The sequence below is a fragment of the Bacillus paranthracis genome, assembly GCF_001883995.1.
GTDB lineage: Bacteria > Bacillota > Bacilli > Bacillales > Bacillaceae_G > Bacillus_A > Bacillus_A paranthracis.
Genome location: NZ_MACE01000049.1, coordinates 576716 through 634386, shown reverse-complemented (window position 1 = coordinate 634386; position 57671 = coordinate 576716). Strand labels below are relative to the sequence as shown.

General features: G+C 35.4%; 49 protein-coding genes, 1 pseudogene, 1 riboswitch and 3 other annotated features (2 of these 54 running past the window's edge). Of the genes and pseudogenes, 39 read left to right on the top strand and 11 right to left on the bottom strand.

The genetic code is table 11. The features are described from left to right. The 3 genes from cysK to BAQ46_RS20225 form a co-directional block, all read left to right on the top strand. Positions 1-913 carry the 3' portion of a cysteine synthase A gene (gene cysK, locus BAQ46_RS20235; RefSeq protein ID WP_000762261.1) on the top strand. 5 nt of this gene lie to the left of the window's left edge, so only the last 913 of its 918 coding nucleotides appear in the window; its start codon lies beyond the left edge, outside the window; its stop codon occupies positions 911-913. Between the two features lie 77 nt (positions 914-990). Then, positions 991-1503, top strand: coding sequence for a GNAT family N-acetyltransferase (locus BAQ46_RS20230; protein WP_000771318.1), 513 nt, complete (start codon positions 991-993; stop codon positions 1501-1503). A 90-nt stretch (positions 1504-1593) separates the two neighbouring features. Continuing rightward, positions 1594-2418 (top strand): DUF4037 domain-containing protein, encoded by an 825-nt coding sequence (locus BAQ46_RS20225; RefSeq protein ID WP_000523167.1) that lies wholly within the window; start codon positions 1594-1596, stop codon positions 2416-2418. 40 nt (positions 2419-2458) lie between these two features. On the opposite strand, the gene BAQ46_RS20220 is transcribed toward BAQ46_RS20225, so the two are convergent. Continuing rightward, complete coding sequence (locus tag BAQ46_RS20220) at positions 2459-4093, bottom strand: putative polysaccharide biosynthesis protein (protein ID WP_061131126.1); 1635 nt, start codon at positions 4091-4093, stop codon at positions 2459-2461. Positions 4094-4313: 220 nt separating this feature from the next. After that, positions 4314-4536, top strand: a binding site (T-box leader). Between the two features lie 300 nt (positions 4537-4836). Between BAQ46_RS20220 and BAQ46_RS20215 the strand changes: the two genes are divergently transcribed. Next, complete coding sequence (locus BAQ46_RS20215; RefSeq protein WP_001088182.1) at positions 4837-6174, top strand: sodium-dependent transporter; 1338 nt, start codon at positions 4837-4839, stop codon at positions 6172-6174. Between the two features lie 40 nt (positions 6175-6214). Here BAQ46_RS20215 and BAQ46_RS20210 read toward each other — a convergent pair whose 3' ends face one another. Beyond that, on the bottom strand, positions 6215-6919 hold the full coding sequence (locus tag BAQ46_RS20210) for a polysaccharide deacetylase family protein (RefSeq protein ID WP_000727403.1): 705 nt from the start codon (positions 6917-6919) through the stop codon (positions 6215-6217). Positions 6920-7249: 330 nt separating this feature from the next. Here BAQ46_RS20210 and BAQ46_RS20205 point away from each other — a divergent pair, with 330 nt between their 5' ends. The 4 genes from BAQ46_RS20205 (at position 7250) to BAQ46_RS20190 (ending at position 9420) form a co-directional block, all read left to right on the top strand. Further along, positions 7250-7513, top strand: coding sequence for a CD3324 family protein (locus BAQ46_RS20205; protein ID WP_000878319.1), 264 nt, complete (start codon positions 7250-7252; stop codon positions 7511-7513). 158 nt (positions 7514-7671) lie between these two features. Beyond that, positions 7672-8358: a DUF421 domain-containing protein gene (locus BAQ46_RS20200; RefSeq protein WP_001015532.1), complete on the top strand. Its 687-nt coding sequence runs from the start codon at positions 7672-7674 to the stop codon at positions 8356-8358. Between the two features lie 110 nt (positions 8359-8468). Beyond that, positions 8469-9110 carry a FusB/FusC family EF-G-binding protein gene (locus BAQ46_RS20195; RefSeq protein WP_061131127.1) on the top strand — a complete coding sequence of 214 codons (642 nt, stop codon included), beginning with the start codon at positions 8469-8471 and terminating at the stop codon, positions 9108-9110. Between the two features lie 109 nt (positions 9111-9219). After that, positions 9220-9420 carry a hypothetical protein gene (locus BAQ46_RS20190; RefSeq protein ID WP_000473064.1) on the top strand — a complete coding sequence of 67 codons (201 nt, stop codon included), beginning with the start codon at positions 9220-9222 and terminating at the stop codon, positions 9418-9420. 163 nt (positions 9421-9583) lie between these two features. Here the strand turns inward: BAQ46_RS20190 and msrA are convergent, their stop codons facing one another. Beyond that, positions 9584-10120, bottom strand: a complete 537-nt coding sequence (msrA, locus tag BAQ46_RS20185) for a peptide-methionine (S)-S-oxide reductase MsrA (protein WP_061131128.1) — start codon at positions 10118-10120, stop codon at positions 9584-9586. 190 nt (positions 10121-10310) lie between these two features. Beyond that, positions 10311-10556, top strand: a binding site (T-box leader). 62 nt (positions 10557-10618) lie between these two features. Further along, positions 10619-10858 (top strand) — a binding site (T-box leader). A gap of 153 nt (positions 10859-11011) precedes the next feature. Between msrA and ilvE the strand changes: the two genes are divergently transcribed. The 6 genes from ilvE to ilvA are packed head-to-tail and all read left to right on the top strand — an operon-like array spanning position 11012 to position 17894. Next, positions 11012-11911 carry a branched-chain-amino-acid transaminase gene (gene ilvE, locus BAQ46_RS20180; protein ID WP_000528129.1) on the top strand — a complete coding sequence of 300 codons (900 nt, stop codon included), beginning with the start codon at positions 11012-11014 and terminating at the stop codon, positions 11909-11911. Positions 11912-11933: 22 nt separating this feature from the next. Beyond that, a complete protein-coding gene (ilvB, locus tag BAQ46_RS20175; protein ID WP_061131129.1) occupies positions 11934-13649 on the top strand; it encodes an acetolactate synthase large subunit in 1716 nt (571 codons plus the stop codon). After that, positions 13646-13858 (top strand): ACT domain-containing protein, encoded by a 213-nt coding sequence (locus BAQ46_RS20170; protein ID WP_000019906.1) that lies wholly within the window; start codon positions 13646-13648, stop codon positions 13856-13858. The genes ilvB and BAQ46_RS20170 overlap by 4 nt, the downstream gene beginning before the upstream one ends. A 14-nt stretch (positions 13859-13872) precedes the next feature. Then, a complete protein-coding gene (gene ilvC / locus BAQ46_RS20165) occupies positions 13873-14880 on the top strand; it encodes a ketol-acid reductoisomerase (RefSeq protein WP_061131130.1) in 1008 nt (335 codons plus the stop codon). A 46-nt stretch (positions 14881-14926) separates the two neighbouring features. Further along, positions 14927-16600, top strand: a complete 1674-nt coding sequence (ilvD, locus tag BAQ46_RS20160) for a dihydroxy-acid dehydratase (protein ID WP_061131131.1) — start codon at positions 14927-14929, stop codon at positions 16598-16600. Positions 16601-16631: 31 nt separating this feature from the next. Further along, positions 16632-17894: a threonine ammonia-lyase IlvA gene (gene ilvA / locus BAQ46_RS20155; RefSeq protein ID WP_061131132.1), complete on the top strand. Its 1263-nt coding sequence runs from the start codon at positions 16632-16634 to the stop codon at positions 17892-17894. An 80-nt stretch (positions 17895-17974) separates the two neighbouring features. Here ilvA and BAQ46_RS20150 read toward each other — a convergent pair whose 3' ends face one another. Together BAQ46_RS20150 and BAQ46_RS20145 are read right to left on the bottom strand one after the other, a co-directional pair. Beyond that, a complete protein-coding gene (locus tag BAQ46_RS20150; RefSeq protein ID WP_116777250.1) occupies positions 17975-18226 on the bottom strand; it encodes a hypothetical protein in 252 nt (83 codons plus the stop codon). Positions 18227-18272: 46 nt separating this feature from the next. Next, on the bottom strand, positions 18273-19376 hold the full coding sequence (locus tag BAQ46_RS20145; RefSeq protein ID WP_061131133.1) for a CapA family protein: 1104 nt from the start codon (positions 19374-19376) through the stop codon (positions 18273-18275). A 212-nt stretch (positions 19377-19588) separates the two neighbouring features. Here BAQ46_RS20145 and BAQ46_RS20140 point away from each other — a divergent pair, with 212 nt between their 5' ends. The 3 genes from BAQ46_RS20140 (at position 19589) to BAQ46_RS20130 (ending at position 22558) form a co-directional block, all read left to right on the top strand. Further along, positions 19589-20305, top strand: coding sequence for a DUF554 domain-containing protein (locus tag BAQ46_RS20140; RefSeq protein ID WP_000236043.1), 717 nt, complete (start codon positions 19589-19591; stop codon positions 20303-20305). A gap of 18 nt (positions 20306-20323) precedes the next feature. Beyond that, positions 20324-21175 (top strand): GNAT family N-acetyltransferase, encoded by an 852-nt coding sequence (locus tag BAQ46_RS20135; protein WP_061131135.1) that lies wholly within the window; start codon positions 20324-20326, stop codon positions 21173-21175. Positions 21176-21343: 168 nt separating this feature from the next. Further along, complete coding sequence (locus BAQ46_RS20130) at positions 21344-22558, top strand: multidrug efflux MFS transporter (RefSeq protein ID WP_000179317.1); 1215 nt, start codon at positions 21344-21346, stop codon at positions 22556-22558. 50 nt (positions 22559-22608) lie between these two features. On the opposite strand, the gene BAQ46_RS20125 is transcribed toward BAQ46_RS20130, so the two are convergent. Next, on the bottom strand, positions 22609-23370 hold the full coding sequence (locus tag BAQ46_RS20125; RefSeq protein ID WP_071742596.1) for a DODA-type extradiol aromatic ring-opening family dioxygenase: 762 nt from the start codon (positions 23368-23370) through the stop codon (positions 22609-22611). Between the two features lie 204 nt (positions 23371-23574). Between BAQ46_RS20125 and BAQ46_RS20120 the strand changes: the two genes are divergently transcribed. The 6 genes from BAQ46_RS20120 (at position 23575) to BAQ46_RS20095 (ending at position 29455) form a co-directional block, all read left to right on the top strand. Then, a complete protein-coding gene (locus BAQ46_RS20120; protein ID WP_061131137.1) occupies positions 23575-24498 on the top strand; it encodes an alpha/beta hydrolase in 924 nt (307 codons plus the stop codon). 247 nt (positions 24499-24745) lie between these two features. Further along, positions 24746-25390, top strand: coding sequence for a LytTR family DNA-binding domain-containing protein (locus tag BAQ46_RS20115; RefSeq protein WP_000389714.1), 645 nt, complete (start codon positions 24746-24748; stop codon positions 25388-25390). Between the two features lie 127 nt (positions 25391-25517). Beyond that, positions 25518-27032, top strand: coding sequence for a succinyl-CoA:acetate CoA-transferase ScpC (gene scpC, locus BAQ46_RS20110; RefSeq protein WP_000429782.1), 1515 nt, complete (start codon positions 25518-25520; stop codon positions 27030-27032). Between the two features lie 213 nt (positions 27033-27245). Further along, positions 27246-27689: a GNAT family N-acetyltransferase gene (locus BAQ46_RS20105; protein ID WP_000701904.1), complete on the top strand. Its 444-nt coding sequence runs from the start codon at positions 27246-27248 to the stop codon at positions 27687-27689. 27 nt (positions 27690-27716) lie between these two features. After that, positions 27717-28076 carry a YunG family protein gene (locus tag BAQ46_RS20100; RefSeq protein WP_000342916.1) on the top strand — a complete coding sequence of 120 codons (360 nt, stop codon included), beginning with the start codon at positions 27717-27719 and terminating at the stop codon, positions 28074-28076. A 53-nt stretch (positions 28077-28129) separates the two neighbouring features. Further along, a complete protein-coding gene (locus BAQ46_RS20095; protein WP_000675568.1) occupies positions 28130-29455 on the top strand; it encodes a bifunctional S-methyl-5'-thioadenosine deaminase/S-adenosylhomocysteine deaminase in 1326 nt (441 codons plus the stop codon). 151 nt (positions 29456-29606) lie between these two features. On the opposite strand, the gene BAQ46_RS20090 is transcribed toward BAQ46_RS20095, so the two are convergent. Then, entirely contained in the window at positions 29607-30989 is a 1383-nt protein-coding gene (locus tag BAQ46_RS20090) for an alpha/beta hydrolase family protein (RefSeq protein ID WP_071742594.1), read from the bottom strand. Between the two features lie 582 nt (positions 30990-31571). Here BAQ46_RS20090 and BAQ46_RS20085 point away from each other — a divergent pair. After that, positions 31572-33200, top strand: coding sequence for a peptide ABC transporter substrate-binding protein (locus BAQ46_RS20085; protein ID WP_071742592.1), 1629 nt, complete (start codon positions 31572-31574; stop codon positions 33198-33200). Between the two features lie 52 nt (positions 33201-33252). On the opposite strand, the gene BAQ46_RS20080 is transcribed toward BAQ46_RS20085, so the two are convergent. After that, positions 33253-33783, bottom strand: a complete 531-nt coding sequence (locus tag BAQ46_RS20080; RefSeq protein WP_071742590.1) for a GNAT family N-acetyltransferase — start codon at positions 33781-33783, stop codon at positions 33253-33255. 142 nt (positions 33784-33925) lie between these two features. Here BAQ46_RS20080 and BAQ46_RS20075 point away from each other — a divergent pair, with 142 nt between their 5' ends. From BAQ46_RS20075 to BAQ46_RS20065, 3 genes are all read left to right on the top strand, one after another. Beyond that, the gene (locus BAQ46_RS20075; protein WP_000414532.1) at positions 33926-34624 is read left to right on the top strand and encodes a response regulator transcription factor; all 699 of its coding nucleotides are present in this window, start codon (positions 33926-33928) and stop codon (positions 34622-34624) included. After that, positions 34614-35681 carry a sensor histidine kinase gene (locus BAQ46_RS20070; RefSeq protein ID WP_071742588.1) on the top strand — a complete coding sequence of 356 codons (1068 nt, stop codon included), beginning with the start codon at positions 34614-34616 and terminating at the stop codon, positions 35679-35681. The genes BAQ46_RS20075 and BAQ46_RS20070 overlap by 11 nt, the downstream gene beginning before the upstream one ends. 82 nt (positions 35682-35763) lie before the next feature. Then, complete coding sequence (locus BAQ46_RS20065) at positions 35764-36624, top strand: M23 family metallopeptidase (RefSeq protein ID WP_071742586.1); 861 nt, start codon at positions 35764-35766, stop codon at positions 36622-36624. 55 nt (positions 36625-36679) lie between these two features. Here the strand turns inward: BAQ46_RS20065 and BAQ46_RS20060 are convergent, their stop codons facing one another. Continuing rightward, a complete protein-coding gene (locus BAQ46_RS20060; protein ID WP_001030647.1) occupies positions 36680-37975 on the bottom strand; it encodes an Nramp family divalent metal transporter in 1296 nt (431 codons plus the stop codon). A 476-nt stretch (positions 37976-38451) separates the two neighbouring features. Between BAQ46_RS20060 and trhO the strand changes: the two genes are divergently transcribed. Further along, complete coding sequence (trhO, locus tag BAQ46_RS20055) at positions 38452-39411, top strand: oxygen-dependent tRNA uridine(34) hydroxylase TrhO (protein ID WP_000246210.1); 960 nt, start codon at positions 38452-38454, stop codon at positions 39409-39411. A gap of 193 nt (positions 39412-39604) precedes the next feature. Here trhO and BAQ46_RS20050 read toward each other — a convergent pair whose 3' ends face one another. After that, positions 39605-41080 (bottom strand): hypothetical protein, encoded by a 1476-nt coding sequence (locus BAQ46_RS20050; protein WP_000387306.1) that lies wholly within the window; start codon positions 41078-41080, stop codon positions 39605-39607. Between the two features lie 175 nt (positions 41081-41255). On the opposite strand from BAQ46_RS20050, the gene panE reads away from it, so the two are divergent. Further along, positions 41256-42200, top strand: coding sequence for a 2-dehydropantoate 2-reductase (gene panE, locus BAQ46_RS20045; RefSeq protein WP_071742584.1), 945 nt, complete (start codon positions 41256-41258; stop codon positions 42198-42200). 55 nt (positions 42201-42255) lie between these two features. Here panE and BAQ46_RS31420 read toward each other — a convergent pair whose 3' ends face one another. Next, positions 42256-42384, bottom strand: a complete 129-nt coding sequence (locus BAQ46_RS31420; protein ID WP_000031869.1) for a hypothetical protein — start codon at positions 42382-42384, stop codon at positions 42256-42258. Between the two features lie 139 nt (positions 42385-42523). After that, positions 42524-42670, top strand: a riboswitch (cyclic di-AMP (ydaO/yuaA leader). Between the two features lie 144 nt (positions 42671-42814). On the opposite strand from BAQ46_RS31420, the gene BAQ46_RS20035 reads away from it, so the two are divergent. The 10 genes and pseudogenes from BAQ46_RS20035 to BAQ46_RS19990 all read left to right on the top strand — a co-directional run. After that, positions 42815-44641, top strand: a complete 1827-nt coding sequence (locus BAQ46_RS20035; protein ID WP_071742582.1) for an APC family permease — start codon at positions 42815-42817, stop codon at positions 44639-44641. Positions 44642-45240: 599 nt separating this feature from the next. Beyond that, positions 45241-46401 carry a non-hemolytic enterotoxin NHE subunit A gene (nheA, locus tag BAQ46_RS20030; protein WP_000751839.1) on the top strand — a complete coding sequence of 387 codons (1161 nt, stop codon included), beginning with the start codon at positions 45241-45243 and terminating at the stop codon, positions 46399-46401. A 31-nt stretch (positions 46402-46432) separates the two neighbouring features. Further along, positions 46433-47641 carry a non-hemolytic enterotoxin NHE subunit B gene (gene nheB, locus BAQ46_RS20025; RefSeq protein WP_000162970.1) on the top strand — a complete coding sequence of 403 codons (1209 nt, stop codon included), beginning with the start codon at positions 46433-46435 and terminating at the stop codon, positions 47639-47641. A 107-nt stretch (positions 47642-47748) separates the two neighbouring features. After that, complete coding sequence (gene nheC, locus BAQ46_RS20020) at positions 47749-48828, top strand: non-hemolytic enterotoxin NHE subunit C (RefSeq protein WP_071742580.1); 1080 nt, start codon at positions 47749-47751, stop codon at positions 48826-48828. A gap of 198 nt (positions 48829-49026) precedes the next feature. Continuing rightward, positions 49027-49224: pseudogene (locus BAQ46_RS20015) on the top strand (DUF4176 domain-containing protein). A gap of 21 nt (positions 49225-49245) precedes the next feature. Continuing rightward, complete coding sequence (locus BAQ46_RS20010; protein ID WP_038356793.1) at positions 49246-49527, top strand: hypothetical protein; 282 nt, start codon at positions 49246-49248, stop codon at positions 49525-49527. A gap of 638 nt (positions 49528-50165) precedes the next feature. Further along, on the top strand, positions 50166-53594 hold the full coding sequence (locus BAQ46_RS20005) for a DUF4132 domain-containing protein (RefSeq protein ID WP_071742578.1): 3429 nt from the start codon (positions 50166-50168) through the stop codon (positions 53592-53594). 15 nt (positions 53595-53609) lie between these two features. Continuing rightward, a complete protein-coding gene (locus BAQ46_RS20000; RefSeq protein WP_061131148.1) occupies positions 53610-54716 on the top strand; it encodes an ATP-binding protein in 1107 nt (368 codons plus the stop codon). Next, positions 54677-56983, top strand: a complete 2307-nt coding sequence (locus tag BAQ46_RS19995) for a DUF5682 family protein (protein WP_071742576.1) — start codon at positions 54677-54679, stop codon at positions 56981-56983. The genes BAQ46_RS20000 and BAQ46_RS19995 overlap by 40 nt, the downstream gene beginning before the upstream one ends. Beyond that, positions 56973-57671: the 5' portion of a VWA domain-containing protein gene (locus tag BAQ46_RS19990; protein ID WP_071742574.1), read on the top strand. It continues 408 nt past the right edge of the window; only the first 699 of its 1107 coding nucleotides appear in the window; its start codon is at positions 56973-56975; its stop codon lies beyond the right edge, outside the window. Before BAQ46_RS19995 ends, BAQ46_RS19990 begins: the two co-directional genes overlap by 11 nt.

The following is a 57671-nucleotide window of genomic DNA, read 5'->3' as shown; positions in this document are numbered from 1 at the left end:
ATTATGTGAAAATGTTACAGAATTAATAGGAGATACACCTGTCGTCCGTTTATCTAAATTTATTCCAGAAGACGCAGCAGATGTGTATGTAAAACTAGAAATGTTTAATCCATCACGCAGTGTGAAAGACCGTGCTGCCTATAATTTATTGCACGTTGCAGAAGAGAATGGTCTTATCAAACCAGGGGATACAATTATTGAACCAACAAGCGGGAATACAGGAATTGGTTTAGCAATGAACGCAGCAGCTAAAGGATATAAAGCGATTTTAATTATGCCAGATAATATGTCAAAAGAGCGTATAAATTTATTGAAAGCATACGGAGCAGAAGTAGTTTTAACACCAGCAGAACAAAGAATGCCAGGGGCAATTGCGAAGGCGTTAGAATTGCAAGAGAAAATTCCAAATAGTTTTATTCCGCAGCAATTTGAAAATCCAGCAAACCCGAATATTCATCGTTATACAACTGCACTTGAAATTTATGAACAAATGGATGGAGAGCTTGATGCATTTGTAGCAACGGCAGGAACAGGCGGAACGATTACTGGGACTGGTGAAACGTTAAAAGAGAAACTACCCAATTTATATGTTGCAGTAGTAGAACCGAAAGGATCTCCTGTTTTATCCGGAGGTGTTCCAGGTCCTCATAAACTAGTAGGAACAAGTCCAGGGTTTATCCCAAAAAACTTAAATACAGAAGTGTATAACGAAATTATTCAAATTGCAGACGAAGAGGCTTTAACGACAATGAGAAACTTAGCTAGACAAGAGGGATTATTAGTTGGGCCGTCTTCTGGTGCTTCTGTTTACGCAGCGATTATGATTGCGAAACGATTAGGTGCTGGTAAAAAAGTTTTATGTATTGCACCTGATACAGGTGAGCGTTATTTGAGTATGGGATTATTTGAATGAAAATGATAGAAACCCCTTAATGGTGAAAGAGAGCTATTAAGGGGTTTGTTGTAGGTTATTTAGAGAGGAGAAGCACAATGAAACTATTAAAACCAACATATGAATATAGCAAACAAATTATGGAGTATCGCGATGCGTTTTTACATGCTGATGAACAACCACACGGCAGTAGTTCTTTACAAAATTTTGATTCTCTCGATGAATGGTTTGAAAAAGTGAGTATACAAGAAGCGGGAGAAAACTTACAAGGTAATCGAGTACCGTCTAGCCAATTTTTAAGTTTTGAAAAAGGGGAACTTATAGGTTTTGTAAATATTAGACATCGACTAAACTCAGAATTATTGCGGGAAAGTGGTCATATTGGATATAGTGTCCATCCAAATAAACGTCGCCAAGGTTACGCTACAAAACAACTACAATTTGCATTGGATGAAGCGCAAAAATTAGGATTGCAGAAAGTGTTAATAACTTGTGATAAAGCTAATATCGCTTCGGCTAAAACGATTCAAAAGGTTGGCGGTGTGTTAGAAAATGAAGTAGTTTCTTCTCATACTGGGGAAATTGTACAACGTTATTGGGTAGAAATATGATGTAGTGGAACTTTGAAAAGGGAATAAAATGTGTAATATCGAAATAAATAAAAGAAGTAAGGCTGTAATGCAATTATAGGGGGAAATGAAGTGGGATTAAAAGAGAAAGCAATAGAAATGTCAGAGATTTATAGGAAGAACCCAAAAGTGGAGGCTATTATTTTAGCCGGTTCAGTAGCTAGAAAGCTAGAAGATGAACATTCAGATATAGAACTACATATTTTATGGTCAATGCCACCAGAGAATGAGGATCGTAAAGGGCCTATTAACTATATTGGTGGAACAATTTTGTCATATCATCCTTATGAGGAAGAAGAATGGTCGGAAACGTATTTGACGAAAGAAGGAATTAAATTAGAGATTAGTAACTTTTTAACAGAAACAGTAGAGAAAGTGATTTCGGATGTGGTGGATCAATATGATATAAGTTATGAAAAACAATGTATTGTATCATCCGTGCATGACGGTGTTAGTTTGTATGGAGAAGAGAAAGTACATGCATTAAAAGATAGAGTGGTAGCATATCCAGAAAATCTAGCGAAACGGATGATTTCAGAAAATCTTTGGTTAAGCAATCGCTGGCATAATCGAGAGGCACTTTTAAAACGAAAAGACTGGCTTATGCTATATGATGTTATTTGTGAAGCACAAAGGAATATATTTGGTGTCTTATTTGGTTTGAATAAAATGTATGTACATCACCCGGCGTTTAAATGGATGCCATATAATGTGGAACGAATGATTATTAAGCCTGAAAACTTATATGAGCGTATGGCGAATGCTTTAATAGGAAAACCGGAGTATAGTGTACAGGAGTTAGAAGTGTTAATCGAGGAGCTATTACAGTTAGTAGAACACCATGCTCCGGAATTACATATCGCTGAACAGCAAAAGCGTATTCAATATGCGAAATAAAAAACAAAGAGATGTAACCCTTGTTACAACTCTTTGTTTTTTATTTTACTAATTTCCCCAGTATAGGTAAGCGTTGAATTCTATCACCGAGAATATGTGAAGCAAGTCCACTTGTTAATACGAATAAAAGGTAAACAAGCCCTCCTACAGCGCCACATATAACGACAATGAGAAGTGATTCCATATAAGTTTGTCCAGGAATTAACCATGTTAAAATTGATTTTAATGCCATCACAACAGCAGACATTGCTGCGGAGTAAATTGTAATAAGAAATATTGTTTTTGCTGTCTCACCAATTTTAAATTTCGCAAACTTAACGATGCAGTACAACATAATACTATTGGAAACGAGGTATCCAAGAATGGTTCCAAGTACAGCACCGTGTCCGCCAAATAAATGTAAGAGCGGTGTATTTACTACAACTTTAACGAGAATTCCGGCTGAGAATGCAATCATTGTTTTTCTTTGATAATCGATTCCTTGTAAAATAGCTGCTGAAACTGTGAAAATCGCACTTAATATAGCAGACGGTGCGAATGAAATTAAATATTGTGATCCACCAAGTGCGATTTCAGGATTTACATAAACCATGCGGAATGCATCGTAAGCGATGCTAGCAAGACCAAATGCAGCCGGGATTGTGAAGAATAACAAGACTTGAAATATCTTTGAAATTTGTTCTTGTAATTCTTCTAATTTCCCGCTTGTATAAGATTTCGTTATAGCCGGAATGATCGTTAAGGAGAATCCAGTTGCAAGTGAAGCTGGAATCATAATTAACTTTTGGGCATAGTTCGTTATATAAGCGAAAACTGCATTTGCTATTTCTAACGGCTCTCCCATCGCTCTAAGGACATCAGCTACAGTATATTGATCTACTAACGTGTAGAGTGGAATTGCGATGCCGACAAATACAATTGGGATTGCATATCGAAGTAATTCTATATAAATATTTTTTAATGGGATATGGGATGCTCTTGATTTTAATTCACCTTCGGGAGGTTTTAACCCATTATATTTTTTCCAGTACATCATTAAAATAGAGACGCTTGCAAGTGCTCCGATAACAGCGCCAAACGTAGCAACTGCAACCGAAGAAGCTACGGAACCCCCTAATAATTTTGAGACGATGAAGCTACCAACTAAAATGAAAACAACACGTGCAATTTGTTCCACGACTTGAGAAACAGCACTTGGTTTCATATGTTGAAATCCTTGGAAATAACCACGTGTAACACTCATAGCTGGTACGATAATAAGTGCAAAACTTAATGCTCGCATCGTAAGTGTTACGTCAGCGATAAATTGTGGATCTGGCGTTTTCGAGCGAATAATAAATTGTGATATGTACGGTGCTCCAATAAATAAAATTAAAAATCCTAAAAAGCCCATAAACAACATTAATTTTACACTAGAGTTGTATAATTTTTTGCTTGTACTATAATCACCAAGCGCATTATGCTTTGCAACGAATTTGGAAACGGCAATAGGAATACCCGCTGTTGAAAAGCTTAATAAAATACCGTACCAAGAGTATGCATATCCATATAAAGCGACCCCTTGTGTTCCGACTAATAGTTGAAAAGGGAAGAAGTATATAAAACCTAATATACGTGAAATCATTGTTGCGCCGCTTAATAAAGCAGTTCCTTTTAAAACTTTTGAAGTAGACAAAATCCTTTCCTCCTACTCGTGCTGTCTTACGTTTATCGTATATTACTATAAACCTGTTAGAGTAGTTAATATAGTATGGAACATAAATATTCAAATATTATTCACTTAAAAGTCATATTTTACATTTTCAAATAGAATGTAATACGTAAAAATTCAAAATATAAGTTGACACTATTTTTAATGTGTGATAAAAATGATAGTAATCAATTCGGAAAATAATATTTGGGCAATGAAAGGGTATAGTAGTGAATATCTCCCTATTACAGAGAGCTGATGGTTGGTGTGAATCAGTATATAGATTATTCATGAAGTTCGTCCTGGAGCATCTTTCATAAATCTCACATTATGAGGAAATGAAAGACGGTAGTTTATACCGTTATCAAATAAAGTGGTGAAGATTGTTTCACAACTAGGGTGGTACCGCGATATTTATCGTCCCTACGTATTTACGTAGGGACGTTTTTTATTTAGGTCTTACTTTGTTGTGGCTTCATAACTAGGGTGGTACCGCGATAATTTATCGTCCCTACGTATTTGCGTAGGGACGTTTTTTATTTAGGTCCTAACTTTGGTGTATCTTCATAACTAGGGTGGTACCGCGATATTTTTGTCGTCCCTACGTATTTACGTAGGGGCGTTTTTTATTAGTAGAGAGGAAGTGAACGTATTAGAAAAGAGTGTGGATAGAACAATATAAATACCGAATTGTAAAACAGAAAAAGATAAAGAGAGGAGATTAACAAATGAATTCACAGCAATGGACATCGAAATTAGGTTTCGTATTAGCTGCGGCAGGTTCAGCAATTGGTCTAGGGGCTATTTGGAAGTTCCCGTATATGGCCGGAATTGGAGGGGGCGGCGCGTTCTTCCTTATTTTCATCGGTTTCACATTATTAATTGGTTTACCGCTATTATTAGCTGAATTCGTTATCGGAAGAAGTACACAAAAAGAGGCTGTTGATGCGTATAGAGAAATCGCACCAAAAACATTATGGCCATGGTTAGGGAAATTAGGGATTGTAACTTGTTTCATATTACTTTCTTTCTACAGTGTTGTAGGAGGCTGGATTTTATTATATTTATGGAATGCAATTACAGGTAGACTATGGGAAGGAAATGGCGCATACGAAGCTACGTTTGGTGAAATCATTTCCAATCCGTATTTAGCAGTAGGATCACAGCTATTATTCATCCTTATTACTATTTTTATCGTAAGTAAAGGTGTACAAAATGGTGTTGAAAAAGTAAATAAATATTTCATGCCAGCACTATTCGTTTTATTCTTTGTATTAATCGTTCGTGCACTTACGTTAGATGGTGCAGGAGAAGGGGTTCGTTTCTTCTTACAACCTGATTTCTCACATGTAACATCAGAAGTTATTTTATATGCGATGGGACAATCGTTCTTCTCACTATCAGTCGGAGTAGCAGTAATGGTAACGTATAGCTCATACTTACCGAAAGAGGAAAGTTTACCGCGTTCAGCATTTTCTATCGTAGCTTTAACGCTTGTGATTACATTACTTGCAGGACTTGCAATTTTCCCAGTAGTGTTCGCATTTGGAATGGAACCATCTCAAGGACCGGGACTATTATTTATCGTACTGCCAGCTATTTTTAGTAAAATGGCATTCGGAAAATTCTTCTTCATCGTTTTCTTACTACTATTCTTCTTTGCTACTATTACATCAGCGATTTCGATGTTAGAAATTAGCGTGGCATCTTTAACTGCAAAAGGTAAAGGGAAACGTGAAAAAATGGCTTTAATCGTAGGTTTATTAATCTTCGTTGTAGGAGTACCATCAGCATTGTCATTTGGTATATTAAGCGATCTGAAGATTTTCGGAAAGACAGTCTTTGATTTAGCTGATTATGCAGTTAGTAACGTATTAATGCCACTTGGTGTTTTATTAGTTTCTATCTTTGTTCCTTTAAAAATGAAGAAAGATGTATTAATGAAAGAGCTTGGTGTAAGTAAAAATAAAGGCTATAAATTGTTTGTATTATGGTTATTCTTACTTCGCTTCATCGCACCAATTGCGATTATTATCGTATTCTTAAATGTACTTGGCATTATTTAAACAAAAAGGTAGCGTATCATTGTATGATACGCTACCTTTCTTACTTTGTTCTTTTTTGTAGTTCGTTTACTGTTACGAACTGATAGCCCTTCTTAGATAAAGAGTCTAAAATACCTTCAATGGTCTGTAAACTTTCATTAGACTCATCATACATAGAGTGCAGTAAAATGATAGAACCGGGTTTTACATTTTTATTAACATATTCAATTTTATCAGCAGCAGATTTATAAAAAGTATCAGGTTCAAGGTCCCAGGTGATTGTTTCGATATTGTTTTTATTTAAATAATAGGGCAGACCAATTAGCTTTTTCCCGTTAGGTGGTCTAAAATCAATTGCGCCTGTAAATCCTGTTTGGCGGATTAATGCATTCGTTTTTTCTATTTCTTCTTTAATAAAAGAAGGTGTTTTAAAAACCATTCTGTTATGAGAATATGTATGGTTTCCAACTTGGTGTCCAGATTGTACGATAGATTTTCCTAACGATAGGTTTTTCTCTAATTCATTTCCAATTAAAAAGAAAGTAGCTTTTGCATTGTATGTATCTAGTAGCGGTAATATTTGTTTTACATTGTTAGTAGGGCCATCATCAAAAGTTAAAGCAATCACCTTTTCATTTGTTTCTACTCGATTTGTTAAATCTCCAAATAATTGAAAGCTTCTTGCATTCATCAATTTGTATGTTCCGAATAATGCTACAGTAGTAATGAATATTGTAACGATTGTAATGATTTTTTTCTTCTTCATAACGCAACCTCACTATAGTTTTTGATTGGACTAAAAAGTATTATATCAAACTAAGTAATTTCATGCTTTAAAAAGGATGTGGATGCAAGGGGAAGGAATTTATCATATAATGTAATGAAAAAGGTATATTAGGAGGTGTTTACATGGCGATTATAATTCAATTGCCAGACACTGCAGCGTCTCATGCAAAGCCAAGTATGGAAATGGCGATACTTTGCGTGAGGTAGACAAGTAATATACAATTCATCGCCAAAATGAGCTTGTATCATTTTTTGTATTTGGCTTTGCACCTTATTGAAATGAACCATAAAAAATAAGGGGCGAGCAGAAATGAAATACGTAAAAGCTAAGGCAGTTTTACCAGAGAGTTTAATTACTGAAATTCAAAAGTATATACAAGGTGAAACAATTTACATTCCAAAACAAGAAACGAAACATTATAAATGGGGAACACGATCTGGAGGACGAAAACAGTTAGATGAAAGAAACAAAGCCATTAAAGAAGCGTTTAAAAGTGGAATTGCTATTCATCAACTTGCAGAAGAGTATTTTCTTTCCGGAGAAACGATAAAAAAGATTGTGTATTCTAAATAAGAGGAAAAGAGTCTGATTCATATTACTTTGAATCAGACTCTTTTTGTTTTATATGTATTGGATATATGAGATGTGAACGGGCATGATAATAGAAAAAATGTGCCGTTTTTTTATAAAATGGTATACAGAGCACTTGAAAAGTAGAAAGGTGAACATATATGAATCATATTGGACAAATAACGATAGAGCTTTTAATTGGTTTCTTTGTTCTATTAATTGCTACAAAAATACTAGGGAAAACACAAATATCTCAGCTAACGCCCTTTGATTTTATTTCTGCTATCGTTCTTGGTGAGCTCGTTGGAAATTCAATATATGATCCTAAAATTAAAGTGTGGTCTATTTTATATTCAGTATTTGTATGGGTAATTTTAATTTATACAATAGAAGTGATAACGCAAAAAATAAGAGGAACAAGAAGGTTTTTTGAAGGATATCCTTCAATTATTATTCGTAATGGAAAGATTGATCGTGAACAATTAAGTGTAAATCATTTGGACATTAACCAATTACAACAAATGCTTAGGCAACAAAAAGATATATTTTCAATCCGAGAAGTTGAATATATGATTTTGGAACCTAACGGAAACATAAGCGTTCTGAAAAAAAGTAAATACGAATCTCCTACTATAAATGATTTAAGTTTAAAACATAAGCCTGTATATTTACCAATTTCATTAATTAGTGATGGAAAAGTAGTGAAAGATAATTTGAGAGAAGCTGGTTTTGATGAAGGATGGCTTTATAAACAAATAAAACAAAAGGGGATTACTAAGTTTGAAGACGTATTATATGCGGAATGGAAAACAGATGATGGCTTCTTTTGTCAGGAAATGGAGCGGTAAAATATAATCGATGTATGTAATATTTGTTTCTAAGTTATCTTTTACATACCAAAAAGCTAAATCATTGTATACAATAAGATTAGATCAACAATTTGTATGGAGTGATAAAGATGGAAGCTTTTATTAGAAGTGATCAATATAATTTTATAAAATCACAAGCTTATATTTTAGCGAATGGGCACGCAACGGCAAATGATAGAGGTGTCATTCAAGCGTTAAAATCATTAGCGATTGAAAAAATAATACATGTATTTGAGAATTTAACGGATGAGCAGAAAGAGTTAATCGATACGGTATTAACAGTTCAAAATAGAGAAGATGCAGAATCGTTTTTAATGAAAATAAATCCGTACGTCATTCCGTTTCAGGAAGTTACAGCGCAAACATTAAAAAAACTATTTCCTAAAGCGAAAAAGTTAAAACTTCCTGATATGGAAGAAATGGACATGAAAGAATTATCTTATTTAAGCTGGATTGATAAAGGGTCAAGCAGGAAATTTATTATAGCGAAAAATGATAAAAATAAGTTTGTTGGTCTGCAAGGAACGTTTCAAAGTTTAAATAAAAAGAGCATTTGTTCTTTATGTCACGGACATGAAGAGGTAGGGATGTTTTTAGTTGAAATTAAAGGTGATATACCAGGAACTTTCGTGAAAAAGGGAAACTATATTTGCAAAGATGCCGTGGCCTGTAATCAGAATATGAAATCACTTGATAAATTGCAGGATTTTATTGAGAGATTGAAGAAATAAAATGGAAAACCTCTAGTGCTTAAACTGGAGGTTTTTTATTTAAGAAACGGTAATAGATTTCTTTTTTAAAAGATATAATTTATAAATAAAACATAGGAGAGCTAAAGAAATGTTTAAAAAGTTTTTACTTTCTTTACCGGATGTTTTACTTATATGTATTGTTATCTACATAACATACACAACTACTCTTAGTTTTGTACAGATGTTAGTAATTTCAATTACAATCGGAATCGTTGGTGGTCTTGTTATAAGAATTTGTAAGGATGTATTCACATATATAAGGTGGACAATGAAACAAAGGAAATCTTGAATATGTTAAATAGCTATAAGGAGAAAATAAAATGACTAATAAAAAGAATAAAACTAAAAATGAGATAATACTTTGGACATTAACAGCTGTTGTTTTTATCATTGTATGGTACTTTTTTCAAAGATAAAAATGCATCGTACTTAAAAGGTACGATGCATTTTTATTATTTTTTTTGCCAATTTTCTTTTATAAAATCTGCACGGCCAGATTCTTTTTGCTCAGTAGCATATTTCTCTGGATTTTTTTTATAGAAATGTTGATGGTATTCTTCAGCCTCATAAAAAGGTGCAGCCGGGCGAATTTCAGTTACGATTGGCTCTTTAAACATACCGCTTTCCGCAAGAGTTTGTTTTGATTTTTCAGCAAGTTCTTTTTGCATTTCATTATGATAAAAAATAGCGGTGCGATAAGATGGACCACGGTCAAAAAATTGTCCGCCATCATCAGTTGGATCGATTTGTGGCCAATATAAATCCAGTAATTTTTCATATGGGAAAATAGAAGGATCAAATGTAATTTGTACAACTTCTAAATGACCAGATGTACCCGCTTTTACTTGTTCATATGTTGGGTTTTCTACATGACCACCTGCATAGCCAGAAAGTACTTTATGAATACCAGGAAGTTCATCAAACGGCTTTACCATGCACCAAAAGCAACCGCCTGCGAAGGTTGCGAGTTCGTATGTTTTTTCGGACATTGTTGTAATCCTCCTAAATATATATGTTTTATATAGTATTATATAAAAAGTTTTATTGCGCAATAAAAAAGATTCGAAAATATATGTAGTATTAAAAAAATCAAAAAACATGTTGACAATGAAAAGAACAACGTCCTATAATACGTTTAACAAATGAAAGTTAATTAAGAATTTTCTAACTTTATATGTTGTATATGCAAAGAAGAGGAAAGTAGATGATTATGATCGTTTCAGAGAGCTACTCCAAGGCTGTGAGAGTAGTAACAATCGAGTCATTGAAGATCACCTCGGAGCATCGCTTGCGAAAGGGAAACTGAGTAGAGGGCGACGGCATCGTCTCCGGTAAAAGGACGGGGGTCTAATTGGACCTACAGAGCTTATATTTCGTGAGAAGTATAAGGAAGCTGAGTGGTAACGCGAAACTCTCGCCTCAGCAATCAAAGCTACTAAATTGTAGTAGTTGATTGCTGAGGCGAGAGTTTTTATTTTTAAAAATAAGAGAATGCGTAGAAGAGGAGAGTAAATGATAAAAATTGTTTCAGAGAGCTACCCAGATGCTGTGAGGGTGGTAACAATGTCATCATTGAAGATCACCTCGGAGCACTACTTTTGAAAACTAGTAAAAAGTAGCGGGGTTGTTTCCGATAGAAAAACAAAAGTCTAATTGGACTTGCAGAGCTTATATTTCGTGAGAAGTGTAAGGAAGCTGAGTGGTACCACGATTCCCTCGTCTCAGCAATGGATTGCTACAAGTATGTATGTAATCGATTGTTGAGACGAGTATATTTTTAAAAAATATGTACTGAATATTCTGTTAAAAAATACTCATCTCAGCAATCGATATAGAAATAGATTGCAAAAATAGAGAGAAAAAAAGAGGAGCGATGTGAGATGGGAAATCAGTACATTTATATGAATGGGGAATTTGTAGAAAAAGAAAAGGCAGTTGTTTCAGTATATGATCATGGTTTTTTATACGGAGACGGTGTATTTGAAGGGATTCGTAGTTACGGTGGAAATGTATTTTGTTTAAAAGAACATGTAAAACGATTATATGAATCGGCAAAATCTATTTTACTTACAATCCCGCTGACGGTTGACGAAATGGAAGAAGCAGTTTTACAGACACTTCAAAAAAATGAGTATGCAGATGCTTATATTCGGTTAATTGTTTCAAGAGGAAAAGGGGACTTAGGGCTCGATCCGAGAAGTTGTGTGAAACCGAGCGTTATTATCATTGCAGAACAATTAAAGTTATTCCCACAGGAATTTTACGATAATGGATTAAGCGTTGTATCTGTTGCATCAAGACGTAATACGCCAGATGCTTTAGACCCACGTATTAAGTCAATGAACTACTTAAATAACGTACTTGTAAAAATTGAAGCGGCACAAGCAGGAGTGCTAGAGGCTCTTATGTTAAATCAACAAGGATATGTTTGTGAAGGATCTGGAGATAATGTTTTCGTTGTGAAAGATGGAAAAGTATTAACCCCGCCATCCTATTTAGGAGCATTAGAAGGTATTACAAGAAATAGTGTTATTGAGCTATGTGAGCGACTTCATATTCCATGTGAGGAAAGGCCATTTACTCGCCATGACGTATATGTAGCAGATGAAGTATTTTTAACGGGAACGGCAGCAGAATTAATTCCTGTTGTAAAAGTTGATTCAAGAGAAATTGGAGATGGGAAACCAGGAAGTGTAACGAAACAATTGACAGAGGAATTTAAAAAGTTAACGAGGGAAAGAGGAGTACGTGTTCCAGGATTGGCGGAAAGCTTACTGTAGGTAGGGAGAGGAGTTAATTAAAATGGAGCAACAGTATACAACATATGAGAAATTACAGTGTGAAGATGTGACAGGAGCTGGACACGTTATTCAATGCTTGAAGAATTTAGGCGTAACGACTGTTTTCGGTTATCCGGGCGGAGCGATTTTGCCAGTGTACGATGCGTTATACGGAAGTGGTTTAAAGCACATTTTAACTCGTCATGAACAAGCTGCTATTCATGCGGCAGAAGGATATGCGAGAGCTTCTGGAAAGGTCGGGGTAGTCTTTGCTACCTCTGGCCCAGGGGCGACAAATTTAGTTACGGGCTTAGCAGATGCTTATATGGATTCGATTCCTTTAGTTGTCATTACAGGGCAAGTTGCAAAGTCATTAATTGGTAAAGACGGATTTCAAGAAGCAGATGTTGTTGGAATTACAGTACCTGTTACAAAGCATAATTACCAAGTTCGTGATGTGAATCATTTATCGCGCATTGTACAAGAAGCTTTTTACATCGCCGAAAGCGGGCGGCCGGGGCCGGTATTAATTGATATTCCAAAAGATGTTCAAAATGCAAAAGTCACCAGTTTCTTTAATGAAGAAGTTGATATTCCGGGGTACAAATCAGAACTCGTACCAGACAGCATGAAACTTAGAGAGGTAGCGAAAGAAATTTCAAAAGCGAAACGTCCACTTCTTTATATTGGAGGAGGTGTCATTCATTCAGATGGATCTGATGAACTGATCAAATTTGCAAGAGAAAATCTTATTCCAGTCGTGTCAACTTTAATGGGACTAGGTGCATATCCGCCGGGAGATCCATTATTTTTAGGAATGCTCGGTATGCATGGAACGTACGCTGCAAACATGGCAGTAACAGAATGTGACTTATTACTTGCTTTAGGTGTTCGCTTCGATGATCGTGTAACAGGAAAATTAGAACTCTTTTCTCCGCATTCGAAAAAGGTACATATTGATATAGATCCTTCGGAGTTTCAAAAAAATGTAGCGGTAAAGTATCCAGTTGTTGGAGATGTAAAAAAAGCGTTACACATGTTGTTACATATGCCAATTTGTACACAGACAGATGAATGGCTTACGAAAACCGAGGAGTGGAAAGCGGAATACCCTCTTTCCTATATTCAAAAAGAAAGTGAGTTAAAACCACAGCATGTTATTAGCTTAGTAAGTGAATTAACGAATGGTGAAGCGATTGTTACGACAGAAGTAGGACAGCATCAAATGTGGGCTGCGCATTTTTATAAAGCGAAAAACCCGCGGACTTTTCTAACATCAGGTGGATTAGGAACGATGGGATTTGGCTTCCCGGCGGCAGTTGGTGCTCAGCTTGCAAAAGAAGAAGAACTCGTTATTTGTATTGCAGGTGATGCTTCTTTTCAAATGAATATTCAAGAACTACAAACAATTGCTGAAAATAACATCCCTGTAAAAGTATTTATTATAAACAATAAATTTTTAGGGATGGTAAGGCAATGGCAAGAAATGTTTTATGAAAACCGATTGTCAGAGTCGAAAATTGGATCTCCAGATTTTGTGAAAGTGGCAGAAGCTTATGGAGTGAAAGGATTAAGAGCGATAAATTCAACCGAGGCGAAACAAGTGATGTTAGAAGCATTTGCTCATGAAGGACCTGTCGTAGTTGATTTTTGTGTAGAAGAAGGTGAAAACGTATTTCCGATGGTTCCACCAAATAAAGGGAATAACGAAATGATTATGAAGAGGTGGGAAGAATGAGTCATACTTTTTCATTAGTTATCGATAACGATCCAAATGTCTTATTACGCATAAGTGGAATTTTTGCTCGGCGTGGTTATTATATTTCTTCATTAAATTTAAATGAAAGTGAAATGGAGTTAACGGCAGTTTGTACAGAACAAGAAGCAACATTACTCGTCGGTCAGTTGAAAAAGTTAATCAATGTACTGCAAGTAAACAAATTATAAGGAGTGTATGGAGTATGAAAACATATTATGAGCAAGATGCAAATGTAGAGTTATTAAAAGGGAAAACAGTTGCGGTAATTGGCTATGGGTCTCAAGGTCATGCACAGGCGCAAAATTTACGCGATTCTGGTGTGGAAGTTGTAGTTGGTGTTCGACCTGGTAAGTCTTTTGAAGTAGCAAAAGCAGATGGATTTGAAGTAATGTCTGTTTCAGAAGCAGTTCGAACCGCGCAAGTTGTACAAATGTTACTGCCAGATGAACAGCAAGCTCATGTGTATAAAGCAGAGGTAGAAGAGAATCTTCGTGAAGGACAAATGTTACTTTTTTCACATGGATTTAACATTCACTTCGGCCAAATTAATCCGCCAAGTTACGTAGATGTAGCGATGGTTGCGCCAAAAAGTCCAGGTCATCTCGTTCGCCGTGTATTTCAAGAAGGAAATGGTGTTCCAGCATTAGTCGCAATACATCAAGATGCAACAGGCACAGCGTTACATGTAGCACTTGCTTATGCAAAAGGTGTAGGTTGTACACGTGCAGGTGTAATTGAAACGACATTCCAAGAAGAAACAGAGACGGATTTGTTTGGTGAGCAAGCGGTACTTTGCGGAGGTGTAACTGCACTTGTGAAAGCTGGTTTTGAAACGTTAACAGAAGGCGGATATCGTCCTGAAATTGCATACTTCGAATGTTTACATGAATTAAAGTTAATTGTTGATTTAATGTACGAAGGTGGTTTAACGAACATGCGACATTCTATTTCCGATACGGCAGAGTTCGGAGATTATGTAACAGGATCGAGAATTGTTACAGATGAAACGAAGAAAGAAATGAAACGAGTACTTACAGAAATTCAGCAAGGTGAATTCGCGAAGAAATGGATTTTAGAAAACCAAGCTGGGCGTCCAACGTATAATGCGATGAAAAAAGCAGAGCAAAATCATCAGTTAGAAAAAGTAGGAGCAGAGCTTCGTGAAATGATGAGCTGGATTCATGCACCGAAAGAATTAGTAAAGAAATAGAGTAATAGATTGTAAGTGAAAAATACGTAAGAGGGGATTTGACAAGATGAGAAGTGACATGATTAAAAAAGGTTTTGATAAAGCGCCGCATCGTAGTTTATTAAAAGCAACTGGTTTGAAAGATGAAGATTTTGATAAACCGTTTATAGCTATTTGTAATTCTTTTATTGAAATTATTCCAGGTCATAAGCACTTAAATGAGTTTGGGAAACTTGTTAAAGAAGCAGTACGTGCAGCAGGCATGGTTCCATTTGAATTTAATACAATTGGAGTAGATGACGGTATTGCGATGGGGCATATCGGTATGCGCTATTCGCTTCCGAGTCGAGAAATCATTGCAGATTCAGTAGAAACGGTTGTAAATGCACACTGGTTTGATGGCATGATTTGTATTCCAAACTGTGACAAAATCACACCTGGTATGATGATGGCTGCACTACGTATTAATATTCCGACTGTGTTTGTTTCGGGCGGCCCGATGGCAGCAGGAAAAACATCTAAAGGAGAAGTTGTCGATTTAAGTTCTGTTTTCGAAGGAGTAGGAGCGTATCAATCTGGGAAAATTTCAGAAGAAGAATTAAAGGATATTGAAGATCATGGTTGTCCATCTTGTGGTTCTTGTTCCGGTATGTTTACAGCGAACTCTATGAACTGTTTATGTGAAGTATTAGGCTTAGCTCTTCCTGGTAACGGAAGTATTTTGGCTATTGATCCGAGGCGTGAGAAGTTAATTAAAGAAGCAGCAGAGAAATTAAAGGTTTTAATTGAAAGAGATATTAAACCGAGAGACATCGTAACAGAAGAAGCAATTGATGATGCGTTCGCGCTTGATATGGCGATGGGCGGTTCAACAAATACAGTGTTACATACATTAGCACTCGCACATGAGGCAGGACTAGATTATGATATGAGCCGTATTGATGCTGTTTCAAGGCGTGTACCACATTTATGTAAAGTAAGCCCTGCTTCTAATTGGCATATGGAAGATATTGATCGCGCGGGCGGGATTAGTGCAATTTTGAAAGAGATGAGCCGAAAAGAAGGGGTACTTCATTTAGATCGTATTACTGCTACGGGGCAGACGTTAAGAGAGAACATTGCTCATGCAGAGATTAAAGATAAGGAAGTGATTCATTCTCTTGAAAACCCTCATAGTGAAGAAGGTGGATTACGTATATTAAAAGGAAACCTTGCGAAGGATGGGGCAGTTATTAAAAGTGGGGCAACTGAAGTAAAACGATTTGAAGGACCATGTGTTATTTTTAATTCACAAGATGAGGCGCTTGCCGGCATTATGCTTGGGAAGGTTAAAAAAGGAGATGTAGTTGTTATTCGTTATGAAGGACCAAGAGGCGGTCCTGGTATGCCGGAAATGTTAGCACCAACGTCAGCGATTGCTGGCATGGGATTAGGTGCAGATGTTGCGTTGTTAACCGATGGTCGTTTCTCTGGTGCTTCACGTGGTATTTCAGTAGGGCATATTTCGCCAGAAGCAGCTGCGGGCGGAACGATTGCACTTCTTGAACAAGGGGATATCGTTTGTATCGATGTTGAGGAAAGGTTGTTAGAAGTAAGAATTAGTGATGAAGAATTAGATAAGCGTAAAAAAGAATGGAAACGACCAGAACCGAAAGTGAAAACGGGATGGCTTGGGCGCTACGCACAAATGGTAACGTCGGCGAATACAGGTGCAGTCTTAAAAGTCCCAAATTTTGATTGAGCCAATATAAAAGAGATAAGGATGATATGAAATGGTGCAAAAGGTAAAGGAGAGAGTGAAAATTGAAGATATCTTAATGGCTCATAATTGCATGAAGGATATCGTTATTAAAACACCGTTACAACGTGATACAGTTTTATCTGAGAAATATGATTGTGACGTTTATGTAAAACGAGAAGACTTACAATTAATTCGCTCTTTCAAAATTCGTGGTGCGTACAATTTAATTCAAAGCTTACCGAAAGAAAAATTACAAAACGGTGTTGTTTGCGCAAGCGCTGGTAATCACGCACAAGGGGTTGCTTATACGTGTAATTTATTGAAGATTCCGTCAAAAATTTTCATGCCGACGACTACACCGAAACAAAAGGTATCACAAGTTCAATTTTTCGGTGGTGATTTCGCAGAGATTGTATTGGTTGGTGATACATTCGATAGCTCTTTCCAAGAAGCGCAGCGTTATTGTGAAGAGAATAGAATGACATTTGTTCATCCGTTTGATGATCCGTACGTAGTTGCTGGTCAAGGGACAGTGGCAGTTGAAATTATGCATGATATGGAGAAACCGGTTGATTATATCTTTACAGCAATTGGTGGTGGTGGATTAGCATCAGGTGTTGGTACATATGTGAAAGGTGTTAGTCCTGCTACACAGGTCATTGGGGTAGAGCCAATGGGAGCTGCATCTATGAAAGAGGCTTTTCTTCAAAATGATAATGTCGCATTGGAGAAAATAGATAGTTTTGTTGATGGGGCAGCGGTTAAAAAGGTAGGAAAGTTAACATTTGAAACTTGTAAAGATGTAATTGATGACATTGTTTTAGTACCAGAGGGAAAGGTTTGTACGACGATTTTAGAACTGTATAAGAAAAATGCGATTGTAGCTGAACCAGCTGGTGCACTCTCTATTGCAGCGCTTGATTTATATAGAGATGAAATAAAAGGTAAAACAGTTGTTTGTACGCTAAGTGGTGGAAATAATGATATTGATAGAATGCAAGAAATGAAAGAACGATCTCTCATTTATGAAGGATTAAAGCATTATTTCATCATTGAATTCCCACAGCGTTCAGGTGCGTTAAGAGAATTTCTTGATAAAGGATTAGGGCCAGAAGATGATATTACTCGCTTTGAGTATATTAAGAAACATAATAAGGAAAATGGTCCAGCATTAGTCGGAGTAGAATTAAAACATAAAGAAGATTACGAGCAGTTAATTACCCGTTTTAAAGAAAATAACATTCAATTTATGGAGCTTAATAAAAATCCTGTTTTGTTTGATTTGCTTATTTAATAGAAGGAAAGAGTTAGCACCCAAATAAAAAAGATAGATACAAGCGGGGAAATATAATGCTTGTTCTATCTTTTTTATAGTTAAACTAGATATTCATTAAATTCAAGAAGAATAAAGCTAGCTAACCAAAAGAATATGGCAATACGAATGATTACATACATAGTAAATTCAAAGGGAGAAAAGTTTCTCTCTCGCTTTATTTTTTTTAATAATCTCACAGAATAAAAGGAACATAAAAGCAGAATTGCTATAGAAATTTTATAGATATTTTCTAAGAGAACTATATTTTCTAAGAGAACTATATTTTCTAATAAGCCCTTTAGCATATTCATCACCTATTCTCTAATGTATGTTACAGAGAAATGGATCTTGTACTGTTTAGTTGCGTTTATTTATTATTTTCCCTGTATCATCAATTTCTACATCGGTTGAAACTTCTTGTAAATATTGTAGAGCTTTTCTCTTTTCCTCCTCATTCACAGGGGAAACTTGGTTGTTACGGATGATATAAGGATTGAATGACATTTGGACATCCTTTCCTTTAAAAGTTAAAGTTAATACACCAGTTTCAGCACTTTTTCCATTCACATAACTTGGGAATAAAAAGTTTCCTAATGAGTAAGCGACAGGAACGTTATTATAATATTCAAACCCTTGTAACCAATGTGGATGACTTCCGACAATCGCGTCGGCTCCTGCTGTAACCATTTTATTTACATATTGTTTTTGATAATCTACCGGACGATTTGATTTTTCGACACCCCAATGCATATAGACAATTAAATAGTCTGCATCTTTCTTTTGCTCTTTAATTGTTTTTGTTACAAGATTTAAATCATACCCGTTCGCAACGCCAGGTTTATTGTCATCAGCTACCCAAGTAAAATCAGGCATAAATCGGACGAATGAAAGGAATTTGAATTTTTTTCCTTTTACAGTCATTTCTCGTGCAGTATATGTGTCTTTTGCATTTTTTCCGGCTCCAATGTAAGGGAACTTTAATTTTTCTACGTAAGAGATTGTATCTAGTAATCCCTCTTGTCCGTAATCAAGTGTATGGTTATTCCCGATATTTACGATGTCATAACCGGTGTTTTTTATAGCTTGAAGCGTGGATGGATCACTTTTAATCCAAAACAGTTGTCCAGGAGCTTTTTTTTCTCTCGTTGTAAATGCAGACTCTAAATTAACGAAAGAAATATCAGCTTTTGTTATTTCTTCTTTTACATGCTGGAATGGATAATCAGCCCCGTTTTTTTCGATTACCGGACGTAATTGCCAATCGAACATTGTATCACCAGAAAAGGTGAGGGTAATTTCTGGGTCTTCTATTTTCTTTTCTCTCGTTGAAGCAGTTTTGCTAGATTTGTTTTGGAAATCGGGTTTGTCTTTCGCTTTTGAAGTAAAAGAGTGGTTAATTAATACAACAATTGGCGTAATGCAAAAGGCTATTAACAAAAATCGTTTTAGTAAAGTTTTCATAAATACCTTCCCTTTTGAGTTTATCCCGCAATTAAATTAGCAATGAGTCTATAAAAAGTAATTGGTTTATGTACAGATATAAAAAATGCGGTTTATGTATTGAAAAAACATTTGTTAATATTCTCAATATTAAGTTAACATATAGATAACCTGTAAATCAATGAATAAACCAAAATATAGAAATAAAGAATTCGAAGGGTGAAGAATGAGAAATGGTTATATTAGGAGCAGTTGTAAATGGGATTTGCATTATATTTGGTACTTTACTAGGTAAATTATTTAGTAGAATACCAGAAAGTATGAAGGGAACAATTATGCATGCAATCGGTTTAGCGGTTACTGTACTTGGACTTCAAATGGCATTGAAAAGTGAAAATTTTCTTGTTGTCATACTAAGTTTAGTAATTGGTACCGTCATCGGGGAATGGTTACAATTAGAGGGAAAGTTAAAACAGTTAGGAGATTGGCTAGAAAATAAAGTTGGATCGAAAGGGAAAGGGAGCATATCAGAAGGTTTTGTAACAGCTACTTTAATATTTGCAATTGGCGCGATGGGGATACTTGGTGCACTCGACAGTGGAATTCGCGGAAATCATGATATTTTATTTACAAAGGCAATTATCGATGGATTCATTTCTATTATATTAACGACAACTTTAGGAATTGGCGTAGTATTTTCAGCGATTCCCGTTATTTTATATGAGGGTGGTATTGCAATTTTTGCAACACAAATTAATAGTTTGGTCCCGAAGGAATTAATGAATCAATTTATAGTAGAAATGACAGCTACAGGTGGTATTATGATAGCCGCTATTGGATTGAACTTGCTTAGTATTATTAAAATCAAGGTGGCAAATTTACTTCCAGGTATATTGGTAGTGGGTGTAATTGTTTCAATTATTTATGGTTACGGTTTGTTAGTAAATTAGTAGAGGATGGAAATACATATGGAGGAGTTTCAATTTACAAAACGTGTGCATAACATATTGGAGATTGCAGCAGAAGAGGCAGAATGTAATATCATTCAACCAGTTCATTTATTTATTGGCATGTGTAAAGAAGGTACTGGCGTTTGTGGCGAGTTGTATATGTATTTGTTCCGTAATATGGGTACGGATTTTTCAGAAAAATTTTCATTACGAAAACAATATGATTTAACGGATCAAGATTATAAAAAAATAGGACAATATAAATTATCCCATAAGACGCTAGAAATTTTACAAATAGCGAAAAAACGTATGGAACGTTTTCAGCAAGTAATAATTAATGAAGGACATGTTATATATGCATTATTTCGTGTAAATCCAGTTATTGAAAATGCACAGATGCAAAGAGATATATTACGTATTATAGCTGAGCCAAGAGATTTAGCAGTCGATTTAAAAAGTTTTGTTCCTATTTATAATGATTTAACTTGTACTGTTAGAAAGGCTAACGCTTCTGATTTTGAACAATTAGCAATTTTTGTTGAAGCAGAATTTGGTGAACGGTGGTTACATTCGATAGAGTATGGATTTCGTACATATAAAGAAAACTTACCTATTTATATAGCAGAGCAAGAAGAAGTGATAGTAGGTTTCGCTTGTTATGACGTAGTGAGAGGAAAGAAAGGATTGTTTGGTCCAATGGGCACGGCGAAACAAAATCGTGTGAAAGGTGTAGGGAAGCAATTGTTACATTGTAGTCTATATAGTATGAAGCAAGAGGGTTATGAATATGCAATTATTGGGCAAGCGGGCCCAATTGAGTTTTATGAGAGATGTTGTAATGCACGTTTAATACCGATCATGGATTATTAACCAACTTCATTTAGGTGGAGTTGGTTTTATTATGAAAAAAATGTGGGAATGTAGTGATTTTTATTAGAAAATAGCGGGTTTTGTAGTAAATCTTACAAATAAAGCAAATTACTAAACTTTTTATAAGAAAGGGTGTAGAATGGGTATCTAAAGAAAGAAGGTGTGAAAATGGCCAGCTGGAAACGAAATTTAATGATTTGTTGGCTAGGTTGTTTTACCACTGCAGCCGGTATGAGTTTAGTAATTCCTTTTTTATCTTTTTATATTGAGGAATTAGGGGTGACTGGCACTTCTAGTATTGCACAGTGGTCGGGACTTGCATTTGGTGTAACATTTTTAATGGGTGCGATCGTATCACCAATATGGGGAAAGCTTGGTGATATACATGGACGGAAATTGATGCTAATTCGTGCTAGCCTTGGTATGGCGATTATTATGACGCTTATGGGGTTTGTAACGGATGTATATCAACTAGTCGCACTAAGATTTTTGATGGGAGCAGTATCTGGTTTCCTTTCAACAGCAATGACATTTATTGCAGCAGAAACTCCGCAAGAGCATTCAGGTTGGGCGATCTCCACAATTTCAACTGGTGGCGTGAGCGGTTCTTTACTTGGACCGTTACTTGGAGGTTATTTATCTGAGTTAATTGGAATGCGTCATGTTTTTCTTGTTACAGGAGCTTTTTTATTCCTTTCCTTTCTCATCGTTTTTTTCTTTCTACATGAAGAAAATCACTCTGCTCAAGCAAAAAAAGTACAAACGAAAAAAGTATGGACGATGGTTCCAGCTAAACATTTGATTATTAGTTTGTTTGTAACAACATTTATTATTCAACTTGCTAATATGTCTGTTCAGCCAATTGTTACATTGTACGTGAAAAATTTAGTTGGTCCTCAAACAGCGCATATTGAAACAATTGCAGGCGCCGTTATGTCAGCGACAGGATTAGCTGTTATTTTGGCAGCACCAAGATTAGGACGATTATCAGATCATATCGGTCCTCAAAAAACGTTAGTTGTAGCGTTGTTTGCTGCAGGAATTATTTTTATCCCGCAAGCATTTGTAACCTCAGCTTGGCAACTATTAATTCTTAGATTTTTATTAGGTATTGCACAAGCAGGATTATTACCTTCCGTACAAACTCTACTAAAACAACATACACCAACTCATGTAACGGGACGAATATTTGGATATAATCAATCGTTTCAGTTTTTAGGAAATATGATTGGACCAGTACTTGGTGGACAAATTGCAGCACATGCAGGGTTTCAATATGTTTTCTTCTCTACATCATCACTATTGTTTATTGCGTGTATTTGGGTTTATTTTCATAATAAGAACGAAGAGGTATCAGAGAAACGACATTTGGAAGTTAGTTAACTAAGTGAATGAAAAAAGGATGAAGCAATGATTGCTTCATCCTTTTTTCTTTAAAATTGGAGACAAAGATAACTTAATGTACCAAGCTCGTAACTACGGTGAATGACTTCACCGCTATTTTCACCACTTCCCATAGCGATAAATAAAGGAACAAAATGCTCTGCTCTTGGTACTGCTAATTGTGCATGAGGCGCATTGTTTTCCCAATTAAACAACGCATCTTTATCGTTAGTCTGCATATGTTTTATAATCCAATCATCAAATTCAATTGCCCATCGTTCGGGTGTAGTTTGATTCCATTTCAGTGCTCGTAAGTTATGAACGGTAACACCGCTACCGATTACTAAAATATCTTCTTGTCCAAGTCCTTTTAATGCTTCTCCAATCTTAAATTGTTCTTTTGCAGAAAGGAATGGATTTACTGATATTTGGACGACAGGAATATTTGCTTCTGGATACATACGGTGCAATAGTGTCCATGAGCCGTGATCTAAACCTCTCGTCATATTATGATGGACTGGAATACCTTTGTTTTTAAACTTTGTTTCTAACATAGATGCAATGCTAGAAGAACCTTTTGCACGATACTTAATTTCATATAACTCTGGAGGAAAACCTCCAAAATCATAAATTGTTTCATATTCGTTATCTGATGAGGAAATCGTTAATACTTCACTTTCCCAGTGAGCAGTGAAAATAACAATTGCTTTCGGTTTATATGTTTCTCCAAGTGTTTTTAAAAAACTTGTATAATCTGTATCTTGAATAGCGAGCATTGGTGAACCATGTGCTAAAAATAGTGATGGCATCATAGTAGAAACCTCCTAAAAACATAATAATTACTTTATGTAAGTAACTATATAGTTTTATGGTGTTTTCGTCAACATAAATAGTTTGACAGCTAATCGGAAAAGGTAGGCATTTGTCATAATGAAAGCAATTGCATATAATACATAATAAGAATAATGAATAGATATTCATTTTTGAGATACATAATAGAGTTGGGGGCTGACGAAATGAACGTACAGGAAAGTTTCGTTACGGCATTGGATGGATCGGAAATTTATTTACGCAAGTGGTTACCAGAATGTGAACCGAAAGGGATTATTCAAATTGCACACGGTATGACAGAACATGCAGGTGTTTATACAGACTTTATTGATGCGTTATTAGAAGCAGGGTATGGTGTTTATGCGCATGATCATAAAGGACATGGGAAAACAGTAAAAAGAGAAGAAGACTATGGTCATTTTGAACCGGATATAGGGTGGAATCAGGTTGTGTCTGATGTGATCTTTGTTTCGGAAATGATAAAAGAAGAGCAGTCATGTCCATTATTTTTACTTGGCCATAGTATGGGATCTTTCCTATCAAGACGAGCTGTGCAACTTAGAGGCGAACTATATGATGGATTTCTTATTTCAGGAACTGGTGGGAATCCAGGGTTTTTAGGAGTTATTGGTCATAAAGTAGCGACAATTGAGATGAAGTTGCGTGGGGCAAAAACGAAAAGTCCGATGCTAAACTTTTTATCATTCGGAAACTTTAATTCGAACTTTAAGCCTAATCGTACAAATTTTGATTGGCTATCTTCAGATAATGATCAAGTTGATAAATATATTGCGGATCCGTTATGTGGATTCATTTGTACGACGAGTTTTTATCGAGAATTATTTTCTGGTGTAATAGAAGTGAATAAATTAGAAGAATACAAGAAGACGCCAAGCAATCTTCCAATATATATATTCTCTGGAGACCGTGATCCTGTTGGAAATATGGGGAAAGGTGTAAAAGAGGTATATGAAAATTATAAAAAATGTGGTGTGAAAGATGTAACGTTGCGTCTATATGAAAATGGAAGACATGAAATGTTCCATGAAGTGAATAGAGAAGAAGTATTTAAAAATTTGATTTCGTGGTTAGAAGAACATAATAAATGAGAATGAAAGCTAAGTCCAGACTGTTTATAGTTTGGACTTTTTGTTTGTAGGTGTTGCAAGTATTTACTGATGTAGTGTTCATATCGTTTTTACATATTTGAAGGTAGGTTATATTCTATATAATTAAATAAATAGAAAGCCTTGTGCAAATGAGGAGATAAATGTATAAAATTAATAATCAAACTTTTTATAAAGCAACAGAGGCCATTCATAATAGTAGTATAATAGCGAATGAGGTGTTAATAGAATGGAAGATAAAACATTAGGTTTACTATTAGATGTTGTTGGGGAATTATTTTCAGATGAAATTTCAATTGCTGTATCGAATACGAAAGAATATATATACTATCGGCCAAGTAAACGAATTGATTTAAAGATTAGTGTCGGTGATCCTATAAAGGAAGGAACGATTGCTCATAAAGCAATGGTGACAAACCAAAAAACCTCTGAGTTTATGAATCGGGATGTTTTTGGTATTCCTTATCATGGTATGGCCGTACCATTCTCAAACAATGGAAAGCTTGAAGGTTGCGTGACAGCCATTTATCCAGCTTTAACGGACGGAAAATCAGTCGTTACTTTAAAAACAACGGACGGCTGGATTCCGGTTCCTTTTTCAAAAGTCATGTATTTAGAGGCGAAAGATAAAAAGACGTATGTAAATGCAGAAGAGTTAACAGGGACACATAAATACTCGTTACAAGAATTCGAATACTTACTTCCGAAAGATTCATTTATTAGATGCCACCGTTCCTTTATTGTAAATGTGAATCATATTCAAGCGATTTATCCTGATACTCATTCTACTTTTTTACTTTCTATGGATAATGGAGAGAGGGTTCCAGTTAGTCAATCATACGCTAGTTATTTTCGTAAACTTCTAGGATTCTAAATTATTCTGCTTTAGAGACTAGATTCGCTGTTTTGTCTGAATTTTTGCCATTGTATACTGAAATCCCTATTTAGATACTGTTAAAGTGTAAAATAATTATGAATATTCATAGGGAGAGGGATTACATATGGAGAATAATTTGGATAGAATTAGGGATGAACGTCTGAAAGATCGCGTAGTTACACCTGAAGAAGCAGCTTCATGGATTGAAAGTGGAATGACTTTAGGCTTAAGTGGGTTTACACGTGCAGGTGATGTAAAAGCAGTCCCATTTGCGCTTGTAAACCGAGTTAAGAATGATACATCTTTTAAAGTAAATGTTTATACTGGTGCCTCTTTAGGTTCTGATGTAGATAAATTATTTGCGGAAGCAGGAATTTTAGGGAAAAGATTGCCTTTCCAAGCTGATGCGACTATGCGAAAAGGAATTAATAACGGAGATTTTTTATTTGTGGACCAGCACTTATCTCATACATCAGAGTTACTTCGCGCTGACGTTATGGATGTAGATTTTGCTATTTTGGAAGCGGTTGCGATTACTGAAGATGGCATGATTATTCCAACAACTTCAATAGGAAATTCTTTAGCGTTTTCTTTAAATGCTAAGTCCATTATTATTGAAATGAATATGGCTCAATCCACGCAGTTAGAAGGACTGCATGATTTATATGAACCAGGTAAACAAGGAGAAAGACTTCCAATTCCAATTGTGAAAACGGATGATCGAATTGGAACGATTGGCATTCCAATCGATGTTGAAAAGGTGAAAGGGATTGTGTTTACGAACCAATTAGACTCACCATCGACAATTGTTCCTCCGGATGAAGAAACTGTTATTATGGCACAGCATTTAATAGAGTTCCTTCGAAAAGAAGTCGAAGTAGGCCGATTAACAAATCGTTTAGCACCGTTACAATCAGGAATTGGCTCAGTGGCTAATGCTGTTCTTCATGGAATGTTAGATTCGGAGTTTGAAGATTTAGAAGTGTATTCTGAAGTTTTACAAGATGCGGTCTTTGATCTTATGGATGCTGGAAAAGTCAATTTTGCTTCATGCTGTTCAATCACACTCTCTGAGGAGAAAATGCAAAAAGTATTTTCCAACTTTGAAAAATATCGTGACAAATTAATGATGCGCCCGCAAGAGATTTCTAATCATCCTGAAATCATTCGTCGCCTCGGATTAATCTCGATTAATACTGCTTTAGAATTAGATATATACGGAAATGTGAACTCTACTCACGTTTTAGGCACAAAAATGATGAATGGTATCGGTGGTTCTGGTGATTTTGCGAGAAATGCTCGCCTAGCTATCTTTGTTACGAAATCGATTGCGAAAGGTGGCAACATTTCAAGTATCGTTCCTTTTGTTTCACATGTGGACCATACGGAACACGATGTAGATGTTATCGTCACTGAACAAGGGTATGTTGATCTAAGAGGACTGGCCCCAAGAGAAAGAGTGGAATTAATTATCGAGAATTGCGCACATCCAATGTATCGTGATCAGCTAAGAGCTTATTACGAAGAAGCTAAAACGAGAGGTGGACAAACTCCTCATGTTTTAGAAAAAGCTTTTTCTTGGCATACGAATTATGCTAAAAATGGAACAATGCTTGAGGCGGTAGTAGAAACTGTATAGGTGTTTATCGTTAGAAATAGTAAAACGAAAGATTGAGTTTGAAAAAAATTTTAGAAGAAGAAAACGCCAACTTTCAAAGATGGCGTTTTTTCTTTAAATACATTGTTACAGGCCGTACTGATTATAATAAAGATTTATGAAAATAAGAGGGTTTTTTAATTACTTTTCGAATCATTTTAATAGTTTACATATCGAAGGTGAGGAGAAAGAATCATGAAGATAAGAGAAGCGTTATTAAGTGAAGCAAATGAATTAAGTGAACTCGCACTACAATCAAAAGCGACGTGGGATTATAGTGAAGAATTCATAATTGCCTGTAAGGAAGATTTAACTATTACAGAAGAGTATATAAATAATAATTTTGTATATGTTTTTGAAAACGATAATACGAAGATTGGATTTTTCTCATTTTTACGTAATGATAAAGCTCTCGATTTCCTGTACATTCATCCTCGTTACAAAGGGAAAGGCTACGGGAAAATAATGTGGAAGTATGTAATAGAAAAAGCAAATGAACTAGGCTTAAAAAGTTTTACGATTGATAGTGATCCGAATGCAAAAGGATATTACTTGAAAATGGGCGCACAGTTAATCGGAGAGACACCATCAACGGTCTTTAAGGATCGTTTACTGCCTCTTTTGAAATATGATGTGTAAAACTATTAATAGTAGGGGAAGATTAGAGTGGATGATGTAAAGGAAAAAAGAATATATGAAGCATTAATAAGATCGTGGTCCATTGAAACAAGTTCAAAGTGGACGACTGAGAATCCAGCAAAGGGACAGTGTGGTGTAACGGCTTTGGTCGTTCAAGACATATACGGAGGAGAGATTAAAAAGACAAAAGTAAGAGAGGCGTGGCACTTTTATAACTTTATAGATGGACAGAGGTTTGATTTTACAGAGGCTCAATTTAATGAAAAACTGAATTATATGGATATAGAATCAAATCGAGAAGAAGCATTTGCAGATACAAATGAAAAACAATATTGCATGTTGAAGAAAAAGATAACGAAAGAATTGAAATTATCTTTTGACTCTTAATCTTTAATAAGTTACTATAATGGTGGTAACTTATTAAAGGGAACTTCATAGAGTTGAAAGGGGAAATACTTTTGAAAACAACTTATGTAAACGCTACAATCGTAACGATGAATGAACAAAATGAAGTGATAGAAAATGGATATATCATTGTAGAAAATGATCAAATTATAGATGTGAAGAGCGGAGAATTCGCTAATGATTTTGAAGTAGATGAAGTAATTGACATGAAAGGAAAATGGGTTTTACCAGGGCTTGTCAATACACATACACACGTTGTAATGAGTCTCTTAAGAGGTATTGGTGATGATATGTTATTACAGCCGTGGCTTGAGACAAGAATTTGGCCACTTGAAAGTCAATTTACTCCAGAACTTGCGGTTGCTAGTACGGAATTAGGATTACTTGAAATGGTGAAAAGTGGTACAACATCTTTCTCTGATATGTTTAATCCAATTGGAGTAGATCAAGATGCAATTATGGAAACGGTATCAAGGAGCGGGATGCGAGCTGCTGTTTCAAGAACTTTATTTAGCTTCGGAACGAAAGAGGATGAAAAGAAAGCAATTGAAGAAGCTGAGAAATATGTGAAGCGTTACTATAACGAAAGTGGTATGTTAACTACGATGGTTGCACCGCATAGTCCATATACATGCAGTACAGAACTGTTAGAAGAGTGTGCACGTATTGCAGTAGAAAATCAAACGATGGTTCATATTCATCTTTCCGAAACAGAGCGTGAAGTACGTGATATTGAAGCGCAGTACGGAAAACGTCCAGTAGAATATGCGGCAAGTTGTGGATTGTTTAAACGACCAACAGTGATTGCACACGGTGTAGTATTAGATGACAATGAGCGTGCATTTTTAGCGGAACATGACGTTCGAGTAGCTCATAATCCGAATAGTAATTTAAAATTAGGTTCTGGTATAGCGAATGTAAAAGCGATGCTAGAAGCAGGAATAAAAGTAGGAATTGCAACAGATAGTGTTGCATCTAACAATAATTTAGATATGTTTGAAGAAATGCGCATAGCGACTTTACTACAAAAAGGTATTCACCAAGATGCAACAGCGTTACCGGTTGAAACAGCTCTTACACTTGCAACTAAAGGAGCGGCTGAAGTAATCGGCATGAAACAAACAGGATCACTTGAGGTTGGAAAGTGCGCTGATTTCATTACAATTGATCCGTCTAATAAGCCCCATTTACAACCAGCAGATGAAGTATTATCGCATCTTGTATATGCTGCTAGTGGAAAAGATATAAGCGATGTAATTATTAACGGAAAACATGTCGTTTGGAATGGCGAATGTAAAACGTTAGATGAAGAGCGTATTATATTTGAAGCAAGTCGATATAAACGAGGTTTGCAAAGATAGGTATTTTCAGGATGTGGAGAAAGTCTTCTCCACATCCTGTTTTTGTGTCTGAACCTTTTTATTAATAAAAAGAAGTTAAGAATTTAGATAAAATCATTAGTTTCAAAAATCCTTTACATCATAATGATTATTTAAAGGATTTTGATGTTTCTTATTCTTTTGTCGCGTTGACCCATTTAATAATGTCCTGAATTACGTATTTAGGAATATTAGCAGGGATTTCATATTCACTAGGAAGACTTAATTCCCCATCACCCTCTGTGAAGAAATGATTCAATTTTGGGTATTCATTGAACTGAACATTCCTGCGGTTTGAAAGCCCTTCCTGCCATTTTGTATATTCATTTTTTACTGTTACTTGATAATCGCGTGCTCCTTGCAGAATCAGTAAAGGTTCTTTTCGTGATCTTGCCTCTTCAACAGGACGCCACCTAGAAACATCATACATAAAATGAGGCGATCCCAAATTGTAGCCAGTTGGAGGATGCTCAGGATTGAACGTAGGGTCTTGGATAAAAGCGAACTGTCTTTTTAGTTCATCGATTACTTCCTTTGACGCCCCTAGGTATTGATTCTGATCAATGGCAATGTCAGTCAAGGGGCGTGCAGGTGGTGCGAGTAAGATACTTCCTCTAACAAGTGAAGAAGGTGATTTGCTTAGTATACGTGGCATTGCGCCAGCTCCTAGACTATGTCCAAGAATGAAAATATTATTTGGATCAATGCCTTCCTGCTGCGCTGCTGATTTTGCTGCATATATTGCATCATCTGTAGTATCACGGTCTAACGTAACAGGTTCTGCACTCATCTTTAATGCGTGTTCTAAGGTACGTTTTTCATAGCGCAACACTGCAATTCCGTTGGATGAAAGGCCCACCGCAAGATCGCGTAAGATTTTTGTTCCCATATATGTGCTATCGCGATCATGGATGCCAGCACCATGAACAAGAACAACTACGGGTAGCTTTTCACCAGGCTTATGTTTCGGAACCGTTAATGTCGCTGGTAACGGATAGGTGGAATTTCCGATGACGATTTCACGTTCTTGATAAGAGTCAGGTTGATCATAGCTAGGATGCGGGATGGTATATGATTCCTTGGGAGGCCTTTCTCCAATTTCATCTACTTTCCCGCCAGGTGTAAATTTAAGGAGTAGCGGTATGGTAGTTCCTTCGATAACTGCTGGCATTTCCACCGTCTGATGGACTAAGTTTCGTTCTTTTATCACGGGGGGCCCCATGCTTTTTATACCGCTCCAGCCACTCTGTGTCCACCAGTTTTGTAATGTGTTTGCTGTAAACTTGGATTGAAAAGCAGCAGACGTCAACTGAAGTGCCTCTGCATATTTATCTTGCTGGAGATATTCAAAAAATAATGAGGTACGCTCCGTTAAAGAGACTCGTTTTTTTTCTACAGATGGTTCCTCATGTGTATTTGCGTGAATAGCTGTTGTAAGCGGAAAAGATGAAATGCCTAAAGAAAAGAGCAGGGTAAAGGAAAGTATTGATTTTTGTATTTTCTTTTTTTTATTCATGTTTTAACCTCCAATATGTGATGGTGAAAAATAGGTATGATAAATTAAGGTTCTGTTGTAACAACGTCTAAACCATTGATATGTTCATCTAAAACCAACAGTTCTGGTTTTGTCGTAATCGCTCTAGTAACTCCTAATCTCTCTTTCTTCACTTTATATTTTGACTATACGAAACAAAGTTCTCGTTTTTCTTACTTGATCCTTACAAAATCCTTAAGTGTATAAGATTTGTAAAATATCACTTGCTACTTGACCTGAATTTCAAAAAAAAGCGGCATTTCTTAATGGAGATAAAAAAATATCCCAACCAAACTGTACCTATATGTCTATTAAGTTAATTATGGGGGGATTTATATGAAACAGAAGAAAAGTTAAAGCAAAAAGGGAGGTATACAATAGGAGATGTTTTTTAAACTTGAGCGAACAGCGTAGATTATACATTCAATCTTTAGTGATCCTTTTTAAAAGGGTCACTTTTTTCTTGAACGAATAAATATTCAAAAGAATGTCGCATCTTTCTGTTCATATTTCTGCTATAATATATAACGCTTTATAATATTTTATATTTAAGGAGAACAACTCATGAAGCGAAAAAAGAGCCATTTAATGGTAATGGCACTTGTTACATCTTTATTATTAACAGCTTGTAATAATAAGGAAAATAAAAGTGATAAAGAGGCAAAAAAACAAGTATTAAATGTAACAGTATCAGAAGAAATTCCTTCTCTTGATACAGTGAAAACGATGGATGGTACGTCAGCGCACGTTATGCAGAACATATTTGAAGGGTTGTATGTATTAGATGATCAAGATCAGCCGATTCCAGCAGTAGCAAAATCGTTTAAAAGAAGTGAAGATGGTAAAAAATATACATTTGATTTGCGTAAAGATGCAAAATGGTCAAATGGAGACAATGTGACAGCAAATGATTTTATGTTTGCATGGAAACGTGCAATTAATCCTGAAACAGCGTCTCAATATGCGTATATGCTTTTTTACGTGAAAAATGCAAAAGAGATAAATAAGGGAACAGTGCCTCTTGCTGAACTTGGGGTTAAAGTTATAAATGATTATAAATTGGAAGTGGAACTTGAACAGCCAATCCCGTATTTTTTACAGTTGTTAGCGCTACCTATTTACTTACCACAGCATGAATCATTTTTGAAAGAACAAGGAAAGAATTATGCATTGGAACCTAGTAATCTCTTATATAACGGTCCATTTATATTAGAGAAATGGAAGCATGAACAAGAGTTTCAATTAAAGAAAAATGCTACATATTGGGATGAAAAGAAAGTGAAATTAGACGAGATAAACTTTCAAATTGTAAAGGATACAATGACCGCTGTTAATTTATACGAAGCTGGTAATTTGGACCGGGTGCCTATTAATTCTCAATTTGTAGACAAGTATAAAGGGGATAAGGAGTTACATATGTCGAGCGAACCTGCAATTGCTATGCTACGTTTTAATGAAAAAAATAGTGCGTTAGCAAATAAGAAAGTGCGACAGGCTATTTCATTCGCGTTAAATAAAGAGGATTTCGTTGCTCATTTTATTAATAACGGAGCAAAACCTGCAACTGGGCTAGTACCAGTTGGGCATATCAATGAAGAAACGGGAAAAGATTTTAGGGAAGAAAACGGAAACCTTTCTTTATATGATGTACAAAGTGCGAAAAAAAATTGGGAAGAAGCGAAAAAAGAGCTTGGAGTAGAACAAGTAAACTTCGAGTTTTTAACATTTGAACAAGATAACGCAAAACGTATGGCAGAATATATAAAAGGTGATTTAGAAAAGAATTTACAAGGATTAACGATACAAATTAAACAACAGCCATTTAAGCAAAAATTACAGTTAGAACAAACAGGTGATTACGATATAACTATGGCAAATTGGGGACCCGACTATAAAGACCCAATTAGTTATTTAGAACTATTTACGACTGGTAATCAAAATAATAAAATGAATTATTCTAACCGTCACTACGATGAATTAATAAAGAAAGCGAAAAGCGATCTAGTATTAGATCAGAAGAAAAGATGGGAAGCATTGCAAGAGGCCGAGCGTATTCTATTAGGGGATGCTGCGGTCGCACCGCTTTATCAAATGGGCTCAGCTTACGTACAAAAGGATTATGTAAGAGGAATTGAAAAGCATCAATTTGGTGGTATTTATACTTATAAGAATGCTTATATTGCAAATGAATAAATACAAAAAACCTTACTTTTTTAAAGTAAGGTTTTTTTACACATGTATTCTATTAAAACGATTTTAATAAAGAATAAAAATTCGTATCATAGGGAATGTCATCTTGATACATATAATTTTTTAGAACGCCTTCTTTTTCAAAGCCTAATTTTAATAGTACTTTATTGGAAGCTTCATTTTCAAGAAATACAATTGCTCCGATCCGCTTTAAATGAATCGTATGGAAACCGTATGATATAACCTCAGAAACAGCTTCAGTCGCATATCCTTGACCCCAGTGTTCAGGCAAAAAGGCATAACTTATATTGGCTCGTTTATGCTCAGAAGACCAATCGTGAAAACCAATGGTACCGATGAGTTCTTTCTTGTCTTTTAATTCGATTCCCCATTTTATACCGCTTCTTGCATTGTAACTCAGTTTAAAGTTATAAATAATTTGTTTCACTTGATCAATATCTTGTAACGGTTTTTGGCCATAATAGCGCAGTACGTTAGTATTAGAGAAGCATTGTAGTATACCTGGTGCATCTTCTTCGGTAAGTTCTCGTAAAATGAGTCGTTCAGTTTTCAATATAGGAAACATACTTTCACTCCATTTCTTTTGAAACTAGAATGTATTGTTATTATATAATCTAGTCTGAAAATAAAGATTATTCAAGAGGGGAGTATAGTTTTGATTTGTGATAAAATTGATTGTGGAATATATTTCAAAAAGAGGTTTATATATGGAGAAAAATTCAATTTTAATTGTAGATGATGATCAAGATATTGTTAGATTTATGAACGTGAATTTAATACAAGAAGGTTTTAAAGTTTTTAGTGCTCATAACGGAGAAGAGGCTTTAGAAATTATAAATAATAACAGTATTCAACTTGCTATTTTGGATATTATGATGCCACAAATGGATGGGATAGAATTGTGTAGAAGAATTAGAGAGAAACATAGTTTGCCAATTATGTTTTTAAGTGCAAAATCATCGGACGTAGATAAAGTCGTCGGATTTAGTACGGGAGCAGATGATTATATTGTGAAGCCGTTCAGTACAATTGAATTAATTGCAAGAGTGAAGGCTCAATTAAGAAGGTATACATATTTCAATCAAAATGCTGTCCAAGTAATAGAAAAGAAAATAAATATTAGAGGTTTAGAAATAGATGAAGTGTCTAGAACAGTAATGTTATATGGAGAAACAATCAATCTTACGAAAACTGAATATGATATTTTGTATTTAATGGCAGCTGCAAAGAATCGTGTATTTACTATTGAAGAAATATATGAGAGCGTTTGGAAAGAAAGGGCTTATGAAAGCAATAATACAGTAATGGTTCATATCGCAAGATTAAGAAATAAAATTGAAGAGAATCCAAAAGAACCGAAGTTTATTCAAAATGTTTGGGGAGTCGGATATAAAATTGAAGATTAAATCATTACAAGGCATTAGAGCTAAGTTTTTTATCGCATTCATATGTAGCATCTTGTTAGCGACTGTAAGTATAATAGTGTTTCAAATTTTGGTTGGAAATATATATAGTCAGGTTAATGTTTTAGAGGAAAAATATTCATTTTTATATTTTATAGTTTTTTTGATTTTTACTACAACATACTTTGCATTCATGACAAAAACGCTGATGAAAAGGTTGTCTCAAATTAACAAGAACGTGAAAGAAATAAGTGAAGGTAATTTTGAAATACATATACCTATTTCGAAAAGCGATGAGATTGGTGAACTAGCGGCAAATGTTAATAGAATGGCGAAAAGCTTAAAAGAGTCTATCGAGAATGAAAAAAAATCACAGGAAATGAAAAATGAAATGATTAGTAATATTTCGCATGACTTACGAACACCTGTAACATCTTTAATCGGTTATGCGGACTTATTAGGAGATAAGCTGCATGCAAATGGAGAAGAATGTGAACAGTATGTAAGCATATTAAAGCGAAAAAGTTATGAATTAAAAAATCAAGTTGATGAATTATTAGAATACTGTCAAATAAATTATAGAGAGATTGAATTACATAAAAGTGTAGTAAATATGAAAGCGTTAATGGAACAAATTATGATTGATTTTGTACCACAACTAGATGATGCCGATATGAGCTTTTGTATGAAAGGTGATAAGGAGTTACATGTGGAAATGGATGTAGCACTTATGGTGAGGTTATTCGAAAATGTAATTAGTAATAGTATTATGTACGGGAAAGACGGAAAGGAGATTGTAATTCAAATTTCTAAAAGAGACATGAATGTTGAAATAGAAATTAAAAATTTTGGGCAATGTATTCCGGATGAGAACCTGCCTTATGTTTTTGAGAAGTTTTATCGTGGTGAAAAATCACGCAGCTCTCATACAGGTGGAAAAGGAATGGGACTTGCAATTGCGAAAAGTATAGCAGAACTTCATAAAGGAGATATCGCTGTACGTAGTAACGATAAAGAAACAGTTTTTACTATCGTTTTACCGCAGTATAAAGAAATGTAAGAAAGTCGTAAGTATTTCTTACGTATGTTGTAATTTTCAATTCGTATTATGTAGAACAAGGATATGAGAGTGGGGATATAACATGTGGAAGAAATATGTGTTGGTAATTTTAGTTGCTTTTTTACTTACAAGTTGGAGTGTAATTTATTTAGTTAATGGTATTATATCAGTCGTTTTTTGGTGGGGTATACAAGCCTTTAGCTTCGTATCAAGCTTTATTTTGATAGGGTCAGTATTACTATTTGTGTGGAAAGGCATTTTCAGAAAGCGAATAGATAGAACGCTACTCTTCATTGTGCTTTTTTCTATAATTGGAGCTTGGCCCTTAGGATGGTTCGCTAACATAGGCGGACTTGCTTACCCAGCAAATGTACAGTCTATGAGCCCTAAAATAGTTGTTCGTTTTCCTTTGAATGAACGAGCATTAGTAGGATGGGGTGGCGATCGATTAGAAGCGAACTATCACGTTATAAAACCAAATGAACGATGGGCATATGATATTCTTATTCCACCTGCTGAAGTGAAAAGTAGTAAATTAAAGGCCTATGGAATATACGGAGCGAGAGTAATGGCACCAGCTTCTGGAACAGTTGTATCAATTAATAATGATGAAAAAGATTTAGTTCCGGGATCGGATGATTTTCAGTCAATGGTGGGAAATCATATTTATTTACGACTAGATGAAACAGGGACATTTTTGGTTCTTGCGCATTTAAAGAAAGGGTCAATTAAAGTGAAGGAAGGACAACATGTAAATGAAGGAGAATTTCTTGCTCAAGTAGGTAACTCAGGAAGTTCAAGTGAGCCACATTTACATATTCATCATCAAAGGCAGGATCCATCCAAGGTAAGCATGTTTTTAGCAGAAGGATTACCACTGTACTTTCAAACTGAAAAAGGTGAGATGATGCCGGAAAGAGGGACATATATAAGAGGTAATTAAAAGAGAATTACTTCACTAAAAAAGGTATTCCAGTTTATTGGAATACCTTTTCTCCTTACCCTACAAATGTTTGATACAGTAAGAAAATATTTAAAATGATAACAAGTACAGCAATGATCCAAGCGATAAAGGTAGTTATGCGGTGGTTAACGAGTGCACCCATAATTTTTTTACTACTTGTAAACATAATAAGTGGTACTAATGCAAAGGCAATACCGAATGATAAGACGACTTGACTCATGACTAGAGCGTAAGTTGGATTTACACCTAAAGCGATAATAACTAATGGTGGAATCATTGTAATAAATCGGCGTAAGTATAACGGAATATGCATTCGAATGAAACCTTGCATAATAATATCACCTGACATTGTACCGACAGAAGAGCTAGATAGTCCTGCTGATAAGAGACCAATTCCAAATAAAGCAGCTGATACAGGACCGACTAAGTTGCTAAACTGGTTAAAAGCGACATCAAGATCTTCGACATGCAAGCCGTTTTTAAAGAATAGTGCAGCAGCAACAATTAACATACTTGCATTAATTGCTCCAGCGATAATCATTGCGATAATGATATCAATAAACTCGAAGCGGAAAATCTTTTTCTTTTGTTCATCATTTGTTCCGACTACGCGGCGCTGTGTTAAGGCGGAATGTAAATAGATTGCGTGCGGCATAACTGTCGCACCTAAAATTCCGGCTGCAAGTAATATACTGTCTACGCCTTGGAATTTTGGGATGAAAAGTCCTGAAAGTAGGGGACTTAATTCCGGTTTTGCATAAAAGACTTGTACACCAAAAGCGATAACAACGATAAAAATCATTCCTGTTATAATCGCTTCTAATGGACGGAAGCCTCTACGTTGAAATTCAAGAATAATAAATGATCCAGCAGCTGTAATTAAAGCAGCTGGTAACATTGGAATTCCAAATAATAAATACAATCCGAGTGCTGCCCCGATAAATTCAGCTAAATCAGTCGCCATAATAACGAGTTCACCTTGTATCCATAAGCCGATGGAAACAGGTTTTGGGAAGTTTTCTCGAGCAATTTCAGGAAGGTTCCTACCTGTAGCGATTCCTAATTTAGCTGATAAAGTTTGGATTAATACAGCCATTAAATTAGAAGCAAGAATTACCCAGAGTAATAAATATCCATATTGTGATCCAGCGGCAATATTTGTCGCGAAATTGCCAGGGTCAATATAAGCGACTGAAGCAATGAAAGCAGGACCTAAGAATGGTAAAAGTCTTTTTAAGCCTTTCGTTTGTCCGCTTAATGCTAAATGCGCTGATTGAACAGTTGTACTTTGAGAAGGGACATGTTCATCTTTTGATATATCTTTATTCATAGTAGTTTTCCCCTTTGAAATGTTAACTTGATGAAATTATTGTAAGTATTCTTATTGTTTATTTCAATACATTTAAATGTATTAGATGATATTTTTATTTGAACATAAATGTTTCCTTAGTGCAAATTATATGTCTTTATACAATGAATGGTGTGGCATTATTAAAAATTGGGAGTTTATGGTGTGATGAGGCGGGGAAACATAATGAATTAAAGGGCTATTTTTGAAATTTATGTGAACATAAAGCCGATAATACAGCATATTAATTGATGGAATTGCATTTGTATGATATATAATATATTGGGATTACAACATAACCACAGTGTTTTGGTGTGTAATCTTGTTTTTTATTTTTGTTAACTGATAGAAAATAGTATAAAGAGAAGGAAATGGGATTCATTTTCTTATTATATATGTTTTGATATGAACGTTAACTTATACATGATTTTAAAAATTAGATAGGTGGTAGAAATACATTGGCAACTACAAAACCATACAGAGTATTACTATATTACATGTACACAACAATTGAAAACCCAGAAGAATTCGCGGCAGAGCATTTAGCATTTTGTAATTCACTTGAATTAAAAGGAAGAATCCTTGTAGCTAAAGAAGGTATTAACGGAACTTGTTCTGGTACTGTAGAACAAACAGAGAAATACATGGAAGCAATGAACAATGATCCACGTTTTGACGGTATCGTATTTAAAATAGATGAAGCTGATGGTCATGCATTCAAGAAAATGCACGTGCGTCCTCGTCCAGAGTTAGTTACACTTCGTCTAGAAGATGACATTAACCCACACGAAATAACTGGGAAGTATTTAGAGCCAAAAGATTTTTATGAAGCAATGAAACAAGAAGATACAGTTATCATTGATGCGCGAAATGATTATGAATTTGATTTAGGTCACTTCAAAGGTGCGATCAAACCTGATATCGAATCATTCCGTGAATTACCAGATTGGATTCGTGAAAATAAAGAAATACTTGAAGGCAAAAAGATTTTAACTTATTGTACAGGTGGAATTCGTTGCGAGAAGTTTTCTGGTTGGTTAGTTCGTGAAGGCTATGAAGATGTAAGTCAGCTTCACGGCGGTATTGTAACGTACGGAAAAGACCCAGAAGTACAAGGTGAGCTTTGGGATGGACAATGTTATGTGTTCGATGAGCGTATCGCTGTACCAGTAAACCAAAAAGAACATGTTATCGTTGGTAAAGACCACTTTACAGGTGAACCTTGTGAGCGCTATGTAAACTGTGCAAATCCAGAATGTAACAAGAAAATTTTATGTTCTGAAGAAAACGAGGCGAAATATTTACGTGCATGTTCTCACGAATGCCGTGTAAGCCCACGTAACCGCTACGTAATACAACATGAATTAACGGAAGAACAAGTAGCTGCTGCATTAGAGAAAATCGAAGCAGAGAAGTAAGAGGGAAAAGGCTAATCTAAATTTTTGGATTAGCCTTTTTTATATTTGATTTTTTGGCGTTTTTTGTCGGTAAGTCGATATATTTAAATAATCGCTGATATATTTTGAGTTGCGCCGATATAATTTGAAAATCGCTGATAAAAATTTCAATTACTGTAGCGTACCACATACTTCAATGTAAAAATACTCTTCTTTACTTCTTATCATCTTTCTCTCTCACAGCAGAAAGTACAGTTTGTTTTACCCATGCTTTTCTTCGTTTATGTTGTAGACTCCATTGGTATAAACTTTGCGCACCTAAAATAAGTGAAATGACTATGCCGCTAATTGCTATTAAAAGCGCGAAAAATTCAAGTGGCGATGATATTTTGTTTGAATCGGTGTTTCTTAACAGATCAATCATAGTAAACCCTAACATTTGGCCTACTACAGAGTAGAGCGTTAAAATTAATAGTAAAAGGCTATCTTTTTTTGAAGCAACATTTTCTTGATATTTAAACAAACTATCAAGATTTTGTTTTGCATTCGAGTATAGTATCTCGATGTTAAAAAGCTTTCTTAAGCGGAAGAAAATATCTTCACTCTGTGATTGGGATACTAGCTCTAAAGAAAAGTAATTCGCCGTAAACGAATTGATTGAATAAATTAATTTCTCTATTTCATTTGTATCTTGTTCAATGTTTAATTCAGCATAAGCGTTTGCCATTTTCAATAAAACAATTTTATGAAATAGATTTAATAATAAAGCGTAATAAAACTCCCCATACATTTGACTCGCAAGTTTAGTAAATTCGCGTTCTCCTTCATTTGTTACACATGTGAATATATGTTCTTCCATTATGAAATAGCGATTCGGAGCCCATCTTTGGTAAGCGTGTTGTTTTAAATAATCATGAATATAAGGCAGATTATTTGCACTCACATATGCCTTGCCATCACTTGTTAACCCGGAAAGACTAGAAGTACGATAAACATCCACTTCATTCAGTTCCATATCTTCTTTTATAGATAATAAAGTTTGTACGTACATTCGCTGATCTTCAAAGAAAGGAAAGGTTTGAAAGTAAGAACTTCTTAATCTCTTCTTCTCAAAGAAATCTGTTACGCCATGAAATAAATAACCAAAAATGAATCTTTCCACTTGGGAATACTTTTTTCCATTACATTCAATACAAATAGTCTCGTTTGTATCATTTTTAGTTTCAAGTACACGGAAACGGGCCGCAAATTCAATTGCTTCTGATAATGTTATGTTTGGAGCGGTTTCTACTTCTGTCCGAATTGTTAAGAAGCCAAGCTCATAAGGACAAAGTGTTACGTCAATAGAATGAATGTTGAATGGAACGGAAATAAGATTTGTTGTTAAATGTCCAGTTAAGTTAAGATCTTTAGAATAGCGCTGCAATCCTTTTTGATGCTCTGAGTGAGGAAAGAGTATTTTATTTGTAAATGAAAGATAATATGCTTCCATATTTTGATGTGAAACTTGAAACTTTCCGTAGTATGTATTTTCATTTTCAAGATGATCGAGTCGAAAAGGACGAAAGTCATTTTTCTGTAAGAAAGGGAACATATTTTGTTCATAACCAGTTTTAAAAGAAAACGGGAATATAAATTGAAATATAGCTGTTGTTACATCTTTTTCCTCGATTGTATGTATTGCCTCCATTTACATTGTTTCCTTTCCAAATATGCTATAAAAACAACATGCCCAAATTCATTTGAAAATAACCACTGTTTTATACTTGATTAAGAATGAAAATTCAGCTTATTTAGTAGGGGACATGTATAATGTTATGTATACTGAATGTTATAAAATTGTATTTTGAAAAGGGGGATGTTGTATGCGTATTTTAGTATTAGGAGCGGGAGGCGTTGGAGGCTTTTTTGGGGGACGCTTAGTAGAAAAAGGAGAAGATGTTACTTTTCTTGTTCGTAGTAAACGGAAAAAACAATTGGAGGAAAGAGGACTTGTAATCCGCAGTGTTAATGGGGATTTTTCCTTCCAACCGAAATTAATAACGAAAGAAGATCAAACTGCTCCATTTGATGTGATTCTATTTTCAACAAAAGCGTATCACTTAAACGAGGCAATTCAAGATTTGAAGCCGTTTGTAGGTGAAAGTACTGTAATCATTCCGTTGCTAAATGGTATTGCTCATGTATCGCTATTACAAAAGGAATTCGGTGAGGAAAAAGTAATTGGTGGTTTATGTTTTATCGAGACGACGTTAAACGATCAAGGAGAAATTGTACAAACTAGCGCTGCAAATAGACTTATGTTTGGAGAAATGAAGTCTCAAGATTCAGAGAGAATAAAGCATATTTCTAAAGCATTTGCAGGTACGAAATCTAGTTTTATTTTAAGTGAAAACATTACGCAAGATATGTGGCATAAATATTTATTTATCACTGTAATGTCAGGTGTGACAACATTAATGCGTGCACCGATAGGACCGATTCGTGAAAGCGAAGGTGGACGCGATTTTATCCAAAACTTATTTGAAGAATGTATGGAAATTATGAGATGTGTAGGAGCACCAATTAAAGATAATATTGTCCAAGAACATATGAAAATAATTGATAAAATTTCGTATAATATGAAGTCATCAATGCAACGTGATATGGAAAAGGGTTCGTTTATTGAAGGGAAGCACTTGCAAGGATATTTACTGGATGTAGCAGAGCAATTTTCAATAGCGGCACCATTATTAGGCACTATATATCAAAATTTAAAGGTGTATGAAGAAATGACCTTTAACAGATCAGCGATACAATTGGATGTATGAAAAAATAAAAAAGAAAGCAATATATAAGTGTATTGCTTTCTTTTTTTATGACAAATCATTTATTTCTTTTTGTTCTATCTGTCAAATTTATTTCCTGTTCACGTTTACCGTATAATTGATTAATTTCATTTGCTAATGCATCTAAATAGGAATCGGAAAAAATAGGCTTCTTTTCTTTAGACATATAGATCTCCTTTATTGATTTTTTAGTATTCATTATGTATATTTACCAGCGGATTATGCGCCATCATTTTAATTTTTTCTTTTTAAAAATTTTTGTTTACATTTTGAAAATAAAGGAGTATTATAATCCACAGTTTCAATTTTCTAAATCGCTGAAACCGCATGGTGCGGGGGACCCGTTCTTATGGATTAGTTCTTAATCCAATGGGGTGAATCCTTGAAAAAGGTAGGGCTACTCATAGGCCCGAATCCGACAGCTAACCTCGTAAGCGTTATATTGAGAAGGAAGGTGGAGCTTGTGCGACAAAAAAAATAATGTCTACAAGTCTATTTTGTTATGGCTTGTAGACATTTTTTGTTTTCTGAAGAAATCGTTTATCCGCTATAACTAGCAGAAAAGTTCGTACAAAATTATTGGAGAGTGGACAGCAGTGGTTTCATCTATTAAAAGATTTTTAATTGGAAGACCGTTAAAATCAACAGAGCTTGGAGAACAGAAGCTTAATAAAACGAAAGCTTTAGCTATTTTATCTTCTGACGCATTGTCATCAGTTGCTTACGGTCCAGAGCAAATTTTAATTGCTTTAGCAGGTGTTGGAGCGATCGCTTATTGGTATTCCATTCCGATCGCTGTTGGGGTATTAGTATTATTGACGGCCCTTATTTTATCTTATCGTCAAATTATTTTTGCTTATCCGCATGGAGGGGGCGCGTATGTTGTATCAAAAGAAAATTTAGGGATGAATCCAGGCTTAATTGCTGGAGGATCTTTATTAGTTGACTATATTTTAACTGTTGCAGTAAGTGTGTCTGCAGGTACAGATGCGCTCACATCTGCTTTTCCTAGTTTACATGCACATAATGTAATCATTGCGATTATATTTGTTATATTTATTACCATCTTAAATTTAAGAGGTGTAACGGAATCAGCTTCCGTTTTAGCATATCCTGTTTATTTATTCGTTTTGGCACTATTTATATTAATTGGTGTAGGGATATACAATATTTTAACGGGGCACGTTTCGCAGGCTTTACACACGCCGATTGGAACACCAGCTGCAGGGATTAGTTTATTTTTATTACTAAGAGCATTTGCATCAGGTAGTTCTGCTTTAACAGGTGTTGAAGCAATTTCAAATGCAATTCCGAACTTTAAAGATCCTGCGCCAAACAATGCAGCGAAAACATTGCTTGCAATGGGTGCATTACTTGCAGTTTTATTTTCAGGAATTGTGTTCTTAGCTTATTATTACGGAATTTCTCCAAGTAAAGAAGTAACAGTTGTTTCACAAATTGCTGAACAAACATTTGGACGTAATTTCATGTACTATTTCATACAAGGTACAACAGCTTTAATATTAATCCTTGCTGCTAACACAGGATATTCTGCGTTTCCGTTATTAGCAGTAAACCTTGCAAAAGATAAGTTTATACCAAGAATGTTTACGATTAGAGGAGACCGCCTAGGTTACTCAAATGGAATTATTATACTTGGAATCGCATCGATTATTTTAATTGTAGCTTTCCAAGGGCAAACAGAGCATTTAATTCCGTTATATGCAGTAGGTGTATTTATTCCATTTACCCTTTCTCAAAGTGGTATGGTATTAAAATGGCTTCGTGAAAAACCGGAAGGATGGGCTTTACGATTAACGGTCAATTTAATTGGTGCAGTCATTAGTTTTATCGTAATGAGTATGTTCTTTTTAACTAAATTTGCACAAGTTTGGTCAATCCTTATTTTCTTACCTGTAATTATCTTCTTATTCCACCGAATTAAGAAGCATTATGATGCAGTAGGAGACCAACTAAGTTTAAAAACTTGTGAACGGATTGTTCCGATTGAAGGAAATGTAATTGTCGTTCCAGTAGCTGGTATGACACATGTGGTAGAAAACTCATTGAACTATGCAAAGTCTCTTTCAGCAGATCAAGTTATTGCTGTATATGTCGCTTTTGACAGAGAAGAGGAAAAGAAATTTGAAGAGAAATGGAAGAAGTGGCAACCTGAAGTAAGGCTTGTTACTTTACATTCTCATTATAGAAGTATTATTCAACCGCTAACAAAGTTCATTGATACAGTACAGTATAAAGCGAGTGAATCAAATTACCGAGTTACGGTCGTTATACCACAATTCATTCCGAAAAAAGGTTGGCATAACATTCTTCATAATCAGTCTAGTTTACTCATTCGTGCGTATTTACTCTATAAAAGAAATGTTGTTATTACAACAGTACCATATCATTTGAAAAAATAAGAAGGTTTTTTAAGGATAGCTTTACGAAAGTGAAGCTATCCTTTTTGTGTATACGCTATGCATAATTGCATACGAATCCGAAAGATATATTGATATAATTTTTACATCTGTGAGTAAGTAGAGGTTTTTGTTGTGATATATGGATATTTCAATTGAAAAAGTAAAGTGGATTATATTTTAAAATAAAGACATGAAAGCTTGAAAATAAAGGGAATGAAAATACTTCTTTACGTTATATAAATAGCTGTGTTTAAATGACCTTACAGTATAAAACTTATATGAAAACAAAACGGAATTTCATATTTACGTACGTTATTTAGTTTAATATGAATAATATTTTTATGTAATATATTCACTGTGTGAATGTGGAAATTGCTGTAAAATAGGAATTTTATACAATGTTATTCATACTAATCACATATGAAAAAATAATAAAATGTTTTGTGAAGATAAGTAAGTACTGTAGCAATACGAGAGAGGTGGTTCATACATGGATTGCGGTGAGAACGTTCTCTATTTTAACCATCTCAAATTATGGGTAAGAAAATAGAATAATAAAATGCGATAGTAATAGTTGCTAATACATAGGAGGAGTTAAAGTGAAAAAGACTTTAATTACAGGGTTATTGGTTACAGCAGTATCTACGAGTTGTTTTATTCCTGTAAGCGCTTACGCTAAGGAGGGGCAAACAGAAGTGAAAACAGTATATGCACAAAATGTAATTGCTCCAAATACATTATCGAATTCAATTAGAATGTTAGGATCACAATCACCACTTATACAAGCATATGGATTAGTTATTTTACAACAGCCAGACATTAAGGTGAACGCGATGAGTAGTTTGACGAATCATCAAAAATTTGCAAAGGCAAATGTAAGAGAGTGGATTGATGAATATAATCCGAAGTTAATCGACTTAAATCAAGAGATGATGAGGTATAGTACTAGATTTAATAGCTATTATAGTAAGCTCTATGAACTAGCAGAAAACGTAAATGAAAATGAACAGGCAAAAGCAGATTTTACAGGCGCATATGGAAAATTACAATTGCAAGTACAAAGCATCCAAGAGAGTATGGAGCAAGATTTATTAGAACTAAATCGATTTAAAGCAGTATTAGACAAAGATAGTAATAACTTATCGATAAAGGCTGATGAAGCAATAAAAACACTACAAGGATCAAGTGGAGATATTGTGAAGTTAAGAGAAGATATTAAAAGAATTCAAGGGGAAATTCAAGCTGAACTAACTACTATATTGAATAGACCTCAAGAAATTATTAAAGGTTCTATTAATATCGGTAAACAAGTATTTACAATTACAAATCAAACTGCACAAACGAAAACAATTGATTTCGTTTCTATCGGTACTTTAAGTAATGAAATTGTAAATGCTGCCGATAGTCAAACGAGGGAAGCAGCTCTTCGCATTCAGCAAAAGCAAAAAGAGCTATTGCCACTTATTCAAAAATTATCACAAACTGAAGCAGAGGCGACTCAAATTACATTCGTTGAAGATCAAGTAAGTAGCTTTACAGAACTAATTGATCGTCAAATTACAACATTAGAAACGTTGTTAACGGATTGGAAAGTTTTAAACAATAATATGATCCAAATTCAAAAAAATGTTGAAGAAGGCACATATACAGATAGTAGTTTACTACAAAAACATTTCAACCAAATTAAAAAAGTAAGTGATGAAATGAATAAACAAACGAATCAATTTGAAGATTACGTTACAAACGTTGAAGTACATTAAAAATAAGTAACGATATAGGGAGAGAAGAAAAATGACAAAAAAACCTTATAAAGTAATGGCTCTATCAGCACTTATGGCAGTATTTGCAGCAGGAAACATTATGCCAGCTCATACGTATGCAGCTGAAAGTACAGTGAAACAAGCTCCAGTTCATGCGGTAGCAAAAGCTTATAATGACTATGAGGAATACTCATTAGGACCAGAAGGCCTAAAAGATGCAATGGAAAGAACAGGTTCAAACGCTTTAGTAATGGATCTGTACGCTTTAACAATTATTAAACAAGGTAATGTTAACTTTGGAAATGTATCGTCTGTTGATGCTGCTTTAAAAGGAAAAGTGATTCAGCACCAGGATACAGCTAGAGGAAATGCGAAGCAATGGTTAGATGTATTGAAGCCACAGCTTATTTCAACAAATCAAAATATCATTAATTACAATACGAAATTCCAAAACTATTATGATACTTTAGTTGCTGCGGTTGATGCAAAAGATAAAGCGACGCTTACGAAAGGATTAACTAGATTATCAAGTAGTATTAATGAAAATAAAGCGCAAGTAGATCAGTTAGTAGAAGACTTAAAGAAATTCCGAAATAAAATGACGTCGGATACGCAAAACTTTAAGGGTGATGCAAATCAAATTACATCTATTTTAGCTAGTCAAGACGCTGGAATTCCGCTATTGCAAAATCAAATTACAACGTACAATGAAGCAATTAGTAAATATAATGCAATTATTATCGGTTCATCAGTTGCGACAGCTCTAGGGCCAATTGCAATTATCGGTGGTGCAGTAGTTATTGCTACAGGTGCAGGAACGCCGTTAGGAGTGGCGCTAATTGCAGGTGGTACAGCAGCTGTAGGTGGTGGTACAGCTGGAATCGTATTAGCAAAAAAGGAGCTTGATAATGCACAAGCTGAAATTCAAAAAATAACAGGACAAGTTACAACTGCTCAATTAGAGGTAGCAGGATTAACAAACATTAAAACACAAACGGAGTATTTAACAAATACAATTGATACTGCAATTACAGCGTTGCAAAACATTTCAAACCAATGGTACACAATGGGGTCAAAATACAATTCTTTACTTCAAAATGTAGATTCAATTAGTCCGAATGACCTTGTTTTTATTAAAGAAGATTTAAACATTGCGAAAGATAGCTGGAAAAACATTAAAGACTATGCAGAAAAGATTTATGCTGAAGACATTAAAGTAGTAGACACAAAAAAAGCATAATCGAATACGAATCGTTAGAGCGTTAAGTGTTGATGAATGATTTGAAGCTCCTGTTCAGTTGTGAGCAGGAGCTTTTTATACTCTTATAAAGAAACTAGGTGAAAAGTATGCAGAAACGATTTTATAAGAAATGTCTTTTAACATTAATGATTGCCGGGGTGGCAACGAGTAACGCATTTCCTTTACATCCTTTTGCAGCAGAACAAAATGTAAAGGTGCTACAAGAAAATGTGAAAAACTATTCTCTTGGACCAGCTGGATTCCAAGATGTAATGGCACAAACGACATCAAGCATGTTTGCAATGGATTCATATGCAAAATTAATTCAAAATCAACAAGAGACGGATTTAAGTAAAATAAGTTCGATTAATAGTGAATTTAAAGGGAATATGATTCAGCATCAAAGAGATGCAAAAATGAATGCGGCGTATTGGTTAAATAGTATGAAGCCTCAAATTATGAAAACGGATCAAAATATTATTAATTACAATAATACTTTTCAATCGTATTATAATGACATGTTAATAGCGATTGATCAAAAGGATAGCGGAAAATTAAAAGCGGATTTAGAAAAGTTGTATGCGGATATTGTAAAGAATCAAAATGAGGTAGATGGATTATTAGGAAATTTGAAAGCTTTTCGCGATAGAATGGCGAAAGATACAAATAGTTTCAAAGAGGATACAAATCAGTTAACAGCGATATTGGCAAGTACGAATGCAGGTATTCCAGCTCTAGAGCAACAAATAAATACATATAACGATTCGATTAAAAAGAGTAATGATATGGTTATTGCTGGTGGCGTACTTTGCGTAGCTCTAATAACATGTCTTGCTGGCGGACCGATGATTGCCGTCGCGAAAAAAGATATCGCAAATGCAGAACGAGAAATCGCTAATTTAAAAGATAGAATTTCTGGAGCGCAAGCAGAAGTTGCAATTTTAACAGATGTAAAAAATAAAACAACAAATATGACTGAAACGATTGATGCAGCAATTACAGCACTGCAAAACATATCAAATCAATGGTATACAGTAGGGGCAAAATATAATAACTTATTACAAAACGTAAAAGGAATTACTCCTGAAGAGTTTACGTTTATAAAAGAAGATTTACATACAGCAAAAGATAGCTGGAAAGACGTAAAAGATTATACAGAAAAATTACATGAAGGCGTAGCGAAGTAAACAGTGGACTAGTTCTGCTGTTTATTTTTTTATCCTGTTTTTGTGAGAGGTGGACTTGTAATTTTATAAAACTCAGAAACCAAATAATGTACATTTTTTGATGAAGGTACCGATCTTTTTATCGCAGGGTATTTATTTTTCTTGGTATGATTAATCGTAAGCCCCATTGTCCTAATAGAAGAAATTAATAACCCCCTTATGATTTATGGAAGAACGTAACAACAAGCTGATAATAAATTATGGGATTATGTTTCTTGTCCATATCCTCATGGTAATTTATCAAAAGAATATAATGTGTTCTTTAATCATAATTAAATAATTCATTTATTATTTAAGGGTTTCGAAACAGGGGATGGGGATGAATTAGAATTAAAAAGTGAATTATATGGATTTTAGTGAAAATGGAGAGGATATAATATGATTTTAGGAATCTCATATTCTGATATTTTTCGTATCGTAACTATTGTTTTGTTTTTTTTGATTTTCTGGAGATTGAATACTTGGTATAATAAGAAATATAATGTTCCTAAGGTTTTTCAATGGTTTCCTAGGAGATGGGGGAAAAGAAAAGTTTCAGAACATTTGTCTCAACTAGATAAAAAGTTAGAAGCTGAAGGTAAAGGTATTTGGGTTACAATCTATGCTATAGATTTGTACATTGTAACTATTCCTTGTACAGTAAAAAAATATAAATCTTAATACATTTATGTTTATAAAAAAGACCTGAAAAATCAAGCACTTAAAAGGTGGTTCTGATATTCGATCGAAGCCATCTTTTTTTTATGTCCACTGACAACGATAGGAATTAGTTTCACAACACCTATCTAAAATGAGAGGAAACATTCTACAGGGAAATCGTCAGGGGCTAGAAATCTACTATAGCATCCAAAATCCAAAAGCTGAAGAAATTATGGGGTTATCAGAAATATTAAAATGATTCCCAAATAACTAAGTTAAAATGATAAAGTTAATGTAAAATAATAATCTATTTGAAAACCAAGATTTTTTAAAAGACGCTATAATTGGCGTCTTTTTTATTCATTAAATTGAGTTTGAATACAGAACATTAATTTTTTGCCAAAACCCTAAGTCTAATACATAACATAAAAACGTCCATTACTTACTTTGAGTATCTCTAAACCAAATTTTCAATGATTATCTTAAATAAATATGAAATCCTTGCGCGGAACGTGTGTTCTCTCTTGGGCTGATATGATATACTGATAATGTAAAAATATTCCGTGTTTTTATATCTGAAATTTCGGATATGGGATATAATGGTTTTTGTTTAAGTAATATAACTATGAATTTATAAAAGGATTAGGGAGGCAGAGAAGATGGCAGTCAGTACATATCAGTTGTTTCAACATCTTAATATGACAGGGGAACAAGAGGAATTAGCGTTACGTTACTTACAGACGAGAGATGAAGAAGTTTTAAAACATATAGAACAAACGACGATTCGTGACAATAAACGTAGTGATTTTGCTTGGCAGTTTATGAGTGATTTTAGGGAAACGTATAAGCAAGACGCAGTTTTTTTTCGGTTATTTTATTATTTGCTTGAAGATCAACTGTTGAACGTTCTTCTCGTACGCTTTTCACATATGAGTTTTCCAGATATAAAAGTTTATTTTGAAAAAAGCGGTCTTGCATTTGATAGTCTTGTAGAATTGGCGTGTAAGTATTTAACGAATCTTTCCCGTTCTGTAAATGAAGCAGATGTTTTTCTTAGGGAATTAATAAGGGAGAATCCAAAGTACATAGAAGAGAAGTTGCAAGTTATAACAGGTCGACCAAAGATGGTTTTGCTTCTGCATATGCTAGATGCAGATTATGAGAGATTTCTTACGTACAGTTCTTTATTGGAGGAAGAGCTGCAAGAGCATGCGGAGTTTATATTGAAACTGGATGGGGCTCAAGAGAAGATAGAATTGGCGAAAAGATACGTTCGAGGTGAATCTGATAGTGAAGTTACTGTTGGTTCATCTTTACCTGATGTAACCTGGCACCTATTATTTCGTATTTATCAGCATTCAAATGTGGCAAGACGATATATTGACTTGTTAGCGAAACGTTCTGTTAAAAATTTTATGGATTATGCAACGGATCATGTGTGTCATGTTCTTGATCAGTTTGGAAATCATGTAAGAACAAGGAGTTTTGATAAACAAGCGTATGAAACCAGTCTAAACTTGTGCGAACAATTCGGTGTTTCAGAGGAAAGGTTTTTCGCATATCGTCTTACCTGGCGTCATTTAGGCGTCTTTAACCCCGACAAAGTATATGAATATCAATTATTGCTTCGTATGGTGGAAGAGCAGCCAGAATTTGTTCAGCGTACGCTGCAATATTTAAGTCAAAGTTATTATCTTTTCGTGGTGATGCTTTTGGCGGAAAAAGGATACGAATTTAATCGAAACAGATTACGTGAAGAATTTTTAATGATTGCCCTTGATTCCGAATCATCTGACATACGTGATACATATCGTGACTATTTAGTTGGGAAATTATCATTTGAAGATATGAAGCAAGTGCTTGAGAGTTCAAAGCAGCAAAATAATTACCGGGGAATGTCTGTTTTAGCAATTGCACTCCTTTGGGATATAGAGGAAGCGGTAAAGAGGGAAGCAGCGTTCAAACTTCAATTTGGAAATGACTATAATTATAAATTATATGAACTTCTGCAACAGTATTCTCATAGGGAAGGTTCGCTTGAACGAATGTTGGAAGATCTTCTATCCTACGGTTTATCGAAGGAGAAACTTGTTTATTATTCAGTTAAACAAGCTGCTCGGCACAGTGAGGATGAAAGTAAGGCAAAAGAAGCACTTGTTCGTTTATTTGTAAAAGAACAGGCATATGTGAAAGGAGTATTTACTGAGTATTCTGTAGATGAACGGATTTTCATTTTGGATGAGCTAGCAAAGTATGATGCGGTTAAAACGCGTGCTCTTCTTATTCAAAGTCTTGGAGATTCCTCTAAAAAAGTACGTACTGCCGCAGTCGAGTTTCTTACAAAAGATGTGGAAGCTGCAGATGATGTAGCAAAGGAATTGAATAGTAGAAAGAAAGTCGTACGCGAAAATGTAATGCAAACACTTTTATACTATAAATCTGAAAAATATACACAGCTTGTGCAAGAAGCTTTGAAAGAAAAGAAAAATGCTTCCTTGATGGAGAAGTTTGCTCCGCTGCTTGGCGATGAGGACATAGAAGGAGTATCAGGAAGTATCGAATCTTTTTGTACACGTATTTTAACACCGCAAAAAAGAAATGCACTCGTGCAATGGCTCGGATTTGAACCACAAATTCGTCTTCGTGACTCTAATACAATTGCCGATACAACGCTTCCACTAGCTTATTTTCAGCAGTATGTATCAGAGTCTGTAATTTTGAAAAAGGAAGCGGCGGAAATGATAGCTGCGGCTTTGAATGAACAAGATTTGAAAGAAAATATACAGGCAATCTATCAGTTGTGGGTTTCTCAAGGGGCGGAGGCGAAAAAACGCGGTATTCTTTCGATGTACGGCATTTATAGTGATGATGAAATGGCGCTGCTACTCAAAAAGCAGATTGATGAGTGGGCTGTTGGCATGCGTGGAGCTATTGCTGCCGCAGCTGTTCAGGCGTTGGCGTTGTCTTCATCATATCTTGCACTTATGACGATTAATACTATGGCATTCAAATATAAACATAAGCAGGTGCGTAATGCTGCGAAAGAAGCGTTGAGTCTCGCTGCTAAAACACGCGGTATAACAGAAGAAGAGCTAGAGGATCAGCTTGTTCCAGACCTTGGCTTTAATAAACGCGGTGAAAAGACAATTGATTACGGAAGCAGGGCATTTACTGCCTATTTAACACCCAACCTGAAAATCGAGTTGAAAACAGAAGAGGGAAAACGAATAAAGTCGCTTCCGAAACCCAATGCAAAAGATCATGTGGAAAAAGCAGAAGAGGCTAAGGTGGAGTTATCGTCTATCAAGAAACAGCTTCGAAGCATCATTAGTATGCAAACGCAGCGTCTCGAAACAGCACTTTCTCTTAATCGCTATTGGTCGCAACATACATGGAAATCTCTGTTTGTAGAAAATCCAATTATGCAGCAATTTGCTATCTCACTGATTTGGGGCGAGTATAAGGAAGGAAAGTTGGTTGCGATGTTCCGTTATATGGAGGACGGAACATTTAATACGATTGACGAAGAAGAGCATGAACTTACGCCAGACACTGTTATCGGTCTGATCCATCCGCTAGAATTGTCCGAAGAGGAAAGAGAATTATGGAAGGAACAGCTAGAAGATTATGAGGTTATCCAACCATTCCCGCAGATTGTTCGGGAAGTATTTTTGGTGGCGGAAGATGAGAAAGTAACTGTGGAAAGGTTTGGGGGTATTCAAATCAATGGTCGTTCGCTGTTTGGTAAGATAACGAAGTACGGCTGGAATCGCGGATCAGTTGAAGATGCTGGTGTGTATTATTCTTTCTATAAAGAAGACACTCGCGCAGGATTAGGGGCGGAGCTTGCATTTGAGGGTGCACCTGTTGGATATGAAGAAGAGGACGATGTATGCCTATTTGAAATTCAATTTTATAAAGCAGGTACAGTGAGCCGCGGCTCATACTCTTATGACGAAGTTGATGATGCGAGACGCATTGTACCAAAGCAAGTACCTGAACGATTTTTTAGCGAAATTTTATATGATATAAAACGTACGACAGAATCGAATCTTGGCTATGATGAAAACTGGCGCAGTAAGCGATAAGAAAGGAAATGACATATGCAATCTATTAAACCATTAATGGAAGAATTATATGAAATAGAACTGAATGCGTTAGAAGCGAATGATTCGTTTCCAAAACCACCTAACTGGCGATTGTCACCACGTGCTGTTCGTACGTTTATTATCGGACAAGAAGAAGCGCTTCTTTCGGAAGGACAAGAAGTGGAAATTAGCCGTAAGTTTTATGGGAATGATGCACTTGTGGAACGAGCGATTGTTACATTAGCAGGGAATCGCGGACTTATGTTAATTGGAGAGCCTGGGACTGCAAAGACGATGCTGAGTGAACTACTTTCTGCCGCAATATGCAGAAATAGCCGTAATACAGTACAAGGAACCGCTGCTACGATGGAAGATACAATTAAGTATTCGTGGAACTATGCACTTCTTCTTGCGAAAGGACCTGTAAGGGAAGCACTTGTGCCAGGGCCTCTCTTCGTTGGAATGGAACAAGGGATATTAACTAGATTTGAAGAGTTAACGCGCTGCCCACAGGAAGTGCAAGATTCATTGATCAGCGTTCTGAGCGATAAGGTGCTCACTATTCCGGAGTTTGGAGAACAAGGAATTCTTACAGCAAAGCCTGGCTTCAATATTATTGCAACGGCTAACACACGAGATCGCGGTGTGAATGAAATGAGTAGTGCATTGAAACGTCGTTTTAATTTTGAAACGGTACATCCAATTCAAGATGTAAAGCTTGAAGCAAAAATAATAGAGTCACAAGTAACGCGGTTATTAGGGGCATCAGGCATCACACCAAAAGTGGATAAAACGGTTGTTCAACTGTTAGCGACTGTTTTTCATGAACTACGGGAAGGGATAACTGCTGAAGGAAAACGAATTGATCAGCCATCTTCTGTTATGAGTACTGCAGAAGCTGTATCAGTATATTATCAAAGTGCAATGGATACGTACTATTATGGAAGTGGAGAAGTGAAAATGGATGCGCTTGTTCGATATTTGTCAGGGACGATTGCGAAAGAAAACAAGGATGATTTAGAAAAATTACGCAGTTATTTTACAAGCATCGTTAAGGCGCGAGGTCAAATAGGAGGAGAGGTATGGAAGTCGTTTTTCGAAGCTCGCAATCAGCTGAAGTAAATGCATTGTTTCAAAGAGCTTACAATTTAGATCGAAACGTCGTATATGTGCCGATTCGCCATCATAGTCCTGCGTGCTCTTTTCATATACAGAAGATTGTTAAATGCTATAAACCAGATGTAATTCTTATAGAAGGCCCGATAGACTGCAACCCACTTATTCCGCATATTGTGAGTGCAGATAGTAAAGCTCCAATTTGTATATATTGCAGTTATGATGATAAAACGAATGTGCTTGAAAGAGGAGAAAGTGGAAAGTATCGTGCGTACTATCCATTTCTCGACTATTCACCGGAACTTGTCGCACTGAGAGAAGGGGCTGCACAGAACATTCCTGTTTCATTTATTGATCTTCCTTATAAAGAATATTTGTTTCTAGCAAAAAATGAGGAAGAGAATGAGGAAAATGAAGATCGATATTTTCAACATAGTCAATATGTCCGTATGCTTTCGGAAAAAACGGGGTGCCGAAGTTTCCATGAGTTTTGGGAGAAATACTTTGAGTTGCAAGGTTTTCATATGACAAGCGAGGAATTTGTTCGTCAGTTATTCCATTACTGCTATTATACACGCGTGGACTATACGCAGAGGATGCTGACAGAAGACGGTTGTGAAGCTAGGGAGATACATATGGCAAAAGAAATTGAAAAAGCACGTAAAGTGTATGACAAGGTGCTCGTTATTACTGGAGGCTTTCATGTGAAAGGGCTTCTTGAATTGGAAGGAAAAAAGAAAAAGTTGTCGAAAAGCCCGTTATCTAAATCGAATGCTAAAAACTATCTTATGCCGTATTCTTTTTTAGAAAGCGATCAGATGCGTGGCTATAAGAGCGGAATGCCTGCACCTGCTTTTTACCAACATATTTGGGAAAACAGGGATGAATCGGTAGCTGAGCAATTTATGATACGAATTGCTAGACAGCTAAAGGTAGAAGGAATATCAATGGCAGATGAGATTGAGGCTGCACGAATGATACGTGAACTTGCACTGCTTCGTGGAAAGATGCAATCCGGATTGTATGAATTGACGGACGCAGTGCACAGTACATTTGTGAAAGGTGAGATATTCTCAGCAAATAAGCCTTTAACATTACTTCAGAAGAGTTTGCAAGGGGTGAAGCGCGGGGAATTGTCAAAAGAAGCCGATTTGCCGCCGCTCGTGCATGATTTTCGTGCTTCTGTTCGCTCATTTCGTCTACCAGTACGTTCAACTGTACCGCAGGAGACGATTCTAGACATATACAAGAAAGAAAAGCACTTACGCTTAAGTCAATTTTTTCATTGCCTTGCTTTTTTAGGAGTTCCATTTTCCGAGAGACTACGCGGTCCAAACTTAGCTAGAAAACAGAATATTAATCTTATGCGTGAAACTTGGAAATATCGTTTTTCAGCACAAGTAGAAAGTTCTCTAATTGATTTATCTGTGTATGGCGGAACGGTGAGAGAAGCGGCGCAAGAAATGCTAAGAGCAAAGCTGAACAAGGCAAAGGGACGGGCCGGAGAGGTGGCCCTTTTATTGCTAGAAGCCTATTTAAGTGGTTTGTTTACCGACTTTTCCATGTACACCCAATTTATAGATGAAGTCTTACAAAAGGACGGAGATTTTGCTTCTATGGCAGATTGTGCTTATTATTTATCACAAATAGAAAAAGCAAATCAGCAAGCGGATTATGCTAGGAATAAAGCACTTTCGCTATTTTCAGTTTTAGATAGGGGCAAATCAGCAATTATTGCAGAAAAACTTATCGATTTGTATACAATGAAGCATACAGATCAGCAATTTATTGACGCATTAGAGCTTTATTTGCAAAAGGAAAAGAGAGAAAGTCAAGTAGAGGGAGTGGTATTTGGGCTGTTAACTTCTTTAGGAAAGCGGGAAATCGATGAAGTAATGCAAGTGGCAGAAGGATATTTTTATGGAAGTGGTGATATGCAAAAGCAAGCTCCGATATTTTTGAGTGGTTTATTTGCTGGCGCCAAAGATATCTTTTTATATAACGAATCGTTGCTTAGCGGAATGTCTCATGTTCTAGAAGAACTTGATGAAGAGGTATTTCTGCAAGTGTTGCCACATTTGCGCCTTTTATTCAGTCAATTCACGCCGGTTGAAGTGGATACGATTGCTAGGCATATTTCCAAGTTATATGGTGATACAGAAGAAGCAATAAAAGAAGACCAAATTTCCGAAGAGATGCTGTTGTATGTAATGCAGTTAGACCGGAAAGCGAAGGGGATTTTAATGAGACGGGGGCTAGAAGATGGAGAATAACATTTCTTTAAATCGCTGGCGTCTTGTTCTCGGGAAACATGCAGATGACCAAATCACATTTCAGGAAGAAGAGCCTGCATACAGAGAAATGGACGAGATGCTGGACTTTTTGTACGAGAGAGAACGCGGAGAAGAGCGCGGTGGATCCTTAGAACCCTCTCAGCTAACCGTGCCGACTTGGATTTCGAAAGTGCGAGAGTTATTTCCGAAGGAAACCATTGAAATTATGGAAAACCATGCGTTAGAAAAATATGAATTAACCGCTCTATTGCAAGATAAGCAAACACTTGAAAAAATGGAGCCGAATATAAATTTATTAAAATGCATTTTACAATTTAAAGATTATGTAAAACCGGATGTATTAGACACAGCTAAACGTATTGTAGCAAAAGTCGCTGAAGAGTTGCATCGTAATTTAGAGCAAGAAGTGAAGCACGCATTAAGCGGTAGACCGGATCGAAATCGTTCTAGCCGGGTATGCACGATGCGCAATTTTGATTTTAAGAAAACGATTCGAAAAAATTTAAAGTATTTTGACAAAGAAACAAATACCATTCATATTGAAAAAACATACTTTTATGCTGCCACGAAGCATGTTAGTACATGGCGGGTAATCCTCGCAGTAGACGAGAGTGGAAGTATGATTGATTCTGTTATCCATAGCGCAGTTATGGCAGGTATTTTTGCA

What these genes read in the sequence shown, in the direction of transcription:
- BAQ46_RS20200 (WP_001015532.1), top strand. Translation starts at nt 7,672, where the DNA reads ATGAATCATATTGGACAAATAACGATAGAGCTTTTAATTGGTTTCTTT.
- BAQ46_RS20075 (WP_000414532.1), top strand. Translation starts at nt 33,926, where the DNA reads ATGGAGAAAAATTCAATTTTAATTGTAGATGATGATCAAGATATTGTT.
- BAQ46_RS20135 (WP_061131135.1), top strand. Translation starts at nt 20,324, where the DNA reads ATGGAGGAGTTTCAATTTACAAAACGTGTGCATAACATATTGGAGATT.
- BAQ46_RS20115 (WP_000389714.1), top strand. Translation starts at nt 24,746, where the DNA reads ATGGAAGATAAAACATTAGGTTTACTATTAGATGTTGTTGGGGAATTA.
- BAQ46_RS20090 (WP_071742594.1), bottom strand. Translation starts at nt 30,989, where the DNA reads ATGAATAAAAAAAAGAAAATACAAAAATCAATACTTTCCTTTACCCTG.
- BAQ46_RS20145 (WP_061131133.1), bottom strand. Translation starts at nt 19,376, where the DNA reads ATGAAAACTTTACTAAAACGATTTTTGTTAATAGCCTTTTGCATTACG.
- ilvE (WP_000528129.1), top strand. Translation starts at nt 11,012, where the DNA reads ATGGGAAATCAGTACATTTATATGAATGGGGAATTTGTAGAAAAAGAA.
- ilvA (WP_061131132.1), top strand. Translation starts at nt 16,632, where the DNA reads ATGGTGCAAAAGGTAAAGGAGAGAGTGAAAATTGAAGATATCTTAATG.
- BAQ46_RS20140 (WP_000236043.1), top strand. Translation starts at nt 19,589, where the DNA reads ATGGTTATATTAGGAGCAGTTGTAAATGGGATTTGCATTATATTTGGT.
- BAQ46_RS20130 (WP_000179317.1), top strand. Translation starts at nt 21,344, where the DNA reads ATGGCCAGCTGGAAACGAAATTTAATGATTTGTTGGCTAGGTTGTTTT.
- BAQ46_RS20050 (WP_000387306.1), bottom strand. Translation starts at nt 41,080, where the DNA reads ATGGAGGCAATACATACAATCGAGGAAAAAGATGTAACAACAGCTATA.
- BAQ46_RS20150 (WP_116777250.1), bottom strand. Translation starts at nt 18,226, where the DNA reads ATGAATATGCTAAAGGGCTTATTAGAAAATATAGTTCTCTTAGAAAAT.
- BAQ46_RS20230 (WP_000771318.1), top strand. Translation starts at nt 991, where the DNA reads ATGAAACTATTAAAACCAACATATGAATATAGCAAACAAATTATGGAG.
- nheC (WP_071742580.1), top strand. Translation starts at nt 47,749, where the DNA reads ATGCAGAAACGATTTTATAAGAAATGTCTTTTAACATTAATGATTGCC.
- ilvD (WP_061131131.1), top strand. Translation starts at nt 14,927, where the DNA reads ATGAGAAGTGACATGATTAAAAAAGGTTTTGATAAAGCGCCGCATCGT.
- BAQ46_RS20210 (WP_000727403.1), bottom strand. Translation starts at nt 6,919, where the DNA reads ATGAAGAAGAAAAAAATCATTACAATCGTTACAATATTCATTACTACT.
- ilvC (WP_061131130.1), top strand. Translation starts at nt 13,873, where the DNA reads ATGAAAACATATTATGAGCAAGATGCAAATGTAGAGTTATTAAAAGGG.
- BAQ46_RS20105 (WP_000701904.1), top strand. Translation starts at nt 27,246, where the DNA reads ATGAAGATAAGAGAAGCGTTATTAAGTGAAGCAAATGAATTAAGTGAA.
- BAQ46_RS20205 (WP_000878319.1), top strand. Translation starts at nt 7,250, where the DNA reads ATGAAATACGTAAAAGCTAAGGCAGTTTTACCAGAGAGTTTAATTACT.
- BAQ46_RS20080 (WP_071742590.1), bottom strand. Translation starts at nt 33,783, where the DNA reads ATGTTTCCTATATTGAAAACTGAACGACTCATTTTACGAGAACTTACC.
- BAQ46_RS31420 (WP_000031869.1), bottom strand. Translation starts at nt 42,384, where the DNA reads ATGTCTAAAGAAAAGAAGCCTATTTTTTCCGATTCCTATTTAGATGCA.
- BAQ46_RS20190 (WP_000473064.1), top strand. Translation starts at nt 9,220, where the DNA reads ATGTTTAAAAAGTTTTTACTTTCTTTACCGGATGTTTTACTTATATGT.
- msrA (WP_061131128.1), bottom strand. Translation starts at nt 10,120, where the DNA reads ATGTCCGAAAAAACATACGAACTCGCAACCTTCGCAGGCGGTTGCTTT.
- BAQ46_RS20125 (WP_071742596.1), bottom strand. Translation starts at nt 23,370, where the DNA reads ATGATGCCATCACTATTTTTAGCACATGGTTCACCAATGCTCGCTATT.
- ilvB (WP_061131129.1), top strand. Translation starts at nt 11,934, where the DNA reads ATGGAGCAACAGTATACAACATATGAGAAATTACAGTGTGAAGATGTG.
- BAQ46_RS20170 (WP_000019906.1), top strand. Translation starts at nt 13,646, where the DNA reads ATGAGTCATACTTTTTCATTAGTTATCGATAACGATCCAAATGTCTTA.
- BAQ46_RS20060 (WP_001030647.1), bottom strand. Translation starts at nt 37,975, where the DNA reads ATGAATAAAGATATATCAAAAGATGAACATGTCCCTTCTCAAAGTACA.
- BAQ46_RS20065 (WP_071742586.1), top strand. Translation starts at nt 35,764, where the DNA reads ATGTGGAAGAAATATGTGTTGGTAATTTTAGTTGCTTTTTTACTTACA.
- BAQ46_RS20010 (WP_038356793.1), top strand. Translation starts at nt 49,246, where the DNA reads ATGATTTTAGGAATCTCATATTCTGATATTTTTCGTATCGTAACTATT.
- scpC (WP_000429782.1), top strand. Translation starts at nt 25,518, where the DNA reads ATGGAGAATAATTTGGATAGAATTAGGGATGAACGTCTGAAAGATCGC.
- BAQ46_RS20120 (WP_061131137.1), top strand. Translation starts at nt 23,575, where the DNA reads ATGAACGTACAGGAAAGTTTCGTTACGGCATTGGATGGATCGGAAATT.
- BAQ46_RS20195 (WP_061131127.1), top strand. Translation starts at nt 8,469, where the DNA reads ATGGAAGCTTTTATTAGAAGTGATCAATATAATTTTATAAAATCACAA.
- panE (WP_071742584.1), top strand. Translation starts at nt 41,256, where the DNA reads ATGCGTATTTTAGTATTAGGAGCGGGAGGCGTTGGAGGCTTTTTTGGG.
- BAQ46_RS20085 (WP_071742592.1), top strand. Translation starts at nt 31,572, where the DNA reads ATGAAGCGAAAAAAGAGCCATTTAATGGTAATGGCACTTGTTACATCT.
- BAQ46_RS20215 (WP_001088182.1), top strand. Translation starts at nt 4,837, where the DNA reads ATGAATTCACAGCAATGGACATCGAAATTAGGTTTCGTATTAGCTGCG.
- BAQ46_RS20005 (WP_071742578.1), top strand. Translation starts at nt 50,166, where the DNA reads ATGGCAGTCAGTACATATCAGTTGTTTCAACATCTTAATATGACAGGG.
- BAQ46_RS20000 (WP_061131148.1), top strand. Translation starts at nt 53,610, where the DNA reads ATGCAATCTATTAAACCATTAATGGAAGAATTATATGAAATAGAACTG.
- nheB (WP_000162970.1), top strand. Translation starts at nt 46,433, where the DNA reads ATGACAAAAAAACCTTATAAAGTAATGGCTCTATCAGCACTTATGGCA.
- BAQ46_RS19995 (WP_071742576.1), top strand. Translation starts at nt 54,677, where the DNA reads ATGGAAGTCGTTTTTCGAAGCTCGCAATCAGCTGAAGTAAATGCATTG.